Origin of the sequence: Azospirillum aestuarii, from assembly GCF_016632405.1 — a bacterium.
In the GTDB taxonomy this organism is placed as follows: Bacteria; Pseudomonadota; Alphaproteobacteria; order Azospirillales; family Azospirillaceae; genus Azospirillum; species Azospirillum aestuarii.
In genome coordinates, this window is sequence record NZ_JAEPIV010000013.1 from 1 (window position 1) to 57671 (window position 57671).

Annotated in this window: 46 protein-coding genes and 3 tRNA genes (1 of these 49 running past the window's edge); 18 read left to right on the forward strand and 31 right to left on the reverse strand. The window is 69.4% G+C overall.

Annotated elements, in window-relative coordinates; all coding sequences use genetic code 11:
- From JJL56_RS20350 to JJL56_RS20360, 3 genes are all read right to left on the reverse strand, one after another.
- A partial coding sequence (locus JJL56_RS20350; protein ID WP_200486093.1) for a GTP-binding protein occupies nt 1-109 on the reverse strand: 109 nt, incomplete at its 3' end.
- Nucleotides 110-190: 81 nt separating this feature from the next.
- Nucleotides 191-264 (reverse strand) — tRNA-Gly (locus JJL56_RS20355).
- 64 nt (nt 265-328) lie between these two features.
- Nucleotides 329-414, reverse strand: a tRNA-Tyr gene (locus tag JJL56_RS20360).
- Between the two features lie 144 nt (nt 415-558).
- Here JJL56_RS20360 and rlmB point away from each other — a divergent pair.
- From rlmB to JJL56_RS20380, 4 genes are all read left to right on the forward strand, one after another.
- Nucleotides 559-1425 (forward strand): 23S rRNA (guanosine(2251)-2'-O)-methyltransferase RlmB, encoded by an 867-nt coding sequence (gene rlmB / locus JJL56_RS20365; RefSeq protein WP_145626944.1) that lies wholly within the window; start codon nt 559-561, stop codon nt 1423-1425.
- A gap of 91 nt (nt 1426-1516) precedes the next feature.
- Nucleotides 1517-1592: transfer RNA gene (locus tag JJL56_RS20370), tRNA-Thr, on the forward strand.
- A gap of 38 nt (nt 1593-1630) precedes the next feature.
- Complete coding sequence (locus JJL56_RS20375) at nt 1631-2089, forward strand: hemerythrin domain-containing protein (RefSeq protein WP_145626919.1); 459 nt, start codon at nt 1631-1633, stop codon at nt 2087-2089.
- A 92-nt stretch (nt 2090-2181) separates the two neighbouring features.
- Nucleotides 2182-2454, forward strand: coding sequence for a hypothetical protein (locus JJL56_RS20380; RefSeq protein ID WP_145626918.1), 273 nt, complete (start codon nt 2182-2184; stop codon nt 2452-2454).
- A gap of 164 nt (nt 2455-2618) precedes the next feature.
- Here the strand turns inward: JJL56_RS20380 and JJL56_RS20385 are convergent, their stop codons facing one another.
- A complete protein-coding gene (locus JJL56_RS20385; RefSeq protein ID WP_137139015.1) occupies nt 2619-3191 on the reverse strand; it encodes a polysaccharide biosynthesis/export family protein in 573 nt (190 codons plus the stop codon).
- 232 nt (nt 3192-3423) lie between these two features.
- Entirely contained in the window at nt 3424-4728 is a 1305-nt protein-coding gene (locus JJL56_RS20390) for an outer membrane beta-barrel protein (RefSeq protein WP_145626917.1), read from the reverse strand.
- 867 nt (nt 4729-5595) lie between these two features.
- On the opposite strand from JJL56_RS20390, the gene JJL56_RS20395 reads away from it, so the two are divergent.
- The 5 genes from JJL56_RS20395 (at nt 5596) to JJL56_RS20415 (ending at nt 10932) form a co-directional block, all read left to right on the forward strand.
- Complete coding sequence (locus tag JJL56_RS20395; RefSeq protein ID WP_145626916.1) at nt 5596-6036, forward strand: MarR family winged helix-turn-helix transcriptional regulator; 441 nt, start codon at nt 5596-5598, stop codon at nt 6034-6036.
- Nucleotides 6037-6224: 188 nt separating this feature from the next.
- Complete coding sequence (locus tag JJL56_RS20400; protein ID WP_200486094.1) at nt 6225-7466, forward strand: ABC transporter substrate-binding protein; 1242 nt, start codon at nt 6225-6227, stop codon at nt 7464-7466.
- A gap of 168 nt (nt 7467-7634) precedes the next feature.
- Entirely contained in the window at nt 7635-9476 is a 1842-nt protein-coding gene (locus tag JJL56_RS20405; RefSeq protein ID WP_200486095.1) for an ABC transporter permease, read from the forward strand.
- Nucleotides 9473-10219: an ABC transporter ATP-binding protein gene (locus JJL56_RS20410; RefSeq protein ID WP_200486096.1), complete on the forward strand. Its 747-nt coding sequence runs from the start codon at nt 9473-9475 to the stop codon at nt 10217-10219. Before JJL56_RS20405 ends, JJL56_RS20410 begins: the two co-directional genes overlap by 4 nt.
- A complete protein-coding gene (locus tag JJL56_RS20415; RefSeq protein ID WP_200486097.1) occupies nt 10216-10932 on the forward strand; it encodes an ABC transporter ATP-binding protein in 717 nt (238 codons plus the stop codon). The genes JJL56_RS20410 and JJL56_RS20415 overlap by 4 nt, the downstream gene beginning before the upstream one ends.
- A 21-nt stretch (nt 10933-10953) precedes the next feature.
- Here the strand turns inward: JJL56_RS20415 and JJL56_RS20420 are convergent, their stop codons facing one another.
- Nucleotides 10954-11199: a hypothetical protein gene (locus tag JJL56_RS20420; protein ID WP_145626911.1), complete on the reverse strand. Its 246-nt coding sequence runs from the start codon at nt 11197-11199 to the stop codon at nt 10954-10956.
- A 77-nt stretch (nt 11200-11276) separates the two neighbouring features.
- Nucleotides 11277-12101: a trehalose-phosphatase gene (otsB, locus tag JJL56_RS20425; protein WP_200486098.1), complete on the reverse strand. Its 825-nt coding sequence runs from the start codon at nt 12099-12101 to the stop codon at nt 11277-11279.
- Nucleotides 12102-12620: 519 nt separating this feature from the next.
- On the opposite strand from otsB, the gene nagA reads away from it, so the two are divergent.
- Nucleotides 12621-13829: an N-acetylglucosamine-6-phosphate deacetylase gene (gene nagA, locus JJL56_RS20430; RefSeq protein WP_200486099.1), complete on the forward strand. Its 1209-nt coding sequence runs from the start codon at nt 12621-12623 to the stop codon at nt 13827-13829.
- 245 nt (nt 13830-14074) lie between these two features.
- Here nagA and JJL56_RS20435 read toward each other — a convergent pair whose 3' ends face one another.
- Together JJL56_RS20435 and JJL56_RS20440 are read right to left on the reverse strand one after the other, a co-directional pair.
- Nucleotides 14075-14284, reverse strand: a complete 210-nt coding sequence (locus tag JJL56_RS20435; protein WP_145626908.1) for a hypothetical protein — start codon at nt 14282-14284, stop codon at nt 14075-14077.
- A 192-nt stretch (nt 14285-14476) separates the two neighbouring features.
- The gene (locus tag JJL56_RS20440) at nt 14477-15391 is read right to left on the reverse strand and encodes an ROK family protein (protein WP_247891170.1); all 915 of its coding nucleotides are present in this window, start codon (nt 15389-15391) and stop codon (nt 14477-14479) included.
- A gap of 204 nt (nt 15392-15595) precedes the next feature.
- Between JJL56_RS20440 and JJL56_RS20445 the strand changes: the two genes are divergently transcribed.
- Nucleotides 15596-18034, forward strand: coding sequence for an ankyrin repeat domain-containing protein (locus JJL56_RS20445; RefSeq protein WP_200486100.1), 2439 nt, complete (start codon nt 15596-15598; stop codon nt 18032-18034).
- Between the two features lie 42 nt (nt 18035-18076).
- On the opposite strand, the gene JJL56_RS20450 is transcribed toward JJL56_RS20445, so the two are convergent.
- From JJL56_RS20450 to JJL56_RS20525, 16 genes are all read right to left on the reverse strand, one after another.
- Nucleotides 18077-19477, reverse strand: coding sequence for a M20/M25/M40 family metallo-hydrolase (locus JJL56_RS20450; RefSeq protein WP_200486101.1), 1401 nt, complete (start codon nt 19475-19477; stop codon nt 18077-18079).
- Nucleotides 19478-19764: 287 nt separating this feature from the next.
- Complete coding sequence (urtE, locus tag JJL56_RS20455) at nt 19765-20460, reverse strand: urea ABC transporter ATP-binding subunit UrtE (protein WP_094306347.1); 696 nt, start codon at nt 20458-20460, stop codon at nt 19765-19767.
- Nucleotides 20461-20621: 161 nt separating this feature from the next.
- Nucleotides 20622-21368 carry an urea ABC transporter ATP-binding protein UrtD gene (gene urtD, locus JJL56_RS20460; RefSeq protein WP_035675131.1) on the reverse strand — a complete coding sequence of 249 codons (747 nt, stop codon included), beginning with the start codon at nt 21366-21368 and terminating at the stop codon, nt 20622-20624.
- A 5-nt stretch (nt 21369-21373) separates the two neighbouring features.
- Nucleotides 21374-22513 (reverse strand): urea ABC transporter permease subunit UrtC, encoded by a 1140-nt coding sequence (gene urtC, locus JJL56_RS20465; protein WP_145626903.1) that lies wholly within the window; start codon nt 22511-22513, stop codon nt 21374-21376.
- A 4-nt stretch (nt 22514-22517) separates the two neighbouring features.
- Nucleotides 22518-24122 carry an urea ABC transporter permease subunit UrtB gene (gene urtB, locus JJL56_RS20470; RefSeq protein WP_200486102.1) on the reverse strand — a complete coding sequence of 535 codons (1605 nt, stop codon included), beginning with the start codon at nt 24120-24122 and terminating at the stop codon, nt 22518-22520.
- Between the two features lie 254 nt (nt 24123-24376).
- On the reverse strand, nt 24377-25696 hold the full coding sequence (urtA, locus tag JJL56_RS20475; protein WP_145626901.1) for an urea ABC transporter substrate-binding protein: 1320 nt from the start codon (nt 25694-25696) through the stop codon (nt 24377-24379).
- Nucleotides 25697-25908: 212 nt separating this feature from the next.
- Nucleotides 25909-26772, reverse strand: coding sequence for a sugar phosphate isomerase/epimerase family protein (locus tag JJL56_RS20480; protein ID WP_200486103.1), 864 nt, complete (start codon nt 26770-26772; stop codon nt 25909-25911).
- A 154-nt stretch (nt 26773-26926) separates the two neighbouring features.
- A complete protein-coding gene (locus JJL56_RS20485) occupies nt 26927-28099 on the reverse strand; it encodes a dihydrodipicolinate synthase family protein (RefSeq protein ID WP_200486104.1) in 1173 nt (390 codons plus the stop codon).
- A gap of 15 nt (nt 28100-28114) precedes the next feature.
- Nucleotides 28115-29266 (reverse strand): Gfo/Idh/MocA family protein, encoded by a 1152-nt coding sequence (locus tag JJL56_RS20490; RefSeq protein ID WP_038526728.1) that lies wholly within the window; start codon nt 29264-29266, stop codon nt 28115-28117.
- Nucleotides 29267-29286: 20 nt separating this feature from the next.
- Nucleotides 29287-30579, reverse strand: coding sequence for an enolase-like domain-containing protein (locus tag JJL56_RS20495; protein ID WP_200486105.1), 1293 nt, complete (start codon nt 30577-30579; stop codon nt 29287-29289).
- 188 nt (nt 30580-30767) lie between these two features.
- A complete protein-coding gene (locus tag JJL56_RS20500) occupies nt 30768-31592 on the reverse strand; it encodes an ABC transporter ATP-binding protein (RefSeq protein ID WP_014241100.1) in 825 nt (274 codons plus the stop codon).
- A 26-nt stretch (nt 31593-31618) separates the two neighbouring features.
- Complete coding sequence (locus JJL56_RS20505; RefSeq protein WP_200486106.1) at nt 31619-32617, reverse strand: ABC transporter substrate-binding protein; 999 nt, start codon at nt 32615-32617, stop codon at nt 31619-31621.
- Nucleotides 32618-32684: 67 nt separating this feature from the next.
- Nucleotides 32685-33557, reverse strand: coding sequence for an ABC transporter permease (locus JJL56_RS20510; RefSeq protein ID WP_200486107.1), 873 nt, complete (start codon nt 33555-33557; stop codon nt 32685-32687).
- A 157-nt stretch (nt 33558-33714) separates the two neighbouring features.
- Nucleotides 33715-34392 (reverse strand): TetR/AcrR family transcriptional regulator, encoded by a 678-nt coding sequence (locus JJL56_RS20515; RefSeq protein ID WP_145626893.1) that lies wholly within the window; start codon nt 34390-34392, stop codon nt 33715-33717.
- Nucleotides 34393-34484: 92 nt separating this feature from the next.
- The gene (locus JJL56_RS20520) at nt 34485-36719 is read right to left on the reverse strand and encodes an SH3 domain-containing protein (RefSeq protein WP_200486108.1); all 2235 of its coding nucleotides are present in this window, start codon (nt 36717-36719) and stop codon (nt 34485-34487) included.
- Nucleotides 36720-37035: 316 nt separating this feature from the next.
- Entirely contained in the window at nt 37036-39783 is a 2748-nt protein-coding gene (locus tag JJL56_RS20525) for an SUMF1/EgtB/PvdO family nonheme iron enzyme (protein ID WP_200486109.1), read from the reverse strand.
- 260 nt (nt 39784-40043) lie between these two features.
- Between JJL56_RS20525 and JJL56_RS20530 the strand changes: the two genes are divergently transcribed.
- Nucleotides 40044-40304 carry a DUF3126 family protein gene (locus JJL56_RS20530; RefSeq protein ID WP_145626888.1) on the forward strand — a complete coding sequence of 87 codons (261 nt, stop codon included), beginning with the start codon at nt 40044-40046 and terminating at the stop codon, nt 40302-40304.
- Between the two features lie 91 nt (nt 40305-40395).
- Here the strand turns inward: JJL56_RS20530 and JJL56_RS20535 are convergent, their stop codons facing one another.
- On the reverse strand, nt 40396-41010 hold the full coding sequence (locus JJL56_RS20535; protein ID WP_145626886.1) for a hypothetical protein: 615 nt from the start codon (nt 41008-41010) through the stop codon (nt 40396-40398).
- Nucleotides 41011-41333: 323 nt separating this feature from the next.
- A complete protein-coding gene (locus JJL56_RS20540; protein ID WP_200486110.1) occupies nt 41334-41753 on the reverse strand; it encodes a cupin domain-containing protein in 420 nt (139 codons plus the stop codon).
- Between the two features lie 174 nt (nt 41754-41927).
- On the opposite strand from JJL56_RS20540, the gene JJL56_RS20545 reads away from it, so the two are divergent.
- The 4 genes from JJL56_RS20545 to JJL56_RS20560 are packed head-to-tail and all read left to right on the forward strand — an operon-like array spanning nt 41928 to nt 49972.
- On the forward strand, nt 41928-47330 hold the full coding sequence (locus JJL56_RS20545) for an AMP-binding protein (protein ID WP_200486111.1): 5403 nt from the start codon (nt 41928-41930) through the stop codon (nt 47328-47330).
- A complete protein-coding gene (locus JJL56_RS20550) occupies nt 47327-48100 on the forward strand; it encodes an ABC transporter ATP-binding protein (protein WP_145626880.1) in 774 nt (257 codons plus the stop codon). The genes JJL56_RS20545 and JJL56_RS20550 overlap by 4 nt, the downstream gene beginning before the upstream one ends.
- A complete protein-coding gene (locus tag JJL56_RS20555; protein WP_247889518.1) occupies nt 48093-48917 on the forward strand; it encodes an ABC transporter permease in 825 nt (274 codons plus the stop codon). Before JJL56_RS20550 ends, JJL56_RS20555 begins: the two co-directional genes overlap by 8 nt.
- A gap of 32 nt (nt 48918-48949) precedes the next feature.
- On the forward strand, nt 48950-49972 hold the full coding sequence (locus JJL56_RS20560) for an ABC transporter substrate-binding protein (protein WP_200486112.1): 1023 nt from the start codon (nt 48950-48952) through the stop codon (nt 49970-49972).
- A gap of 9 nt (nt 49973-49981) precedes the next feature.
- Here JJL56_RS20560 and JJL56_RS20565 read toward each other — a convergent pair whose 3' ends face one another.
- Nucleotides 49982-50290 (reverse strand): peptidoglycan-binding domain-containing protein, encoded by a 309-nt coding sequence (locus JJL56_RS20565; RefSeq protein ID WP_114861539.1) that lies wholly within the window; start codon nt 50288-50290, stop codon nt 49982-49984.
- A 191-nt stretch (nt 50291-50481) separates the two neighbouring features.
- A protein-coding gene (gene prfB / locus JJL56_RS20570) for a peptide chain release factor 2 (RefSeq protein WP_145626874.1) occupies nt 50482-51604 on the reverse strand; the annotation gives its coding sequence in 2 pieces (ribosomal slippage) (nt 50482-51534 and nt 51536-51604; 1122 coding nt in all).
- 347 nt (nt 51605-51951) lie between these two features.
- Here prfB and JJL56_RS20575 point away from each other — a divergent pair.
- Nucleotides 51952-53391, forward strand: a complete 1440-nt coding sequence (locus tag JJL56_RS20575; protein WP_200486113.1) for an MBOAT family O-acyltransferase — start codon at nt 51952-51954, stop codon at nt 53389-53391.
- Between the two features lie 13 nt (nt 53392-53404).
- A complete protein-coding gene (locus tag JJL56_RS20580; RefSeq protein WP_200486114.1) occupies nt 53405-54361 on the forward strand; it encodes an SGNH/GDSL hydrolase family protein in 957 nt (318 codons plus the stop codon).
- 69 nt (nt 54362-54430) lie between these two features.
- Here the strand turns inward: JJL56_RS20580 and JJL56_RS20585 are convergent, their stop codons facing one another.
- Nucleotides 54431-56941, reverse strand: coding sequence for a penicillin-binding protein 1A (locus tag JJL56_RS20585; protein WP_200486115.1), 2511 nt, complete (start codon nt 56939-56941; stop codon nt 54431-54433).
- A 251-nt stretch (nt 56942-57192) separates the two neighbouring features.
- Nucleotides 57193-57671, reverse strand: partial view of an N-acetylmuramoyl-L-alanine amidase family protein gene (locus tag JJL56_RS20590; protein ID WP_145626867.1) — the 3' portion only. 835 nt of this gene lie beyond the right edge of the window; 479 of the gene's 1314 nt are visible here — the last part of the coding sequence; its start codon lies beyond the right edge, outside the window — the gene reads right to left on this strand; it ends in the stop codon at nt 57193-57195.

A 57671-nucleotide genomic window follows, 5' to 3' on the forward strand; every position in this document is an offset into this window, starting at 1 on the left:
CCAGCACCTTCGTGATCGCCGCCGTCAGCGACGTCTTGCCGTGGTCGACGTGGCCGATCGTGCCAATGTTGCAGTGCGGCTTGTTCCGCTCAAACTTTGCCTTCGCCATCGCTTTGGTCTTTCGTTCCCGACGTTCCGGACGCACACAATGGCCCGGCCGAGACCGACATTTCCCTTAGCGCGGGGGGATTGGAGCGGGTGAGGGGAATCGAACCCCCGTCGTAAGCTTGGAAGGCTTCTGCTCTACCATTGAGCTACACCCGCCTGCCACGCCCCGCCCGGCGCTATCGACCGGGAACTGCGATCACGGACAAGCCGTGGAATGTAGTGGTGGAAGGGGCTGGATTCGAACCAGCGTACGCATACGCGGGCAGATTTACAGTCTGCTGCCTTTAACCACTCGGCCACCCTTCCTCAGGCCCGCTGCGGGACATGCCCGCCGCGGAGTTCGGCACTATGAGAATTTTTCAGGCCTTGTCAACACGTCTGAAGCAGTCCAAACCAGAAAACTGTGAATAACCGCGGCGGGCTTAGGCCTGCCCCCTCCAGCCGGACACCATGACCCGTTCGAAGAAGCCATCCGCGCCACACGGCCAGCCCCCTGCCCCGGCCTCCGCCCCACCGAGGGGCCACGCCCCGTCCCACCGCGAGTCGCGTGGCGACCGCTCCTCCTCCGGGCGGGGCGCGCAGGGCGTCCTGCTCTACGGCCTGCACCCGGTGTCGGCGGCCTGGCTGAACCCGGAGCGGCGCATCCACCGCCTGATCGCCACGGAGGCGGGCCGCGCCGCGCTGGAGCCGGTGCTGGCCCAGGCCAAGGCCCGCGGGCTGCAGCGGCCCGTCCTGATGCCGGCCGACCGCAACGACCTGGACCGCATGCTGCCGCCGGGCGCCGTGCACCAGGGCGTTGCGGTGGACGTCGCTCCCCTGGACGAGGTCGGGATCGACGACCTCTGCGTGGAGGCCGACTCGGACCCGTCGGCGCTCATCGTCGTCCTCGACCAGGTGACCGACCCGCACAATGTCGGCGCCATCCTGCGCTCCGCCTCGGCTTTCGGCGCCAAGGCGGTTGTGGTGACGGAGCGCAACGCGCCGGAGACCACCGGCGTCCTCGCCAAGAGCGCTTCGGGAGCCCTGGAGTCGGTGCCGCTGGTGCGCGTCACCAACCTCGCCCGCGCGCTGGCCGATCTCCAGCAGGCCGGCTTCTGGACCGTCGGCCTCGCCGAGTCGGGGCAGAGCACGCTCGCCCAGTGCAATCTGACGGGCCGCACCGCGCTGGTGCTGGGGGCGGAGGGCGCTGGGCTGCGCCGCCTGACTATGGAGCGCTGCGACATCGTCGCCCGCCTGCCGACCCAGGGCCCCGTGGGCAGCCTGAACGTCTCCAACGCCGCCGCCGTCGCCCTCTACGAAGTCGCCCGACTGCGCTGACGCGCCGCCGAACGCGCCGCACAGGTGAGGCTTGCTGCGGACCGCGGAGGACGCTAGTGTAAGCGCCCGCCGCGGTCTGGCCGGGCGGCACGCCGGTTTAGCTCAGTTGGTAGAGCAGCGGTTTTGTAAACCGAAGGTCGCGGGTTCGAGCCCTGCAACCGGCACCACCTTTTCCTCTCGCCAGACCGACGCCCGGCCCCACCCCATGACGCCCGCCCCCGACGGCCGCTCCCTGATCCCGACCGGTTCCGGCGTCATCGACGCGGAGCACGGCGCCATTCTCGATCTCCTGTCGGTGATGACCGCGGGCGGTCCGGTCGGGCTGGCGGAGTTGACCGCGCTCCGGCACGAGGTGGCCGAACATTTCGCCACGGAAACGGCGGAGATGGCCGTCCTGACCGCGGACCGGCGGGAGCGGCACGAGCATGCCCACCGCAGCTACCTCGCCGGCATCGACGCTCTGCTGGACACCGCGGGGCGTGGCGATCCGGTGACCGTCGACGATGCGAATCGGCTGATGCTGTGGTTCATCGTCCATTCCAACACCGCCGACACGGAGTTGGTGGAGGCCGGCCGGCGCGCCGGCGACGAGCCGCCGATGATCACCATGGACGATTGGCTCGACGGCCTGGACGAGGCCGACCGGGACGCCCTGCTCTCCTGAGGCGGCCGCGCCGCCCCTCTCCGGGGAACCGCGTCTCCGGGCTCCGGTTGGAGGAGGGACGATCCCTTCCCGCAACCGACCCAGGTTCCTTCATGGAAAAATCCGACACCCCCAACGCCGGGGCGCAGCGCCTGCGCGATGCCATCGACAAGGGCTTGACCGGCGACAAGATCCCCGCCGCCGACCCCGCTGCGGCGCCGCTGGGCACCGACGACGAGGCTGCGGGCACCCGTCCTCCCCCCGCCGCCAGCGCTCACGATCCAGCCCCTCCCGAAGCGCGCGCGCCATCGGGCCACTCCAAGGGCGCCGACGCCTTCCGCAAGGGCGATCTTCCCTTCGGCAAAGGCACCCGCGACGACGGGTGACCGCCGCCGCCGGAAAAATCTGTGCGAAAAAAAATGTCCCTCTTCCCGGTGGGAAGAGGGACATCGTCATGGCGTCGAATGGTGGCGGGGCGCCTGCCCCAGTTTTCCGAAACAAATGGGCCGTCTGATGGACCGTCCGGCACGTCGTCGGAATTGGTCGCCGATCAGAAATAACGCTCCGGCACGCGCAGCACGTCGTCCGGCATCACCGGCGTGGTGATCGGGGCACGGCGCAGTTCCTTCTTGGGATCGGCCCCGCGGGTGATGAGGACGTAGTCCTCCTTGGCGCGGTAGGTGTAGCCGCCGGCCATCGCCACGGCGGACAGGGCGGTCATGCCGTTCACATACTGGTACTGGCCGGGGTTGCGGACCTCGCCCAGGATGAAGAAGGGGCGGTGGTTCAGCACCTCGACGCTGACCTTGGCGTCGCGGACGTATCCCTGCGACAGGCGCTTGGCAATGTCGGTCTCCAACTCGCGCGGGGTGTGGCCGCGCGCCGTCACCTCGCCGATCAGAGGCATGGCGACCTTTCCCGAACCGTCGACGCGGAATTCGCCGGACAGCTGCTCCTCGCCAAAGACGATGACGCGCAGCGCGTCGCCGGCCCCCAGGCGGTAATCCGTCATCTGGGCGACGCCCGGCGGTTCGAGAGGGGCGTCCTGGCCACCGGCGCAGCCGACCATCGCGGCGGCGACCACGGTCATTCCGAGCGCGCGGAACACGTTACGTCGATTCATCCCTTACCCTTCCATGGCTCGTGAGGACATCGGGTCCGGCCGCCCTCGGACGGAGCGGCCGGACCCTGAGCGGTCACGGAGGGAGACTAGCAACTCGCACGCGCTTGGGAAAAAGTGGAGAGGAAGTAACGCCAACGGAGGAAAAGGATTCGCGTCACCGTATAGGCGGAAATGCAAAAGGGGCGCCCATCGGCGGATGGACGCCCCTCTGTGCATTTTCCAGACGATCTGATTACATCTGAGCGCCGACGCGCAGATAGACCAGATTGTCGGAGTAATCGAAGCCACTGAGGTTCGAGTTACGCTTTTCGTAAGTATAACCGCCATTCACGAAGATATAGCGGCTGAGCTGATAGCTGGCGCCGGCCCCCAACGTGTAGACGTCGTCGGTGCGGTCCACGCCGTTGAAATCGTCCTGGCGCCACTGGACGCGGGCGTTCAGCAGCAGGGTACGCAGCAGCTCGTGATCCACGCCGACAGCGGCCACGGTGCGGTTGTAGCTCGACGCGATCTGGCTGCCGCGGGCGTAGGTCGATTCCCGGACCTGACGGCTGAGCGAACCGGTAACCGAGGTGAGCTGGGTCACCGACCAGTTCAGGCGGCCGCCCACGGCCAGACCGCCGAAATCCTTCAGCGTCGGATCGTCGTAGGTCCGGCTCAGATAGCCGGCATAGATCTCGCCGTTGATCAGGCCGGTCAGGTCGGTGGACAGGCCGCCGACGACCTCGTAGCCCTCCGAGTCGCGGTTGACGCCGCCGAAGTCCTGGCTCAGCCGGTAATTAGTCCAGTTGTAGGAGCCCTGGACGAAGGCCTCGTAGCCCTGGATGAACTCGTAGCCGACGCGGGCGGTGCCCGTATAGCTCCAGCGGTCGCGGTCCTCCTGAGACTCCGTCTGCCCGTTGCTCAGTTCGGCGTCCTGGTAGGAGGTGTACTGGGCGCCGCCGGTCAGGCGGACACGGACGCGGTTGAAGCGCTGGTTGAAGGACGCCTCGCCGCCGTGGGTGAAGTAGTTCACCGGCTCCGCGAAGCGCGGCACGACGGTGCCGGTGGCCAGCGACACGTCGAAGTTCGGGTCGGATCGCCCTTCATGGTCGCGGCGGCTGAACAGCAGACCGCTGACCGAGGAGTCGCGGGTGATGTCGTAGCGGCCGTCCACCTGCGCCCGGTAATCGGCGTAGTTCTCCGACGAGTAGTCGAAGAAGCGCCCGATGTTGCCGGAGGCCGAGAAGTTCAGGGCGTGGTTGTTGAAATCCGAACGCACGTCGACGCGCGGCTGGGTGACCCAGATGAAGTCATCGCGGGTGTCGTTCTCGGTCGCGAAGACGTTGCTTTCATAGGTCAGGCCGGTCTCGATGCGCGGCAGGATAAGGAACGATCCGGCGCGGATGCCGAGCTGTTCGACCTCCGGACGGCGGCGCTCCAGCACGGATTCACCGGGCTGCAGTTCCTGGGCGCTCACCGGCGTGGCCGCGGGCAGCGCCGTCAGCACGGTGGACGCGAGCGCGAGGGCGAGGAAGGACAGGGAGCTGGGCTTCATGGGTCACCGCGCAAGGCTGAAATCAGTGGCTCGTATCGGGCGGCCGAATGGCCTCGGAATGTGCAATCGCCGCTCCGGCAGAAGCGGACAGTCGCTGCAAAGACAACTCATGGCGTGATGTCCGTGCAACAGTGAAGCCGTTCAGCCGTGGTTTTTGCCCGCGCCTGTGTTGTCGGCGCAACAAGACTTGCGTCAGACGGGCGCTCTATTGCCATACGCCCGCACCATTAGAGCTAAGGTCATACGACCGCAAACCCTGGCGGCCACTTCCTCGGGAACCAGCCTTCGGCGGCAACCGTTCACCCAGGGCGGCCCGGAACCGCCTGCAATCGGGATCATGAGGAAACGCCGAACATGACCAGACCCCTGACCACTCCCCCGCCACCCAAATCGCCCCGCCATCCTGGCGACGATGTCGTGATGCCGCCCTACACACCCGGGAGTGTCCCACCGCCGGACGGCGAGCTTCCGAAGTCCGACCGCGAAAGGACTCCGCCGCCGAACACCTACCCACCGAAACAAAATCCTTAATCGAAATATGGGCTCCCTTCTGGTATGACCAAAACACACCCGCATATGCAGATTGCAGCCTAGTCCCTCGGGAAAGATTTTTGAAACGCACGGCTCATCTTCGTTCGCGAGTGCTTTGCATTCCAAATAGTGAACACCTTTGGACTGTGGCCCTATGCCGCAGCGGCGAGCGTTGCCTATCGCGACTTCCATCCCTAGGCTTCAAAGCGAAGCCTGCTGCATTTGGCGCAAGCCCGGGAACATTCCCCGGGATCGGCGCCGAACCTGTCGCACGGTGTTTCGCCGACACCCGCCGCGACCGGAAACGGTCCGGCTCCGCAACGCTCGTGTGCGCCCATGGATCAGATTGCCCATTCTCCGACCGACGATTACCTGCTGACCGGGCAGGTCCACTATCGCCTTCGCCGGGCCCATCAGCGCGCGTCCTCCATCTTCATGGACATGATCGGCGACTCCCAGCTCACCCCCACCCAATGGGGCGCCCTGGTCACGTTGCGGGCCGAGGGATCGCTGTCGCAGAATCAGCTCGGCCGGCTGACCTTCATGGACCCGGCGACCACCCAGGGCGTGATCCTGCGCCTCGTGGAGCGCCAACTGGTGGAGCGTCAGCCCGACCCGCAGGACCGGCGGCGCACCAGCGTCAGCCTGACCCGCGCCGGACAATCGCTGGTCAGCACCCTGCTGGAGAACGCCACCCGGGCGCATCACCGCACGCTGGACCCGCTGACCCCGGAAGAGCAGGCGACCTTTCTCATGCTCCTCTCCCGCCTGATGTGAGGCCGGCGCTTCCGGCACCGGCAGGCGGAAAACAGGCCTGTTGAAAACCGGCCTGTTGAAAACCGGCATGGTGCGGCGCAACGGAACGGTGACTTTTGCGGTGGGTTTGCTATGAACGCAGACATTGCGTTCACGCTGCCGTTCCATGCGTTCACGCAGCCGCCAACCGCGCCGGGATACCGCCGACCATGAACCGCCGCCATCTCCTGCTTGCGCCGGGCGCAGCCGCCCTCGCCGCCCTTTGCTTCGCCGCGCCGATGTCCGTCGCCAAGGCGCAATCCGCCCCGGCCCAATCGGATGGCCAGCCAATTCGCGTCGGCGAGATCAACAGCTACACCGGCCTGCCGGCCTTCACGATTCCCTACCGCCAAGGCTGGCAGCTCGCGGTGGAGGAGGTGAACGCGGCGGGCGGCCTGCTCGGCGGGCGCAAGCTGGAGGTCGTCTCCCGCGACGACGCCGGCAAGCCGGACGACGCCGTGCGCGTCGCGCAGGAATTGCTGTCGAACGAGAAGGTCGAGCTGCTGGCCGGCACCTACTTCTCCCATGTCGGGCTGGCCGTGGCCGACTTCGCCGCGCGCAACAAGCTGCCCTTCGTGGCGGCGGAGCCGCTGACCGACGCCATCACCTGGACCAAGGGCAACCGCTACACCTTCCGCCTGCGCCCCAGCACCTACATGCAGGCGGCCATGCTGGTGGAGGAGGCGGCGAAGCTGCCGGCCAAGCGCTGGGCCACCGTCGCGCCCAATTACGAATACGGCCAGTCGGCGGTGCAGTGGTTCCGCCAGCTCCTCTCGGAGAAGCGCCCGGACGTGGAGTTCGTCGCCGAGCAGTGGCCGGCCCAGGGCAAGCTGGAGGCCGGGCCGACCGTGCAGGCGCTGGCCGCGGCGAAGCCGGACGCGATCTTCAACGTCACCTTCGGCGCCGATCTCGCCAAGTTCGTGCGCGAGGGCGAGGGCCGCGGCCTGTTCCGCAACCGCACCGTGGTCAGTCTGCTGACCGGCGAGCCGGAATATCTCGATCCGATGAAGGACGAGGCGCCGGAGGGCTGGATCGTCACCGGCTACCCTCAGGAGCAGATCGACACGCCGGAGCACAAGGCCTTCCGCGACGCCTATGTGAAGCGCTTCAACGAGCCGCCGCGCCAGGGCTCGGTCGTCGGCTACGCCACCTTCAAGGCCATAGCCGCCGCCGTGGAGAAGGCCGGCTCCACCGATCCGGAGAAGCTCGTGGACGCGCTGTCCGGCTTGGCCCTGTCCAGCCCCTTCGGCCCGATCACCTTCCGCGCGCTCGACCATCAGGCGACGATGGGCGCCTATGTCGGCAAGACCACGGTGAAGGACGGCCAGGGCGTGATGACCGGCTGGCGTTACGCCGACGGCGCGGACTATCTGCCGTCCGACGAGGCCGTCCGCAAAATGCGTCCGGAGTAAGGGCGGAGGGGCCGGCCTACTTGCCCCCACCCTTCCCACGGCTGCGCCGCGGGCCCCTTCCCTCCCCCGCTCCGCAGGAGAGGGAAATCTACTCCCCTCCCCTGCGAAGCGGGGGAGGGTTAGGGAGGGGGCAAGACCTCGCTTCCGCAGACCCTGCCGAAAGAGCCGATGTCCTTCTACCTCGTGCAATTCCTCAGCGGCCTCGCCACGGCGGCTACGCTGTTCCTGGTGTCGTCCGGGCTGACCATCGTGTTCGGCGTGACGCGGATCGTGAATTTCGCGCACGGCTCCTTCTACATGCTGGGCGCCTATCTCGGCTGGACGCTGGTGGAGCGCTGGGGGACCACGCCCCTGGGCTTCTGGGGTGCCGTGGCCGCGGCCTCGCTGGCGGTCGGGCTGCTCGGCGCGCTGATGGAGATCGGGCTGCTGCGCCGCCTCTACCGCTCGCCGGAGCTGTTCCAGCTTCTCGCCACCTTCGGCGTGGTGCTGGTGGTGCAGGACGCCGCCTCCTGGATCTGGGGATCGGAGGATCTGCTCGGCCGGCGGGCGCCGGAGCTGCGCGGCTCCGTGGACATACTGGACCAGCCCTTCCCCCTCTACGACCTCGTGCTGATCGGGCTGGGGCCGCTGGTGCTGGGCCTGCTCTGGCTGCTGTTCAACCGCACGCGCTGGGGCACGCTGGTGCGCGCGGCGACGCAGGACCGCGACATGGCCTCGGCGCTCGGCGTCGATCCGGCTCGGCTGTTCACCGGGGTGCTGTTCCTGGGATCGGCTCTGGCCGGGCTGGGCGGCGCGCTCCAGGTCCCGCGCGAGGCGGTGAACCTGCACATGGACATGGCCATCGTCGTGGAGGCCTTCGTCGTCGTCGTGGTCGGCGGCATGGGCAGCCTGACCGGCGCCTTCGTCGCCTCGCTGCTGATCGGGCAGTTGCAGGCCTTCGGCATCCTGGTCTTCCCGCAGATCACGCTGGTCCTGGTCTTCCTGTTCATGGCGGTGGTTCTGGTCATCCGCCCCTACGGCCTGCTCGGCCGCGCGGAGGACGCGCCGCCCACCGCCGCCAGCCCCGGCCCGCCGCTGGTCGCCGCGGCCGGCGCGGCGCGCTGGGCGCCCGCCCTGCTGCTCGCCCTGCTGGCGGCGGTGCCGCTGGTCGCCGGCGACTACGCGCTGATCGTGCTGACCGAGGTGGTGATCCTGGCGCTGCTGGCGGCCAGCCTGCATCTGCTGATCGGGCTGGGCGGCCTCGTCTCCTTCGGGCACGCCGCCTATTTCGGGCTGGGCGCTTACGGCGCGGCCCTGCTGGTCAAGCATCTGGCCGCACCGATGCCGCTGGCGCTGGCCGCCGCGCCGCTGGTCGCCGGGCTGGGGGCGCTGGCCGCAGGCTGGTTCTGCGTGCGGCGGTCGGGCCTCTACTTCGCCATGCTCACCCTGGCCTTCGCGCAGATCGTCTGGTCGGTGACCTTCCAATGGTACGGCGTCACCGGCGGCGACAACGGCATCCTCGGCGTCTGGCCGCCGGATTGGGCGGCGGGCAAGGCGGCCTATTACTGGCTGACCCTGGCGCTGGCCGGCGGCGCGCTGCTGCTGTTGCGCCGCGCCGCCTTCGCGCCCTTCGGCTACGCGCTGCGCGCCGGGCGCGATTCCGCGCTGCGCGCCGAATCGGTGGGCATCGACGTGCGCCGCCACCAGTGGCTGAGCTTCGCGCTGGCCGGCTCCGCCGCCGGTCTGGCGGGCGGGCTCTACGCCTTCGCCAAGGGTAGCGTCTTCCCCACCCTGATGGCAGTGCCGGTGTCGGTGGACGCGCTGGTCATGGTGCTGATGGGCGGCATCCAGACGCTGAGCGGCCCGGTGGTGGGCGCCGCCCTGTTCCACCTTCTGGAGACCGAGGCGATGAGCCGGACCGACTGGTGGCGGCTGGTCCTGGGCACCATCATCCTGGTGCTGGTTCTGGCCTTCCCCAAGGGCGTCGCCGGCTTCGTCCGCGACCTGTGGACCCGCGGGAGGGACGCATGAGCCGCCGTCTCGCCGTGGAGAATCTCCAGCGCGCCTTCGGCGGCGTGCAGGCCGTGCGCGGCGTGTCCTTCGCTCTGGACGCCGGGGAGATCCTGGCGCTGATCGGGCCGAACGGGGCCGGCAAGACGACCTGCTTCAACCTGCTGAACGGCCAGCTTCGGCCCGACGCGGGCACGGTGCGGCTGGACGGGGTGAACATCGTCGGCCTGCCGCCGCGCCGCATCTGGCGGTTGGGGGTCGGCCGCACCTTCCAGATCACCGCCACCTTCGCCTCGATGACGGTGCGCGAGAACGTGCAGATGGTGCTGCTTTCCGTCCACAGGCGGCTGTTCGGGCTGTGGACCCCGGCGGCCTCCGGGTTCCGAGACGAGGCGATGGCCCTGCTGGAGCGCGTCGGCATGGGCGCTCAGGCGGAGCGGCCCTGCGGCGTGCTGGCCTATGGCGACCTCAAGCGCGTCGAACTCGCCATGGCGCTGGCCGGCGATCCAAAAATCCTGTTGATGGACGAACCCACCGCTGGCATGGCCCCCGGCGAGCGGCAGGAGCTGATGGCCCTGACCTCCTCCCTCGTCCGCGAGCGCGGCCTCGCCGTCCTGTTCACGGAGCATGACATGGACGTCGTGTTCGGCCACGCCACCCGCATCATCGTCCTCGACCGCGGCCAGCTGATCGCCGAGGGCACGCCCGACGCCGTGCGCTCCGACCCGCGGGTGCAGGCCGTCTATCTGGGAGGTGCGGCATGACCGGCCAGCCTCTCCTGAGCGTTCGCGGGCTCCAGGCCTGGTACGGGCGGGCGCACATCCTGACCGGCGTCGATCTGGCGGTGGAGCGGGGCGAGGTGGTCGCCCTGATGGGCCGCAACGGCGCCGGCAAGACCACGACGATGAAGGCGATCATGGGTCTGCTCGACCGGCGCGCCGGGTCGGTCGCTTTCGACGGGCGCGAGGTGTCCGCCCTGCCGCCGCACCGCGTCGCGCGGCTCGGCCTTGGCTACGTGCCGGAGGACCGGCGCGTCTTTACCGACCTGACGGTGGAGGAGAATCTGGAGGTCGGCCGCCAGCCGCCCCGCGACGGCGCCCCGCACTGGACGCCGGAGCGGCTCTACGCCCTTTTCCCCAACCTCGCCGAGATGCGGGGCCGCCGCGGCGGACAGATGAGCGGCGGCGAGCAGCAGATGCTGACGCTCGCCCGCACGCTGATGGGCAACCCGTCGCTCCTGCTGCTCGACGAACCGTCGGAGGGGCTGGCCCCGCGCATCGTCCAGCAGATGGCCGACGCCCTGCGCGCCCTGAAGGCGGAAGGTCTGTCGATTCTCGTATCCGAACAGAATCTCGCCTTCGCCGCCGCGGTCGCCGACCGGGCGAGCGTCATCGAGAAGGGACAGATCCGCTTCGAAGGCCCGATGCGGAGTCTGCTGGAGGACGAGGCGGTGCGCCGGGCCTATCTGGCGGTGTGAGGCTGGCGGTATGAGGGCTGGTCACACCAGCATGTCGAGGACACGCTTGGTGTTGTCCTGCGCGGCCTGCATCACCTTGACGTTCGCGGCGAAGTCGGTCTGGGCCGAGGACAGGCTGACCACCACCGCCGGATCGAGGTTGCCGGCGGCGAGCTGCGCGCCCGCCTCGTCGGCGCGGGACTGGGCGCCCTGCAGCCCCGCCAGGGCGGAGGCCTGGGCGTCGGGCAGGGACGGCATCCGCGGTGCGCCGAGCGCGCTGATGTCCATGGTGGGAACCCTCGATTGACCGGTCGCCCATCCTACCCCTTCCGCGCGGGAAAAGCGACGGGGACGGGCCGGCTCGCTCAGCCCTCCGCCAGCCAGACGGCCAGACGGTCGAGAAGGACGCCGGCCTCCGCCGGGTCCTTGAGGCTCCATCCAGCGGCGCTGGGGGCCGGCGGGTCCATGACGCGGATGCCGACTCCCCGCCCCTCGCCACGCGCCGCCAGGGCACGGAAGGCGTCCTCGTCCGTCTCGTCGTCGCCGAGATAGAGCGGCAGCGTCTCCGGTCCCGCCAGCCCCAGGGTATCGAGCAGCGAGAGCACGGCCTTGCCCTTGTCCCAGGGGACGTTGGGCCGCAGCTCGTGAATCTCCTTGCCGCCGGTGATGCGCAGCTTCGGAAAGGCCGCCGCGACACCCTGCACCGCGTCGCCCACCGACGCCTTGCGGTCCGGGGCGACCCTGCGGGTGTGGATCGCGATGGCGAAGCGTTTGCGCTCCACCAACGCGCCCTCGACCCCATGCAGGCGGTGCAGCAGGTCCGCCTCCGCCGCGTCGAGGTCGCCCAGATACTCCTCGCCGATCCGGGTGCGCAGGCCGGGGCCACGGATGTCGAAGCCGTGGCTGCCGGCATAGATCAGATCATCGATCCCGACATGGCGGGCCACGTCGTCCAGGTCGCGCCCGCTGACCACCGCCACCGGGCAGAGCCCGGCCAGCCGGCGGATCACCGCGCGCACGGAGTCGTCGAGGATCGCCAGGTCGGGGCGCTCCACGATGGGCGTCAGCGTCCCGTCATAATCGAGGAAGACGGCGGGCCGCCGGTCGCCCAGCATCGCCGCGAAAGCGTCGAACCGGACGAGCGCCGACGGCTTGCCTTCGGTGGAAGCGGGGGGCTGCTGGTCGGTCACGGGCGGCTCTCCTTTATCGTCCTGATGCATCGTATGTGGGCGCTGTCGCGCCGGCGCACGATCGGAACAACGGGAAAGCGCCCCCCAGGGTCCGGATGGGGGTCTGGGTGCGGAGCCGGATGCGTTAACCAACGATGTTATCGCACCCGATACGATTGTGACTCTCTGGTCACAGCGACCCCGGAAAAAGCAACGGCCCCACCTGGGGGCCATTGCTTCGGGGTTTGCACCCACCTGAGATCTTTGTTAATTTTGCAGTGCAGCAAGAGATTGCTGCTTCGCCCTTCTTGGGCGTTTCCTCCCTAAACTCAGGCCGCTGTTCGTCAGCGGCCTTTTTTCTGCCAGAAACCTGTCCCCTCTGGCAATCCCTAACGAACTCCATACCCCAACAATTCCAGCGTCATAATCCGTAAATAATTAGGGGTTTTGACGACGCGGCAGCCTCTTGCGCCACAGTCCCCTCCGGGTTTTCCTGTCGGCCCACCGCCGCCCCTCCGCCGCAGCCCATCGGGTGCCGAATTGAGCCACGCACACAGCCCCGCCGCCGACCGGCCGCTGAAGGCGCTCGTCAACGCCACGCTCCACACCGGCGACTCGGTGCTGGCCGGCGCCGCCTTGCTGCTCGATGGCCCGGCCATCGCCGCCATCATCGCCCCCGAGGCGATTCCGCCGGAGGCCGAGGTGACGGATCTGGGCGGCGGCATCCTGGCCCCCGGCTTCATCGACCTGCAGGTGAATGGCGGCGGCGGCGCGCTGTTCAACGACACGCCCGACCTGCCGACGCTGCGCCGCATCGCCGAGGCGCACCGCCGGTTCGGCACCACCGGCCTGCTGCCCACCCTCATCACCGATTCGGCCGAGACGCGCGCCGCCGCCGTGGCCGCGGTGCGCGCCGGAATGGCGCAGGGGATGCCCGGCCTGCTCGGCATCCACCTGGAAGGCCCGCACATCGCGCCAGAACGCCGCGGCGTCCATGACGCGCGCTTCATCGCGCCCCCCGACGCCGGTGACCTCGCCCTGCTCGGCGGCTTGTCCGGCCTGCCGGCCCTGGTCACGCTGGCGCCGGAAGCGGTCCCGCCGGAGCAGATCCGCCGGCTGGCCGCCGCCGGCCTGCGCATCGCCGCCGGCCACAGCGCCGCGACCTGGGCGCAGGCGAAGGCCGGCTTCGCCGCCGGCATCACCGGGGTCACCCATCTGTTCAACGCCATGAGCCCGCTCGGCTCCCGCGAGCCCGGCATGGTGGGGGCGGCACTGGAGGAGGATGGGGTCTGGTGCGGCATCATCGTCGACGGGCACCATGTCCATGACGCTTCCGTCCGTCTGGCCTGGAAGGCGAAGGCCCGCGGCCGGCTGTTCCTGGTGACCGACGCGATGCCCCCGGTCGGTGCGACCCAACCCGGCGCCACCGAACCCGGCGCCACCCAGCCCGGCGGCTTCCAGCTCTACGGCGAGGACATCCGGGTGGAGGACGGGCGCTGCGTCACCGCCGACGGCACGCTGGCCGGTTCCGCCCTGGACATGGCGACGGCGGTTCGCAACGCCGTGGAGCGGGTCGGCATCCCGCTGGACGAGGCGCTGCGCATGGCCTCCGCCTATCCGGCCGATTTCATGGGCATGGCGGGACGGCGCGGCCGCATCCGGCCCGGTCTGGCCGCCGACCTCGTGCACCTCGACGAGCGGCTGCGGGTTCGGGCGACCTGGATCAGCGGCAAAATGGCCGTTTCGTGAAACACCCCCTGCACGCACGCGAAAATCTGTCGTATAGAGGCCGCAGAATTTCGACCCTCATACGCAGCATCGAGGAGACTTACCCATGGACATCGCCCTGATGGTTCTGGCCGTCGTGTTCTTCTTCTGGCAGACCGTTTCCGAGTGATCGGGGTCCGGGCATCCGGACAAGCGAAAGGGCGGCTCCCCGGCGGAGCCGCCCTTTCGCGTTTCCGGCCCGTCAATTCGGCCGCCGGCCGGAACCGTCAGTCGGCCAGCACGCCGCCATGGATCGGCGGGTGTTCCAGCCGGGCATGGGCGGAGGCGACGAGCCTCAACGTCTCCATGATCGTTCCGATCGCCTCGTTCAGGTCGGCCCGCCCGGCGGGCATCGGCATGCCAGACAGGACCGATTCCAGGTCGGCGGCGGCGTCCTGAAGAAGGACGCAGGCCTCCTCCAACTGACGTTTGGCCATTACGCCGTCCACAGAATCCGACGACGGTGCCTTCTGCATATTGCGATAGGCATTTTGATTTGCAGTTTGCAGCGAAGCCCCACGCCGCCCCTTCTGAAACCCCGATATGAAGCCGAACATGGGCCTTCTCCCTTCCGTGTCGGAGGGTATAGAGCAAAAGCCGCGCCAACTCGCGGGCATCGGCCAAAGGCATCACTGCATGGGCCAAAGCCATGCCGCGCCGCGCATACCGCTTTCGGCGCCATGGCGCGCCCGGAGGAAGCGGGTGCGCGGCGCCGGACTCAGCGCCCAGCGCCCCCACAGGGCCGGCACCGCCTCGTACAGCCCCGGCAGGTCCGACAGACCGCCGCCGACCACCACCGCGTCGGGGTCGAGCAGATTGATGACGGCGGCCAGCGCGCGGGCCAGCCCGTCGGCATGGCGGTCCAGCGTCGCCCGCGCCTGCGCGTCGCCGGAGCGGGCGCGCGCGGCGATCTCCGGCGGGGCCAGCGCTTCCCCCGTGCGCCAATGATGCAGACGGGCCAGACCCGCGCCGCACAGCAGAGTCTCGATGCAGCCCTCCCGCCCGCAGCCGCAGGGCAGCGGCGGGCCGTCCTCCGCCGTACGCCAGGGCAGCGGGTTGTGTCCCCACTCCCCGGCCAGGGCGTTGGCGCCGGGCAGGATGCGCCGGTCCGCGACGATCCCGCCGCCGACCCCGGTGCCCAGGATGATCCCGAAGACCAGCGGCGCCCCGGCGGCGGCCCCATCCACCGCCTCCGACAGGACGAAGGCGTTGGCGTCGTTGGCGATCCGCACCGGACGGCCCAGCGTTCGCGACAGGTCCGCGGCGAAGGGCCGCCCGTCCAGCCAAGGCAGGTTGACCGCGCGCACGGTGCCCGCGGCGGCGTCGACGATGCCGGGCAGGCACAGGCCGACCATGGCGTCCCGGCAGCCCGCACGCTCCTCCAGCGCCGCCACGGCGCCGGCCAGCGCCTCCAGCGTCTCCGCATAGCCGCGCGGCGTGTCGGCGCGGTGCCGCGCCCGCTCCGTCCCGTCGGGAGCCAGGAGGGTGGCGGCGATCTTCGTGCCGCCCAGATCGACGCCAATTCGCATCGGACCCATGCCCATGACGGACTCCCAGCGCGGGTGGACAGTGAACGGGGTGGAAAAGCAGCTCCCCCTATAGCGCAGCGCTCCGCCCGAATCAGCCATCCCGACGCGCACCTCCTCCATAAGAGGTGGCGGTCCCGTCCCTTTGCACCGTCGCAGGACGGCAGCGGACCACTAGAGTCAGGAGTGTCACGTCTCATCAATTGGATTGCGCGCGCCCCCATGGACCGTTCCGCTCCGAAAGCCACGCCATCCTCGAATCGCTCTGCGGCGAAGGCGAAGCCCCAACCACAGGCCGCCGGCCTGCGCCCCGACCAGACGGAGGTCTTCGACGGCCTTCTCCTGGCTCTGTTGGCGCGCAAGCGGCTGCTGGTGCTGGTCGGCGAGGCCGGGTCCGGACGAGCGGCGGTCTTCCACCAGCTCGTCGAGCAGGTCGGCTCCGACGGGGCGCTGGTGCTTCCGGTCGCCGCCAGCGCCGGGGCGCAGGTCGAGGATCTGGTCTCAGCCGCCGGTGACGCCGCTCTGCCCTCCGACAACGACGACCGCGATTTCGACACGCTGATCGAGGCGCTGGAGGAGCGGCTGGATCTCGCCGGCACCGGATTGCTGGCGGTGGAGAACGCAGGCGTCCTGGCCGCCCCGACTCTGGCCGACCTGATCGATCTCACCCGCTCCGAGACGCCGAGCGGGCGTTTCCTTCAGGTTCTTCTCTGCGGCACGCCGGAGATGGAGCGGACCCTGGCCCGTCCCGGATTGGCCGAGGCGGTGCGCGAGTTGGGCGTGATCTACCGCATGACGCCCGGCGCCGGCCCGTCCGTCGCGCCCACCGCCGCCATCCCGTCCGCGGGCCCGTCCGCCGGCCTCCCCACCGGCCCGGTAGCCGTCCCGCCGCGCGCCGCTCCCCCGCCGCCGCGCCGCGCGGCGGAGCGCGACGCCAACGATTGGCCCGCCAACGATTGGGACGCACCGGACGGCTGGACGATCCCGGAGACCGGCGGCCCGGTCGCCGACCTGCCCGTCAAGCGGCGCCCGCGCCGCCGCGCCGCGCTGGCCGGAGCGGCGATCACCACCCTGATCCTGCTGGGTGCCGCCGGGGCCGGCGTGACCCTGACGGTTCCCGGCGCCACGCCCGAACGGGCGCTCGATTACGCCCGGCAAGGTTGGGAGGATATCCGAACCTTCGTGACGGAGCGGGTGCACAATCCTTTTGCGGACGAGCCCAGCCTGGGCAGCCGCGGCCCCGACACGTTGGCGCTCGCCCGGCCGCAGAACCCCTACCTCGCCTCCCTCCCCGCCGAGGCGGGCGTGCCGGTCGCGAGCCCTTCGCCGACAAAGGCCGACGTCCCGCCGCCGCCCGCCGCCCGCACCGTGACGCCTCCGGCCCAGGAGGCCGCCCCAACGGCGCCTCCGCAAACGACCGTCGCCAAGCTCGATCCGGCACCGCTGGCGAAGCCGGAGCCGCCGCCCGTCGCTCCGGCGGTCCAGATGCCGAAACCGCCGGTGCCGGCGGCCGATCCGCTGGCCGCGGAGCACACCCAGCCGCCCAAGCCGCGGGCGACGGAATACCGCACGGAGCAGAGCGAAGGCCCGACCGGCTCCGCCACCCTGCCGCCGCTGGTCGATGAGCCGGCGCCCCAGATGGCGGCTCCGGCGATGCCCCAGCCCGCGGCTCCCACGGCGTCCACGCCCTTCTCCACCAGCGACAACGGCCTGAATCCGCGGGTCCGCACCCTGGTCGATCAGGCCCGCCGGCAAATCGCCGCCAAGCTCCTGACCACACCGCCGAACAACAACGCCTACGAGACGGTGTCGCGGCTGCGCGAGATCGCCCCGGCGACGCCGGAGATCCAGGACCTCCTGACGACCATGGAGGAGACCTACCGCCGCTGGGCATCGCTGGCGGAGCGCGACGGCAATTGGGACGAGGCGCGGCGCTTCTACGAGCGCGCCCTGATCGTCGCCCCGAACACCGGCGATCTGCGCGACCGCATCAAGGCGGCCGGCGAGGGGCGCGTGCTGCCCGCCACACCCACGGCCTCCGCGACCCCCGGCACCCCACCGGCGCCGCCGGCCACCGCCGAGGTCCGGCCCGGCCTGGACAGCCGTGACGGAGCCATCGCCCTGATGCGCCGCACCGACGAGTTGAAGCGCGCGCTGGACGGCGGCGCCGATCCGAACAAGCGGGTGGACAACGGCAAGACCCTGCTGATGCTGGCCTCCGAACAGGGGCTGACCGACGCGGTGCGGCTGCTCATCGACCGCCGGGCCAAGACGGAGCTGCGCACCGCCGACGGCGCCACCGCGGTGATGTACGCCGCCTGGGGCGGGCACGAGGCGGTGATCCACGCGCTGGCCGCCGCCGGGGCCGAACTCGACGCCACCAACGACGACGGCAAGACCGCCCTGATGGCCGCCGCGGCCCGCGGCCATGACGGTGTGGTGAAGATCCTGGTCGACCGCGGCGTGTCGGTGGACCGGGTTGCCAGCCATGGCTGGTCGGCCCTGATGTACGCGGCCAACAACGGCCACGACCGCGTGGCTCGGACGCTGGTGGAGCGCGGCGCCAACCCGTTCCGCATGGACACCGCCGGCAACTCCGCCCTCACCCTTGGCGCGCTGCAGGGCCACATGCAGGTGGTCGAGGCGCTGAAGCCGCATTGAGATGCGTCCCCCACTCCGGCTGGGCGCGGGGGACGCACAGCCCTACAGCGCCGCGAAGCGCGCCAGCATGGCGGCGTGGGAGCGGATGCCGTTGTGCAGGCACCTCACCTCGAACTTCTCGTTGGGCGAATGGATGCGGTCATCCTCCAGCCCGAAACCGACGAAGATCGAGTCGAAGCCCAGCGCCTGCCGGATGTAGCCGCCGACCGGGATCGACCCGCCGCTGCCGACCAGCGCCGGCTTGTTGGCGAAGACGTCGCCCAGGCCCGCCATGGCGGCGCGCAGATAGGGGCTGTCGGTCGGCACCTGGACGCCCGGCGAGCGGCCGAACACCTTGATCTCCCACCGCCCGTCCGCCGGCGTCCGCTCCTCCAGGAAGCTGCGGATGCCAGCCAGGATCTTCTCCGGGTCCTGGGCCGGCACGAGGCGGCAGGACAGCTTGGCCGACGCCTTGGAGGCGATGACCGTCTTGGAGCCTTCGCCGGTGTAGCCGCCCCAGATGCCGTTGATGTCGCAGGTCGGGCGCGACCACAGCCGTTCCAGCGCGCTGCGCCCGGCCTCGCCCGCCGGGGTCTTCAGCCCGACGCCGGCCAGGAAGGCGCTCTCGTCGAAGCCGAGGTCGCGCCACATCGCCTTTTCCTCATCCGTGGGCTCGGCCACGTCGTCATAGAAGCCGGGGAAGCGGACGCGCCCATCCTCGTCGTGGATCTGGCCGAGAATGCGGGTCAGCGCGTTGATCGGGTTCAGCACCGCGCCGCCGAACATGCCGGAATGCAGGTCGTGGCTCGGCCCATGCAGCGTCGCCTCGACATAGAGCAGGCCGCGCAGCCGGGTGGTGATGGCCGGCGTGTCGATGCTCCAGGAATTGGTGTCGGTGATGACGCAGACGTCGGCCTTCAGCTCCTCCGCGTTGGCCTTCAGGAAGGGCAGCAGGTTCGGGCTGCCGGTCTCCTCCTCGCCCTCCAGCAGGACGGTCACGCGGATCGGTAGGGTGCCGTGCACGGCGTGCCAGGCGCGGAACGCCTCGATGAAGGTCATCACCTGGCCCTTGTCGTCCACGGCGCCGCGGGCGACGATGCGGCGGCCATGCTCGGCCTCGACGATGGCCGGCTCGAAGGGCGGGCTGTTCCACAGCTCCAGCGGCTCCGCCGGCTGCACGTCGTAATGGCCGTAATAGAGGATGTGCGGCACATCCACGCCGCCCGGACCCGGATGGTGGGCGACGACCGCGGGATGGCCGGCCGTCTCGCGCACGGAGGCGTCGAAGCCCAGCCCGCTCAACTCGCGCACCAGCCAGTCGGCGGCGCGGCGCACGTCGCCCTTGTAGGCCGGGTCGGTGCTGACGCTGGGGATGCGCAACAGGTCGCACAGGCGGCCCAGGGAGTCTTCGAAACCGCGGTCAACCTGCTGGAGAACGGGGTCGGCTGACAGGACGCTCGACATTCGGAACTGCCTTCGGTGTGAATGACTGGCACCGATGGTAGCGCATCGCGGTTCCGCGCCAAGCTCCACAAAGCGCAGGGGTGCCATCCTCGCGAAGGCGGCGTTCCCGGCTCCCGCCACGGGAAGCACAGGATGGCGGAACCGCGGCTCCGCCTTCGCGAGGATACCCCCGGACGCAGGCGCGTCATACCGGCGGCGCCGGTATGACCCTCTCAATCAATGCTGACGCATTGATCTGCCGGGCCCGACGGTTGGAAAACGATGGAAGTGATCGTTTTCCAACCGTATCAGACGGTGAGATACCGCCGGACCTCGCTCTCCTCCAGCCCGTCGCGGCTGCCCGCCAGCATCACCTCGCCGCGTTCCATCACCGCCCAGTCGTCGGCCAGATCGCGGGCGAACTCGAAATACTGCTCGACCAGCAGGATCGCCATGGTGCCCTTGTCGCGCAGGTAGGAAATGGCCCGCCCGATGTCCTTGATGATGCTGGGCTGGATGCCCTCGGTCGGCTCGTCCAGCACCAGAAGCCGGGGCCGCGTCACCAGCGCCCGCCCGATGGCGAGCTGCTGCTGCTGCCCGCCCGACAGGTCGCCGCCGCGCCGGTCGAGCATGGATTTCAGCACCGGGAACAGCTCGAACACCTCGTCGGGGATCGAGCGGTCGGCGCGCTTCAGCGGCGCGTAACCGGTCAGCAGGTTTTCCCGCACCGTCAGCAGCGGGAAGATCTCGCGCCCCTGCGGGACATAGGCGATGCCGCGCCGCGCCCGTTCCGACGGGGCGAGCTTGGTGATGTCGCCGCCGTCCCAGGCGATGGTGCCGCCGGTCACCGGCTTCAGCCCGACGATGGCGCGCAGCAGCGAGGACTTGCCGACGCCGTTGCGCCCCAGCAGGCAGGTGACCTTCCCCACCTCCGCCGTCAGCGACACGCCGCGCAGCGCCTGCGCCGCGCCGTAATGGAGATCGACAGACCGTACGTCGAGCATGCTTGCTTTCTCCTGAATCCCTTCTCCCCTCTGGGGAGAAGGCTAGGATGAGGGGGGCGGCCGCAGGTCGGAAAAGCTCTGCAATGAGGCTGCGTTTCCGCCCTTCGGGCGCCCCCTCACCCTGACCCTCTCCCCAGAGGGGAGAGGGGAATGTGGTTCGGTCACCGGCCGAGATAGACGTCGATGACCTGCTTGTTGGCACTCACCGTGTCGAGCGAACCTTCGGCCAGCACCGAGCCCTCGTGCAGCACCGTGACCTTCACGCCCAGCTCGCGGACGAAGACCATGTCGTGCTCCACGACGATCACCGAATGCTTGCCGGCGATGTCCTTCAGCAGATGGGCGGTCTGTTCCGTTTCCGCGTCGGTCATACCGGCCACCGGCTCGTCGACCAGCAGCAGCTTCGGGTCCTGGGCCAGCAGCATGCCGATCTCCAGCCACTGCTTCTCGCCGTGCGACAGGCTGCCCGCCGGGCGGTCGCGCCGCGGCGACAGGCGGGTGATGTCGAGGATCTCCTCGATCCGCGCCCGATCCTCCCTTGTGGCCGAATAGGTCAGCGTCTTCAGCGGGCGGCGCGGCGCCTTCAGCGACAGTTCCAGATTGTCCCAGACCGTGTGCATCTCGAACACGGTGGGGCGCTGGAACTTGCGGCCGATGCCCAGGTTGGCGATGGCCGGCTCGCGCAGGCTGGTCAGGTCGGTGCGGCCCTCGAACAGGATGGTGCCGGTATCGGGCCGGGTCTTGCCGGTGATGACGTCCATCATGGTCGTCTTGCCGGCGCCGTTCGGCCCGATGATCGCCCGCATCTCGCCCGGCTCGATGACCAGCGACAGGCTGTTCAGCGCCCGGAACCCGTCGAAGCTGACCGACACGCCGTCCAGATACAGCAGGGTGTCTTCCGTGCTCATGTCTCTCAGACTCCCTTCTGGTCCGCCGGCTTGGCGGTGACCGTGGCGCGCGCCGGCAGCCGGTCGCGGAGCTGCGCCGCCAGACCCAGAATGCCCTTGGGCAGGAACAGCGTGACCAGCACGAACAGGCCGCCCAGCGCGAACAGCCACAGCTCCGGCAGCGCCGCCGTGAAGTAGCTCTTGCCGAAATTCACCAGCACCGCGCCCAGCACCGGCCCGGCCAGCGTGCCGCGCCCGCCGACGGCGACCCAGATCACCGCCTCGATGCTGCTGGCGGGGGAGAATTCCGACGGGTTGATGATGCCGACCTGCGGCACGTAAAGCGCGCCCGCCACGCCGGCCATGCAGGCCGACAGCGTCCAGGCGAACAGCTTGTAGCGGTCGGTCTCATAACCCAGGAAGCGCACCCGGCTCTCCGCGTCGCGCACGGCGATCAGCACCTTGCCCAGCTTGGACGCCACCACGGCCGACGCCAGGATGTAGCCCGCCGCCAGCGCCACCACCGTCGCGACGAACAGCCCGACGCGGGTCGAGGCGGCCTGGATGTCGAAGCCCAGGATCTCCTTGAAGTCGGTCAGGCCGTTGTTGCCGCCCAGCCCCATGTCGTTGCGGAAGAAGGCCAGCATCAGCGCGAAGGTCATCGCCTGCGTGATGATCGACAGATAGACGCCGGTGACGCGGGAGCGGAAGGCGAACCAGCCGAAGGCGAAGGCGAGCAGGCCCGGCACCAGCATCACCATGATCGCGGCGAACCAGAACTGGTCGAAGCCGTGCCAGTACCAGGGCAGCTCCGTCCAGTTCAGGAAGACCATGAAATCCGGCAGGTCGGCGTTGCCGTAGACCCCGCGCGAGCCGATCTGCCGCATCAGATACATGCCCATGGCGTAGCCGCCCAGCGTGAAGAAGGCGGCGTGGCCCAGCGACAGGATGCCGACGAAGCCCCAGACGAGGTCGAGCGACAGCGCCAGCAGGGCAAAGCACAGATACTTGCCGAGCAGCGCCACCGTGTGGGTGGACAGGTGCCACGGCGAATCCGGGGCGGTGCCCAGCGCCATGACCGGCACCGCCACGGCCAGCACCGCCAGGACGGTCAGCAGCACGCCGGCCTTCTTGTCGAGGCCCATCAGGAAGAAACGGGTCAGCATCGGATCAGGCCTCCACCGCCCGGCCCTTCAGCGCGAACAGGCCGCGCGGACGCCGTTGGATGAACAGGATGATGAAGATCAGCACCAGGATCTTGCCCAGCACCGCGCCCGCGTAGGGCTCCAGGAACTTGTTGACGCCGCCGAGCGCCAGCGCGCCGACCAGCGTGCCCCACAGGTTGCCGACGCCGCCGAACACCACGACCATGAAGCTGTCGATGATGTAGCCCTGGCCCAGGTTGGGGCTGACGTTGTCGATCTGGCTCAGCGCCACCCCGGCCAGCCCGGCGATGCCGGAGCCGAGCCCGAAGGTCAGCGCGTCCACCCGCGCCGTGCGGATGCCCATGGCGTTGGCCATGCTGCGGTTCTGGGTGACGGCGCGGATGCTCAGCCCGAACCATGTCTTGCGCAGCGCCACCAGCAGCGCGCCGAAGACGAGGAAGGCGAAGACGACGATCCACAGCCGCCCGTAGGTGATGGTCAGCCCGCCGAGTTCAAAGGCGCCGGACATCCAGGACGGGGCGCCGACCTCGCGGTTCGTCGGCCCGAAGATGGAGCGCACCGCCTGCTGGAGCGCCAGCGACAGGCCCCAGGTCGCCAGCAGCGTTTCCAGCGGGCGCCCGTAGAGCCAGCGGATCACGCTGCGCTCGATGGCGACGCCGACCGCGCCGGAGGCCAGGAAGGCGACGGGCAGCGCCACCAGGATGGAGAAGTCGAACAGGCCCGGCGCCCACTGGCGGAAGGCCTCCTGCACCAGGAAGGTGGCGTAGGCGCCGATCATCACCATCTCGCCATGCGCCATGTTGATGACGCCCATGACGCCGAAGGTGACGGCCAGCCCGATCGCCGCCAGCAGCAGCACCGAGCCGAGCGACAGGCCGTACCACAGATTCTGCGCGGCACCCCACAGGGCGAGCCGCTGCTCGACGGACGCGATGGCCTTCTTCGCGGCGTCCTTCACCGCGTCACTGCCGCTATTGGCAGCACCGTTCAGCAGGGCCAGCGCATCCTGGTCGCCGCGTTCCTGAAGCACCGCGACGGCGGCGATCCTGTCGGCGTCGGAAGCCTCCCCGGCCAGCAGGACGGCGGCCCGCGCCTGGGTCATCGCGCGGCGCACGCGCTCGTCGGTTTCCTTGGCCAGGGCCGTGTTGAGCGCGTCCAGCGCGTTGGCGTCGCGGCTCTTGAACACCGCCTCGGCGGCCTGCCGGCGCGTGCCGGCGTCGGGGCTCATCAGGGTGAGCGCGCCGAGCGTCGCGCTGATCGTACGGCGCAGGGCGTTGTTGATGCGGATCTTCTCGACCGCGTTGCGGTCCGCCTCGCCGATGGCCCCGCCGGTCAGCGGGTCGGTCAGGGCGTAGCCGTTGCCGGCGCGCTTGGCGACGACCACGGCGCCGTCCGATTTGCGGACATGCAGGTCGCCGGCCTGGAGAGCCTCGATCACCGGCACGACGGCGGGATCGCCCGTCTCGGCCAGCCCGGCGATGGCCTTTTCGGTCTCGGCGTAGTTGCCGGCGCCCAGGCCGCGGACCAGCGGGGTCAGATCGGCGGCGAAGGCGGTGGGTGCGGCCAACGCCAGAAACGCGGCCAGCAGCCAGCAGAATGCGCGGTGCATCGCGGTTCCTGTGATGTGTCGGAAGTCGTTGGGGCGTTTTGCGTGGGAAGGTGCTGCCCCCACCCTTCCCGCTTCGCGGGCCCCTTCCCTCCCCCGCTGGGCGGGAGAGGGAGCAATCCCCTCCCCTGCGAAGCTCTCGCGCAAACCAAAGGTTTGCGCTGACGCGACAGGCGGACCTCTGGTCCGCCGAGAGCGGGGGAGGGTCAGGGAGGGGGCACCACGCAGCCAGTCACCAAGAGGCGTTCAGACGGTCCTCATGACCCCTTGCCGCCGCACTTGCCGGTCTTCACGTTGAAGTTGCCGCAGGACATCGGGGCGCGCCAATCGGAGATCAGGTCCTTGCTGTCCGGCAGGAAGTCCGACCACTCGTCGCCGACCACGAGGCCCGGCGTCTTGGAGACGGTTTCGAACTGGCCGTTCTCCTGCACCTCGCCGATCAGCACCGGCTTGGTGATGTGGTGGTTCGGCAGCATGGCCGAATAGCCGCCGGTCAGGTTCGGGACGGACACGCCGACGAGGCTGTCGATCACCGCGTTGCTGTCGGTGGTGCCGGCCTTCTCGACCGCCTTCACCCACATGTTGAAGCCGATGTAGTGGGCCTCCATCGGGTCGTTGGTGACGCGCTTGTCGTTCTTGGTGTAGGCCTGCCACTTCTTGATGAAGTCGCTGTTCTCCGGCGTGTCCACCGACATGAAGTAGTTCCAGGCGGCGAGATGGCCGACCAGCGGCTTGGTGTCGATGCCGGCCAGCTCCTCCTCACCCACGGAGAAGGCGACGACCGGGATATCCTGCGCCTTGACGCCCTGGTTGCCCAGTTCTTTGTAGAAGGGGACGTTGGCGTCGCCGTTGATGGTCGAGACGACCGCGGTCTTCTTGCCGGCGGAGCCGAACTTCTTGATGTCGGCGACGATGTTCTGCCAGTCGGAATGGCCGAAGGGGGTGTAGTTGATCATGATGTCCTCGGACTTCACGCCCTTGGACTTCAGGTAGGTTTCCAGGATCTTGTTGGTCGTGCGCGGATAGACGTAGTCGGTGCCGGCCAGCACCCAGCGCTGCACGCCTTCCGTCGCCGCCAGATAGTCGACGGCGGGGATCGCCTGCTGGTTCGGGGCGGCGCCGGTGTAGAAGACGTTGCGCGAGGACTCCTCGCCCTCGTACTGCACCGGGTAGAACAGGATGCTGTTCAGCTCCTCGAACACCGGCAGGACGGACTTGCGGCTGACCGAGGTCCAGCAGCCGAACACCGCGGCCACCTTGTCCTTGCTGACCAGCTCGCGCGCCTTTTCGGCGAACAGGGGCCAGTTGGAGGCGGGATCGACGACGACCGGCTCAAGCTTCTTGCCGAGAACGCCGCCCTTCTTGTTCTGCTCTTCGATGAGCATCAGCATGACGTCCTTCAGCGTGGTCTCGCTGATCGCCATGGTGCCCGACAGGGAATGGAGGATGCCGACCTTGATGGTGTCCTGGGCTGACGCCGGGGCGGCGAAGCCCGCGGCGAACGTGACGGCAAGACCGGCGGCCGCCGCAAGGGTGCGACCGGTCCCGAAGCCCGACGTGAACCCCGACTTGAACATTGTGAATACCCCCCGTTCTTTGGTCTGGCGCCCGCCTCAGGCGCCCGGGGGTGTCCTTCGCAAATGTGATGCCACGACGCGGCGCGATGCCGCCGCCTCAGGGATTCCGCGGCGGCTCACGGCCAAGCATTCGCTTACGAATTATGCACGCCGCCACAATCCGCCCACGTTTTAGCCATAAATGCCGAAATGACTGAAAAATAGGCGATCACTCACACCGAAGACCGATGCCGTTCGATACAGACGGACAACACCTCATCCAAAGGTCGGGTCCACCAGTGGCGCGAGAATATTTCGACCTCGGAATAGCCTTGGAATCCGTTGGCTTCCACCCGGCCGCGGATCATCGGAATGTCGATCACCCCGTCGCCCATCATGCCGCGGTCCTCCAGCAGATCGGCGGTCGGCACCAGCCAGTCGCACACATGGAAGGCACAGAGGCGGCTCTTGCCCGCCCGGCGGATCTGCGCCTCCAGTTCCGGGTCCCACCAGACGTGGTAGACGTCCAACGCCACGCCCAGCGCGCCGGTTCCCTGCGGGTCCAGCCGGTCGCAGAGGTCGAGCGCGTGGCCCATCGTGTTCACGCAGGCACGGTCGGCGGCGTACATCGGGTGCAGCGGCTCGATGGCGAGCGGCATCCCGGCGCCGCGGGCGTGCTCCAGCAGCTCGGCGATGCCGTCCTCCACCTGGGCGCGGGCCAGCGCGATGTCCTTGGACGGCGGGGAGCCGGGGCGGGAGAATTGCGGCAGCCCGCCGACCACCAGCACGAGGCAGGGGGCGCCCAGCGCCACCGCCTCGTCCACCGCGCGGCGGTTGTCGTCGCGCACCTCGGCCCGGCGGTCGGGATCGGCGGGGAACATGCCGCCGCGGCAATAGCCGGACAGCTCCAGCCCCAGTTCCTTCACGGCCCGCACGGCGCGGTCCAGCCCCACGGCCGCCACTTGGTCCCGCCAGGGGGAGACGGCGCGGATGCCGTGGCGGGCGCAGGCGTCGAAGATCTGCAGCAGGTCGCCCTGCTTGCGCACCGTGGCCGTGTTGATGGACAGCCAGCGATGATCGCCGGAGAAGTCGCGCATGATTTGGAGTCCCTTATCAATCTCGTCCCTCTCCCCTCCGGAGAGAGGGTCAGGGTGAGGGGGTTGCGCTTGTGCCGAACCTGCCGCCACGCGCATCCTCCTCACCCGGCGCCTTCGGCGCCACCCTCTCCCCAGAGGGGAGAGGGAGTTACCCTCACACCGCCTCGATGCCGCGGACGGCCAGGATATCGGCCATGCGCCACACCGCCTCTTCCGGGTCGCGCAGCAGCCCGGCCTTGTCGGCCAGACGGAAGATCTCCGCCAGATGCAGGGTGGAGCGCGCGCTCTCCTGGCCGCCGATCATCGTGAAATGGTCCTGGTGGCCGTTCAGGTAGGCCATGAAGACCACCCCGGTCTTGTAGAAGCGGGTCGGCGCCTTGAAGATGTGGCGGGACAGCGGGACGGTCGGCTCCAGAATCTCATGGAAACGCCCTTCCTCGCCCGCGGCCAGCTCGGCCAAGGCCGCCGCCGCCGCCGGGGCGATGGCGTCGAAGATGCCCAGCAGCGCGTCGGAATGGCCCTCCGCGTCGCCGGCGATCAGCTCCGCGTAGTTGAAGTCGTCGCCGGTGTACATGCGCACGCCGGGGGCCAGACGGCGGCGCATGACGATCTCCTTGTCCTTGTCGAGCAGGGAGATCTTCACCCCGTCCACCTTGGACTGGAAGTCGTTGATGATGCCGACCGCCGTGTCGAGCGCCACCGGGAAGTCGTTCGTTCCCCAATAGCCGGCCAGCGCCGGGTCGAACATGTCGCCCAGCCAGTGGATGATCACCGGGCTGCGCACCTGGGAGAGGATGCGGCTGTAGACGCGGACGTAATCCTCCGGCCCCTTGGCCACGCGGGCGAGCGCACGGGACGCCATCAGGATCACTCGCCCACCGAGGTCCTCGACCGCGGCGACCTGCGTCTCATAGGCGCGGATCACGTCGTCGAGCGAGCGGGCGTCCTCCGGCGCCAGATGGTCGGTGCCCGCCCCGCAGGCAATCAGCGCGTTGCCGCGCGCCTTCGCCGCGATCAGGGAGCGCCGGATCAGCTCCAGCGAGGCGCTCCAGTCCAGCCCCATGCCGCGCTGCGCGGTGTCCATCGCCTCGGCCACGCCGAAGCCCAGGTCCCACAGATGCTCGCGGAAGGCGATGCTGCGGTCCCAGTCGATGGCCGGGGTCAGCCACGGGTCGTTGTCGGCCAGCGGGTCGGCCACCATGTGCGCGGCGGCATAGGCCACGCGGTTCAAGGGCCGGTCGGTGCGGGCGGGGAAGCCCCGAGCCGGGGCGACCTCGTAGGCCTCCAGCGAGCGGTCGGCGCGCGGCAGCTTGATGGTCGTTGCCATGGATGCGAACTCCGGTCAGGCGGTCAGAGAGGGAACGTCGACCCAGCGGCGCTCCTTCCAGCTCTTCAGCGCGGCCTCGACGAGCTGCACGCCCTTGGCGCCCTCGATCAGGCCATGGTCGAAGGGGGCGTCCTCGACGACGTGGCGGATGAAGGATTCCCACTGCGTCTTGAAGCCGTTGTCGGTCGGCTGGTTGTCGGGCACCGGCTGCCACGTCGCGTAGAAGTCCATGGTCTGCTTCTGGTCCGGGTTCCACACCGGGCGCGGCGTGCCCTGGCGCGGCTGGATCACGCAATCGCTCAAGCCCGCGACCGCCGAACCGTGCGTCCCGTCCACCTGGAAGGTCACCAGATCGTCGCGATACACCCGCGTCGCCCAGGAGGAGTTGATGTGGGCGATGACTCCACCCTCCAGCTCGAAGGTGGCGTAAGCCGCGTCGTCAGCGGTGGCCTGATAGCGCTTGCCCTGCTCGTCCCAGCGTTCCGGGATGTGGATGGCGCCGAGGCAGGAGACGCTCTTGACCTGCCCGAACAGGTTGTCGAGCACGTAGCGCCAGTGGCAGACCATGTCGAGGATGATGCCGCCTCCGTCCTCCTCCCGGTAGTTCCAGGAGGGGCGCTGCGCCGGCTGCCAGTCGCCCTCGAACACCCAATAGCCGAACTCGCCGCGCACCGAGAGGATTTTTCCGAAGAAGCCGCTGTCGCGCAGCATCTTCAGCTTCTGCAGGCCGGGCAGGAACAGCTTGTCCTGCACGGTGCCGTTCTTCACCCCGGCCTCCTCGGCCAGCCGGACGACGCGCAGCGCCTCCTCCAGGTTGGTAGCGATGGGCTTCTCGCAATAGACGTGCTTGCCGGCGCGGATCGCCGCCTCCAGCAGCGTCGGGCGCATCTGGGTGGTGCCGGCGTCGAAGAAGATCGTGTCGTCCGGGTTCGCCAGGGCCGCATCCAGATTGTCGGTCCAGCGCTCGACGCCGTGGCGCTGGGCCAACTCACGGATCTTCTCGGCGTTGCGCCCGACCAGGATGGGGTCCGGCATGACGCGGGACCCGTCGGACAGCGTGACGCCGCCCTGCGCCCGGATGGCGAGGATCGACCGGATCAGGTGCTGGTTCATGCCCATGCGGCCGGTCACGCCATGCATGATGATACCAAGGCGCTTCGTGCTCATGTCTGGGACTCCCTAGGGGATTATTCGTTCTGCAGAGGGGACAGGCGGTCCCACCGGGGCTGCGCCGCGCTGGCGAAGCCGGGGACGGCCAGGGTTTCGGTGGGCAGGCTGCCGCCCGCCGTGGCGAGGCGGACGGTGCCGTCCCGCCGGGTGTAGAAGCCGGGATGCGCGTCGAGGAAGGCGTCGGCCTCCGGCGCTCCGTCGAAGCCGTTTCCGTACTGGTGGCCGTTGCGCTCCGCGTCGGCGATGCCGAGCAGCGCGACCAGCGCCGTGTCCTGCTGCACCGCCAGCCCGGCCTGACAGGTCAGGTCCTCCGCCGCGACGAAGTGCGGCGCCCCCCAGGCGGCGCAACGCGCCCGGTTCAGGATGGCCTTGTAGAGCCCCTTGCAGGACTTGGACGATACGCCGCGGTAGCCGGCGGCGCGGGCGCGCGGGAAGGCGTCGTAGCCGTCGTCGGATTCGTCGATGATGAAGGGGATGCGCCCGGCCGCCGCGCCCAGCGGCGCCTCCAGCGCGCGCTCCCGCGCCACCGGCTGTTCGATGTAGAGCAAGCGTTGACGGAACCCGGCCAGCGCCGGGTCGCGCTCCAGCCCGGCCACGAAGGCGTCGAGCGCGAAGGCGCCCGCGTATTGTTCGTTGCCGTCCAGCGTGGCGCGGTAATCGCCCGCCGCCGCGTCGAGCACGCCGGCGATCTCGGTCAGACGCGCCAGATCGGCCACCGGATCGCCGCCCAGCTTGATCTTGAAGCGCGTCAGCCGCTCCCGCGCCAGCAGGTCGCGCAGGGCCTCCGGCTCGTCCAGCAGCCCGACCGTGTGGCGGAGCGCCACGGACGGCCGCGGCTCCAGCCCGGCGAGGAAGCCGTCCAGGTCGAAGCCCGCCAGATCCGGCGTCAGCCGCGCGTCGATCCCGGCCAAGTTCGCCCGCATGCCATTGAAGAAATCCGTATTCAGGACCCGCAGCAGCCCGTCCAGCACCGCCTTGTCGATCAGCGCCGGCCCGTAGGCGGCCGTCAGGTCGGGCAGCCCGGCGGCGCGGCAGGCCGCCCGCTGCGTCTCGTAGGCCACCGCGTGATGGCCGAAGGCGGTGTCCGCCCGATCCGTCCCATAGGCGTCGCGGGCGAGGCGCAGGGAGCGGCGCAGGCCGTCCACCGTCTCGTCCGGGCTGCGTTCCGGGCGTTTGTCGAACCACTTCGGCATCATCATCTCGGCGGTGCCGCCCCACGCCTCGCCGACGCCGTCCACATGGACCAGGGCGCGGACGAAGGCCTGGGGGGCCGCCTCCACCGTCACGCTGCCGAAGCGGAAGGGCTTCACGAAGCGGACGGGGCGTTCATAGAGGTCGATGGCGCGGATGGTGATGAGGGGTGCGGTGCCCCCACCCTTCCCGCTTCGCGGGCCCCTTCCCTCCCCCGCTGACGCAGGGGAGGGCGTTGATTCCCCTCCCCTGCGAAGCGGGGGAGGGTCAGGGAGGGGGCAGGACTCATCCATCACCACACGCCCCCTCAGTCCAGATGCCCTTGGGCGTTGAAATGCGCCCGGATGCGCTGGGTCAGCTCGATGAAGACCGGGTGGCCCATGACATCCAGCGAGCGCGGGCGGGGCAGCGGCACCTCGTAGGTCGCGGCGATGGCGCCGGGGCGTTCCGACATCACCATCACCCGGTCGGCCAGGAACACCGCCTCGGGGATCGAGTGGGTGATCAGCAGCACCGTCTTGCCCGTCTCGTGCTGGATGCGCTGCAGCTCGACGTTCATCTTCTCCCGCGTCATGGCGTCGAGCGCGCCGAACGGCTCGTCCATCAGCAGGATCTTCGGGTCGTGGACCAGCGCCCGGCAGAGCGAGGCGCGCTGCTGCATGCCGCCCGAAAGCTGCCAGGGGTACTTGTTCTCGAACCCCTCCAGCCCGGTCATGCGGATCAGCGCGCGGGCGCGCTCCAGGTACTTGTCGCGCGGCAGGCCGCGGACCTCGACCGGCATCATGATGTTGCGCAGCACCGTCCGCCAGGCGAGCAGCACCGGGCTTTGGAACACGATGCCCACGTCGTCGTGCGGCTCGGTCACCGTGGTGCCTTCGATGGTGATGGCGCCCTCGCTGACCGGCAGCAGGCCGGCGACCAGCTTCAGCAGAGTGGACTTGCCGCAACCGGACGGGCCGACGACGACCAGGAACTCCCCGTCCCGCACGTCGAAGGTGATCGGGCGCAGGGACGGCACCTCCCCGTCCCGGGTGCGGTAGGTTTTGGTCACCCCGTCGATCTGGATCAGGGTCTTTTGCGACAGGCGGGCCGTTTCGGCCGATCCGACGACTTTCAACTGGGGCTGAGCCATGTCCCTGCTCTCCTGTCCGTCCGGCCTCACTGGCCCGCCGCGGCGGGATCGGGGAGGAAGTCGCGGGTGTAGAAGGCCTTCGGGTTCTTCTTCGCCGCGGCGTCCAGACCGCCGTACTCGACCAGCAGGTCCACCGTCTCGGCCATGTTGGCGTCGGTGACGCGGAAGGGCCGCTGCCCCTTGGTCTCCGCCGTGCGGTAGAGCGGCGTGGTCAGCTCGAAGCCTTCCAGCAGGGTGGCTTCCTGGCCGCCCTTCGGGTTGGCCTTGAGAATGGCGGCCACCGCCTCCTTCGGGTTCTTCTCCGCCCCTTCGACCGCCTTGGTCGTCGCGGCCATGAAGCGCTTCACGAGGTCGGGCTTGTCCTTCAGCGTCTCGGTGTGGGCGATGATGCCGGAGGAGACCATGTTGACGCCGTAGTCGGAGAAGCGGATCGGAGTCACCGACTTGCCGGTGGCGTCCTTGATCTTCATGCTCTGGTCCATGACGTAGCCCAGCAGCAGGTCGGCCTGCCCGTTGATGACGGCGTTCAGCTTGGTCTGGGCGTCGCCCGACACGACGCGGAAGTCGCTGTCCTTCAGGCCGGTCTTCTTCAGGAACAGCGGCCAGATCTGGGACATGCTGTCGCCCGGCGTCATGGCGACGGTCTTGCCCTTGATGTCCTCGGGCTTGCGGATGTTCTTGTCGGTGAAGCCCATGGCCGACATCGGGCTGGTCTGGAGCAGGACGCCGGGCGAGGTGACCGGGGCGCCCTTCACCGCCGCCTTCATCATGGTCGGCACGTCGACGTAGCCGAAATCGACGGTCTTCGCGGCCACCGCCTGGGTCGTCACCGCCGACCCGCGGCCCTCCTGGATCTCCAGGTCGATGCCCTCGGCCTCGTACAGGCCCTTGTCCTTGCCGTAGTAGAAGGGGGCGTGCTCGCCATACACGTACCAGTTCAGCATCAGCACGACCTTGTCCGCGGCCTGGGCCGGAAGCGTCGTGGCGGTGAGGGCGCAGAGCGCCGCGAAGAGCGTCCGTTTCATCTCGTCTCCTCCCAAAGGATGTCCGGCCGAAAGGTGTCCGGCGTCGCTGTTGGTTTTGTTGTCGGCGTTACGGCGTCGGGATGTAGTTGTGGCGTTGGCTCGCGTGCCAGGGGATGGCGAGCCGTTCGATCACGTCGATGACCCAGAAAAGCACCACCCCGATCAGCGCCAGCACCACCAGGGCCGCGAACATCAGGGGAAGTTCGAAATTGCCGATGGAGCGCTGCAGGACGAAGCCGATGCCGGAATTCGCCCCCACGAACTCACCCACCACGGCGCCCACCACGGCCAGCGTGATCGACACCTTCAGGCCGGCGAAGATGGCCGGCATGGCGTGCGGCAGGCTGACCATGCGGAAGGTCTGAAGGCGCGTCGCCTTCATGGACTTGGCGAGGTCCATCATGTCGCTGTCGACCGACTTGAAGCCCTGCACCGCCGACACGACGATGGGGAAGAAAGCCAGCAGGAAGGCGGAGATCACCTTGGGCAGCAGCCCGAAGCCGAACCACACCACGAACAGCGGCGCGATGGCGACCTTCGGGATCGACTGCGAGAAGACCAGCAGCGGGTAGACGTAGGATTCCACTGTCTTCGACCCGGCGATCAGCATGGCGATGGGAATGCCGAACAGCACCGACAGGGCGAAGCCGCCCAAGGTCGCCAGCGTGGTCGGCACCGACGCCGCCAGGAGCTGGTCCCAATCCGCGGCGAGCGCCAAGGCCACGTCGCCCGGTTTCGGTATCAGATAGGGCGGGATCGCGAAGATCCGCACCGACAGGTCCCATAGGACGGTCAGGACCACCAGGAACAGCACCGGCCGGAACCAGCCGGAATTGAGCAGACGCAGCAGCGTGGCACCCGCCCCGCCCCGTCGCGCCGCCGTTCCCGAAGCGGGACCGCCACGGGACGCATTCCCGTGAGCCGCCGTATCGACAGCCATCGCTCCTCCTCCCCCGGTCGTTGCGGCGCCGACGTGAGGCGCTCTTTTAACCGGCTGGTTAAAAGTAAGCCCGGCGCGGCAAAGCGGTCAACCCTGCCAAAGGGGTAGGACAGATGGTCAGATATGCGGATTATTCATGATGAAACCAACCGCCGGATCACGCCCGCAGCGACGACAGGATCAGCTCCACCATATGGTCCAGCCGCTCCGCCTTGGCCTCCTCGGCCAGCAGGTCGCGGCCGAAGATGACCGACAGGGTGTGGACGTTGGACAGGTAGAAGTAGGACTGCCCGGCGATGGAAATGTAGAGCTGCACCGGGTCCACCCCGGCCCGGAAGATCCCGGTGGCGACGCCACGCGCCAGCACGTCGGCGATCATCTGCACGAAGGGCGAATGCATGGCATGCACCTTGTCGGAGGTCTTCAGTAGCTCCGCCCGGTGCAGGTTCTCGATGTTCAGCAACGCCATGAATTCGGGATGGTCGAGGAAATACTGCCAGGTGAAGTGGATCAGCCGGGCGATGGCGGCGGGCGGGTCCAGCGTTTCCAGGCTCAGCGTGCGTTCAGTGGCGCGGATGTGCGCATAGGCGCCCTCCAGCACGGCCAGATACAGGCTCTCCTTGTTGCCGACATGGTAGTAGAGCATGCGCTTGTTGGTGCCGGCGACCTCGGCGATCCGCTCCACGCGGGCGCCGCCCAGCCCGTAGCGCGCGAACTCCTCCGTAGCGGCGGCGAGGATGCGCGCGCGGGTGCCCTCCGGGTCGCGGGTGACCTTTGCGGGTTTGGCCGGCTTGGCTGCGGAAAGGCTCTTCTTTGGGTCGGTCAGCGTGTCCATCCAGGCCGGTCCTCGCTTGGCGCGGCCGGAGGGCGAGCCGCAATGCGTTCCAATGTGGGGCATATCAGCCGAAACGGAAAGACGAAGCGGCGTTACCGACTCAACAGCGTCGCGCCGCGCCAGATGCCGGGCTGCATCGCACCGGCGGAGTCGATGGCCGCGCCCGGACCGTCCTGGATGCCGCCGCGGAACTGACCGACATGACGGGTGCCGCCGCGCATCGACAGTTCGCCCGGCCCCGCCGGAAGCCGGTCCACCACCACGCCGTTGAACCGCTCTCCGTTGGTGAAGGCCAGTTCGCCGTGACCGTCGACGCGGCCCTGGCGCACCTCGCCCGCGTAGGAATCGCCGTTGGCGAAGCGGTAGACGCCCGGCCCGTTCGGCACGGCGTTCACGAAAGTCCCCTCGAAGCGGTCGCCGGATGGGAAGCCCAGAACGCCGTAACCGGACATCTGGTCGTTCTTCCACTCCCCCTCATAGACCTGACCGTTGGCGAAGCGGTAGACGCCGACGCCGTTCCGGCTGATCGTCCCCTGGAGGGAGAAGTTGCCCAGCCCGCGGTTCCACGCCCCCTCGTAGACATCGCCGTTGGGGAAGCGGTGCACCCCGTAGCCCGACTCCCCGCCGCGGGCCTGACCGGCGGCGCGGCGGGCGGCGGCCTGGGCCTCGCGCGCCTTCGCCTCCGCCCCACGCCCGGCGGTGGCCGAACGGGCGGCACGGGCGGCGGCGTTGCGGCCCGCCTGCACGGCGTCGCGGTAGGGTTCGGCCAGCCCGGCGAGAACCGGGTCCGTGCCGGTGGCGGTGCGCCCCGCGGCGCTCTCCCCACCTCCCTCGGGAAGGGCGGCCAACCGCGTCGGGCCGGTGGTGCCGGACAGCGCGCCGGCCACCGGATCGACGTCGTTGCGAACCACCGTGGGCGGCGGGTAGGCGCTGGGCGCCGCACCGCCCGCCGCACCGCCCGCCGCACCGCCCATGGACACCGCCTCTCCCGGCCGGCCCGCCAGAGTCCCGGTGGTGACATAGCCCTCCTGCCCAGACGAATCGCGCACCAGCACCCAGCCGGAGTCGGGGGCGGCCTGGAGCAGCGTCACTCGCTGCCCCTGCTCCAGATCGCGCAGGCTGCGGGCGCCCAGCACCGGACGGGCGAACAGATTGGCGTCGCGCGCCACCGTATAGACGCCGGGCGTCAGCGCAGCCGACTGGGACTGCTGCGGGGGCTGCGTCGGCGGCTGGGCGGAGGCCACCGGCACCTCCTCCGGCTTGGCGAGGTTGCTGGCGAAGGCGAAGCCGGACTTCCCGTCCTGCTCGACGCGCAGCCAGCCGCCGTTCCGCCGGGTCCGCCCGGTGACCGTGACCTCGCTGTCGTGGCGCAGCGTGCCGACGACCGCCGCCTTGGTGTCGGGACCGGCGCGCAGGTTGGTGTCGCGCGTCACCACCCGCTTCTCGTTCAGCGGGTCCACCTCGACCTCGGCGACCGCCGGGGCCGCCGGCTTCTCCTCCAACTTCTGCGGCAGCGGCTTGGGTTCGATTGGCTTGGGTTCGGGGGCCGTCGCCTCCACGGCGGGCGGCGCCTCCTCCGTCCGGGCGACGACGGGAGCGGACGGCGCGCGCGGGCCGGGCACCAGCACAAGATCGGTGCCCAGCCGGTCCTGGAGCCAGGGATGCTGCGTTCCGCGGGTGCGTCCGACGACGGTGCGGGCGACCTCGGCCAGCGCGTCGCGCAGCGGCACGCCGGGCTTGACCATCTCCTGCGCCAGGGCGGTCGAGAAGGCGTCGGCCCCCTTGCCGGACGGCGTGGCGGGCGGCGTGCCGGGCCGGTGCGAATAGACGACGAACAGATTGTCGAGCGCCGCCGGGGCCGCCAACGCCGGCTTGACGGAGCGCCCCTCCTCGCCCATCGCCGACGCCAGCTTGTCGGCCAGCGGGTGGGCAGGCACCGGGTCGAACACGGCGACGGCCTTGCGCCCGCTGCGCTGGATCTCCTTCAGCGCATAGTCCAGCTCGATGGTGTCGAAGATCACGTCGTATTCGGAGCCGGGCTTGGCGTCCACCGGGACCAGGAAGCCCTTGGCCGACAGGCTCAGCGCCACGCCGGAGTAATAGAGGAAGCCCAGGTCGGCCTGCCCCAGCGCGTCCTGGAACCGGCTCAGCGCCGCGACCATGCCGCGATGGTCGAGGTTCTCGGCGGCGGTGACGGTGAAGCCGGCGCGGCGCAGCGCGTCGGCGACGACCGCCGTGTTGGCGCCCACCCCGGCGGCCGGGCCGCCCTCCTGGTACTGCGCGTTGCCGATCACCAGCGCGACGCGCTTGTCGTCGGCGAACGCCATGGGGGCAAAGGCAACGTTCGCCGTCACCAGAACCAGCGCAACAGTCCAAACGGCGCTCCGGGGCCAGCGCAACACGTCGATACCCTCCACCTGATTTTCTCTTTGACCACCCCTTTAGGGAGTCTTAAGGCGTGCCGGCTGTAACGATTTTGGTCGAAGCCACCGCCGGCCTCATCATCGGACGGTCCGGTTCACGGATCGCCAAGCCTTTGAACGGTCAAGTCTAGCGCACCGGTCCGACGCCCTTTTCTGCAATTTCGGGGGCGGCGCGGTCCCATCCGCAGACGGTGCGTCCCACCAACGAACGCGGGCGGAGTCAGTTCAGGTCGCGGGCCACCCGCAGCCCGTCGGCGAAATAGCGCACGTCGGCGTCGTAGCCGATGCGGGCGGTGACGGCGATGGCGTCCTGCCCGTCCCGCCAGGAGCCGCCGCGCAACACCCGCTTGCGGCAATCGCCCTCCATCCAGGCGCTGCCGTCCGTCGGGGCGCCCTTGTAGCCGGGGTTCCAGCAGTCGGCAACCCACTCCGCCACGCCGCCGGCGGTGTCGTAGAGGCCGAAGGCGTTGGGCTGGAAACCGCCCACCGGCGCCGGCAAGGAGCGATCGGCGGCCCCGCCGCAATCGCGGCAGTTGGCCAGCCGCGCCCCCGGCGTCAGGCTGTCGCCCCAGGCGAAGCGAGCCGCACTGCCGCCGCGCGCCGCATACTCCCATTCGGCCTCGCTCGGCAGGCGGTAGCGCTGGCCGGTCTTGCGGCTGAGCCACTCGGTGTAGGCCAGCGCGTCCTCGACATGGATGTTGTGGACCGGCGTGTCGTCGGAGGGGTTGCGCATCCGCGGCATGGCGGTGCAGCCGCCCCCCTCCACGCAGGCCCGCCAGTTGGCGACCGTCACCTCATAGACGCCGATGGCGAAGGGCCGGGCGAAGGTGACGCGGCGGGGCGGGCGCTGGCTGGAGTCGCCGCGCTCGCTGCCCATGACGAAGCTGCCGGCGGGGATGCGCATCATCGGCGGGCAGTCCGGGCAATCCTGGAAGCTGCTGCCGTTGCCCTGCGCCCGCCCCTGCGAGCCCCCCGGCTGGGCCGGTGCTGCGAGCGCCAACCGCTGGCGATCCTCCGGCCCGGCGGGGCGCAGTGCGGGACCACGGACGAAGCCCTGCACGCCGCCTTGGCTGCCGTCATCCAGGGCCACCCGGTACCAATCGGCGTCGGCCACCCGGCCCAGCACCCGCACCGGACCATCCTTGGCGAGGGTGCCGACCCGCTCCGACCGCGCGTCCGGCCCTGCGCGCAGCTCGGCGTCGGCGACGGCCACATACATCCCCTCCCCGGCCGTGTCGAGCTGGAGTTCCGGTGGCGGCGTGGCTTTACCGTTGGACGCCCCGCTGCCCGCCCCATTGCCCGCCGCCCCACTGCTCCCCGCCCCTCCGGCCGGGGCGGCCGATGCGATCTTCGCCGATTCGGCGCGCAGCCGGTTCAGCCGGTCACGCGCCGGGGCGGCGAAGGGACCGGTGCCGAACAGACGCAGGAAGGCGTCCAGCGCGTCGGCGTCGCGGCTGTCGCGCACACGGCGCCACAGCGACTCCTCCAGATCGGCCTGCGGCGGAGCGGCGCCGGCCTCCTCGACCTCCAGCAGCGCGCTCATCGTCGTGCGCCCGCCGCGCCCGTCCTCGACCAGCACGCTGAACACCCCGGCGCGGCCTGCCGGCGCCCGTTCCGGGTCGAAGGTCAAGGCGGTCAGCCGCTCCGGCGCCAGCTTGTCGCCCGGCTTCAGCGGGGTGGCGCCGTCGCGGACCTTGCCGCGCTCCGGCACGGCGCTGACCGTGAAGGTCAGCGGGTCGCCGTCCGGGTCGGTGGGCACCTCCAGCCGCAGGCTGTTGACCACGGCGCGCACGCTGCGCTCCGCGACGGCGACCGGCGGGCGATTGCTCGGCTTGATGAGGATCGGAACGGCACCCCGCGCCACGCCGCCGCGCCCGTCCATCACCGCGAACTCGAAGCTGCCGGCGTCGCCCAGATGGGTGGCGTCGGCCCGGAAGGTCGCGGCGGTGAGCTGGTCGAGCGTCAGATAATCGCCGATCAGCACCACCCGGTCGCCGATGCGCACCCCGCCGCCGCGCGGCAGGCCGGTCACCTGGGCGAAGAGCTGGTCGCTGTCGGGATCGCTGGGCCGCGCGATGCCAAGCCCCTCCGTCCCGCCGCGATCGAACACCTCCAGCGTTTTGAAGGCGGCGAGCTGCGGCGGGCGGTTCTCCGGCAGCGGGTTGAAGTAGAAGGGGGCGGCCCCCAGCGAGCCATAGAGGAACGGCTCCTGCCGGCCCTGGGTGATCTGCATCACGTCGTCGCGCACCCGGCGGAAGAACAGGCTCAGTTCCAGCCCCGGCACGTCGAAGTTCTTCAGGAGGGAGGCGGTGTAGGGGCTGTGGTCGCCCTGCCCGTCCTCGGCCACCGCGTCGGCGCGGGTCGCCATGGCGACCAGCGTGTCGGTCGGCGTGTCATCGACGCGGGCGAAGCCGGAATGCACCTCCGTCCGCTTGGTCCCGGACCGCACCAGCCGGTCGGCGAAGGGGTTGTTGCGGCAGGCGTCCAGGATCAGGATGCCCAGCTTGCGCGCCTGGGCCAGCTCGCCCATCGGCAGGTTGAGCGGCAGCGCCTCGTAGACCAGATCGCGCTCGCGCTCCAGCCGGGCGTCGGCGGGGATGAGGAAGTTGGTGCCACCCACCTGCATGCCGTGGCCAGCGAAGTAGAGCAGCGCCACGTCGGCCTGCGCCGCCTGGATGCCGAAGCCGCGCAGCGCCTCCGCCATGCCGCGGTTGTCGAGGTCGTAACGCTCCTCCACCGCGAAGCCCAGCTTGCGCAGGGCCGCCGACATGGCGCGGGCGTCGTTGCGCGGGTTGGGCAGTTCGGTGGCGTGACGGTAGGCGCCGACGCCGATGACCAGCGCGATGCGCTGCTCCGGCGCGGGGGCCGCCAGACCGGGCACCGCCCACGCCGCCACGGCCAGCAGAAGGCCGGCGGTCACCGCCAAAACGAAGCGGCACGAGACGAAACGGCGAAGACGCGCAGCCATGGTCACCCCATGCCATGGTCACCGGACGGCGGAGCGAGGACGCTCCCACATTCCAATCCGTCCAGTATTTGGCCGCGCAACCCGGAACAAGAGGACAAATCCGGCTAACGGCTCACCACAGGCGGGGGCATGGTCCCCCGCAAGAAAGACGGAGCGCCCGGAGGGCGGGACCGGCGAATGCGCGATCCGGGGCGATGTTGTGCTTTCCCTTTGCCCGAAAGGTTTCTATATGACCCCTTCGACAACACAGGGATCATGCCATGCCGCCCGCCAAGCCGACGGTCGCCAAGATGACCGAAACCGAAATCGCCCGCGTGCAGACCTATCTGCGCAAGACGCTCGGCAACGACAAGATCATCATCCAGCCGCCCGAGAAGGCCGGCCAGTCCGCGGAGGTCATGCTGGGCGACGAGTTCGTCGGCACCCTGCACCGCGATGTGGACGAGGGTGAGGTTTCCTACGCCCTGCACGTCGTCATCCTGGAAGAAGACCTGCCGGCCGCCCCGACGGTCCGTCGCTGAGCCACGTCTTTCAGGCGTCTCTCCAGCGCGGTCCTCTCCCGCCCCGCGGCGGGAGGGGCGTCTGCGCGCGTCAGTAAATTAATGCCGCGGGTCAATTCGGGCGGCTGTGACGGCGCAACTCCGCGGCCAGCCCGGCCATCAGCGTCTCTCCGCCCGACAGGGTGAGACCGCGCACCAGAACCAGCGCCGGCAGATGGTTGCGGCGCAGCAGAAGCAGCCGGTAGCCGGCGCGCCGCCGACGCCCCTTCCCCGGTTTCCCGTCCTCATCCGCATCGACATCCCCACCGGCCAGCGCCAATTCCTTTTGGTGCTGCTGCGGAGTCATCGTCTGGATGCGGGCCACGAACAGCGGGCGTTTTCCCTGCGGCGGATAGAGAGCCACCCCGCGGATCGTGTTGTGGGGGACAAGCTGTCCATGGGCGGTCAATCCGTCCGGCGCCACGACCAGACGCACGGCGCTGCGCCGCGCCGCCCGCAGCAGCGTGATCACCCACATCAGCAGAAGCGGCACCGCGCACAGGACTCCCAGCCAGCGCAGCATCGAGGCCGTCGGCTCCAGCGTCAGTTCGCCCACCACGACGAAACCGGCCAGCAGCAGGGCGGCGTAGAGCAGGTGGGCGTAGCGCTGGGGCGGCACGCTGGACGGCGACGCCTCGAACACCGTCGCCTGCCCCTTGTCCTCACGGGAGATCTCGACCTCGGGCATCCCGTCCGCATCCTCTTCACGCCGCCGCACACCGCCCTAATACCCTCGACGCGCCCAACTTGCCAGAACAGCGGCTCCCGCCCGCCTGTCCGGCGTTCCGGGCACCTGTCCAGTCTTCCAGACAGGTGAGGTCCGGACGCCTTCCCCGAAAGCGCGGAAAACCGGCGCCGGAAACCCGCCCAAGCGCTGGCACGGGCATTGCTTTCCTTTGCAACGAAGCGTCCCGTGACCACGCCGTTCCCTGTGGCCATGGCGGCGATTCCTCCAAAGCATCTGGCCGGCCGCATCCAGCGGCCGGCACTTTTTCACAGGATGCGTTGGATTCAGGTGCTTGCCGGCGGTTCGGCCCCTTCGGTCGGGAAATCGGCGGGAAGGGTGATTTCCAGCATCTCCAGATCGTCCGAATGCGCGATCTCGGCATGCCGGATGCCCGGCGGCTGATGCACGCAGGAGCCGGCCTGCAGCAGCACCTCCCCCACGCCTTCGTAAGCGAACTTCACCCAGCCCTTCAGCACATAGACCATCTGGAAATCCAGCGCGTGCCGGTGCCAGCCGCCGTGCGACGGCTCGCCGGGGCGGGCGCGGATGACGTGGGCGTTCGCCTTGCCCGCCGTGGCGGCGCGGATGCCGAGGTCGCGGTATTCGAAGAAGGGCCGCAGCCCGTCGCGCTTGAAGTCCGCCGGATCGGGGTGGCTGACCGCGAAGGTCACCGAATCATTCGCGGGCGCGTCGTTTTTGGACATGCCGTTTCCTCCCATCGTCATTGATTGCTCCGAGTATGACCGAAAGCCGCGTATACGGCATATCCCCGCCGCGCACGGCGCCATTGCGGTCCATGCAGGGCGCCGCGCTATAGTGATGCCCGCCGCGCAAAAGACGTGGCCGCCAAAGAAGAAATGCCCGATCGGGAGGAAACCATGGACCACGCCGTCGCGGAGTCCGCCGGACAGCCGCCGCTGCCGCAGGACGTCGCCGTCAACCCCATCCGTTCCGCCGCGGACTGGCAGAGCCAGCGCGCCGCCTGCGCGGCCGATCCGGGAGCCTTCCACGGCACCATCGCGGCGGAGACAATCCATTGGTTCGACGGCGTCAACTGGCTGATGCGCGATGCCGACGGCGTCTGGCGAGGCTGGAACGCCGCGACGGGCGAGGCGGCGGAGCGGGCGGACTGGACGCCCTGGACCCTGGCCTTCGACGGGTCGGAAGCGCCCTTCTACCGCTGGTTCGCGGGCGGGCTGACCAACGCGGCTTTCAACGAGGTGGACCGCCACGTCCTGTCCGGCCATGGGGCGGAGACCGCCTACTGGTACGAGGGTGACCGCTGGGACGCCGCCGCCAACGGCGGGCGCGGCGGCCCGGTCCATCATGTCACGCTGACCCGGCGCGAGCTGCTGATCCGCTCCGCGCTTGCCGCCTTGGCTCTGCAAGGGCTCGGCCTCCGCCAGGGCGACCGGATCGCGCTGAACATGCCCAACATCCTCGACCAGATCGTCTGGACCGAGGGGGCGAAGCGCCTCGGCGTCATCTACACCGCCGTCTTCGGCGGATTCTCCGACAAGACGCTGTCCGACCGTATCGAGAACGCCGGTGCCCGCGTCGTCATCACCGCCGACGGCGCCAGCCGCAACGCCGAGATGGCCCCCTTCAAGGAAGCCTACAGCGACCCGGCGCTCGACCGCTTCGTCGCCCTGCCCGTAGCACTCAGCATCACTGAGGAGGTCCTGCGCGCCAAGCTGGGCGACACGGCCCTGATGGAACCGGTGCGCCACGGGCTGGAGGGCGAGATCACCGTCGCCCCCGCCGACGTGATGCGCGAGCTGGGCCGGGCGCTGGACCGCGCCGGGACGCTCGACGCCGCCACCGTGGCCGACCTGCGCGCCAGCGTCGCCGAGGCGCTGACCGCCGCCCCGCCGCGGGTCGAGGCGGTGATCGTCGTCCGCCACGCCGGCCTGCCCGACATCCCCTGGACCGAAGGACGCGACGTCTGGGCGCACGACCTGCTGGCGAAGGCCGAGGCGGAGCTGTGCGCCGCCGCCGGCCTGCCCGGCATGGAGGCGCTGCGCGCTCTGGACGACCGGGCGCTCTGCGCCGCCGTGGCGAAGGCCGTGCCCTGCCGGCCGGTGGATGCCGAGTATCCGCTGTTCATCATCTACACCTCCGGCTCCACCGGGAAACCGAAGGGTGTGGTGCATGTCCATGGCGGCTACGTCGCCGGACTCGCCCACACCATGAAGGTCAGCTTCGACGCGCTGCCGGGCCGCGACGCGATCTACGTCGTCGCCGATCCCGGCTGGATCACCGGGCAGAGCTACCTGATCACGGCCAGCCTCGCCGCCCGCATCCCCGGCATCGTGACGGAGGGAGCGCCCGTCTTCCCCAACGCCGGGCGCTTCGCCTCGATCATCGAGCGGCACAAGGTCACCATCTTCAAGGCGGGCGTGACCTTCCTGAAGACGGTCATGACCCACCCGGAGAACCGCGCCGACGTCGAGCGCTACGACCGCTCGTCCCTGCGGGTCGCCACCTTCTGCGCGGAGCCGACCAGCCCCGCCGTCCAGTCCTTCGGCATGGCGGTGATGACTCCGCAATACATCAACAGCTATTGGGCGACGGAGCATGGCGGCATCGTCTGGACCCACCCCTACGGCAACCCCGACCAGCCGTTGCGCGCCGACGCCCACACCTACCCGCTGCCCTGGGTTCTCGGCGACGTCTGGGTGACTGAAAGCGAGCCGGACGCCGCGGGCCGCGTCGCCTTCCGCCCCGCCGAGCCGGAGGAGAAGGGGGAGATCGTCGTCACCGCCCCCTATCCCTACCTGACCCGCACCATCTGGGGCGACGCCGACAATGTCGGCAAGCCGGGCTGGAAGGGCGATTTCGACCGCTTCGTGACGACCTATTTCGGGCGCTTCCGCGACGTGAATGGCCAGCCGGTCTGGGCCTATCTGCAGGGCGACTTCGCGCGGCGCTACGAGGACGGCAGCTTCAGCCTGCACGGCCGGTCCGACGACGTGATCAACGTGTCCGGCCACCGCATGGGGACGGAGGAGATCGAGGGCGCGATCCTGCGCGACAAGCAGATCAACCCCGACAGCCCGGTCGGCAACGTCATCGTGGTCGGCGCCCCCCACCGCGAGAAGGGCCTGACCCCCGTCGCCTTCATCCTGCCCGCCAAGGGCCGCGACATCACCGCCGATGACGAACGCCGGCTGAAGGATCTGGTCCGGCAGGAGAAGGGTGCGGTCGCCGTGCCCTCCGACATCCTCGCCGTTCCGGCCTTTCCCGAGACGCGCTCCGGCAAATACATGCGCCGCTTCCTGACGGCGATGATGAACGGGGAACCGCTGGGCGACACCTCCACCCTGCGCAACCCGGAGTGCCTGACCGACCTGGAGGCGCGCATCGCCGCCTGGAAGCGCGGCCAGCAGCGGGCCGAGGAGCAGACCCTCATCGAGCGGCAGCGCTTCCTGTCCGTCCAGTACGACCGGCTGGCCGACGGCGTGCGCATGGCGACCGTGACCATCGACAACCCGCCGGTCAACGCCCTGTCCGACCGGCTGCTCGACGAACTGGACACGCTGGTCGCCCATCTCGCCCGACGGGCGGACGTGCGCGCCGTGGTGATCACCGGCACGGGCCGCAACTTCGTGGCCGGCGCCGACATCCGCCAGCTTCTCGACGAGGTGCGGGACGAGGACGAGGCCCGCGCCCTGCCCGCCAAGGCCCACGCCGTCTTCCGCGCCATCGCGGCGCTGGACAAGCCGGTCTATGCCGCCATCCGCGGCGTGGCGCTCGGCGGCGGCTGCGAGCTGGCGATGGCCTGCCATGTGCGGGTGGCCGACCCCCGCGCCCGGCTGGGCCAGCCGGAGATCAACCTGTTCCTGCCGCCGGGCTATGGCGGCACGCAGCGTCTGCCGCGCCTGCTGCTGCGCAAGGACCCGGAGCGGGGGTACGGGCGGGCGCTGGAGATCCTGCTGTCCGGGCGCCAGATCGACGCGGAAACCGCGCTTGAGTATGGGCTGGTCGATGTGGTGGCGCGCGGCGCGGACGACGCGCTGACGTTGGCGAAGGCGATGGCTCGCGACGCCGCACTTGCCCCCTCCCTAACCCTCCCCCGCTTCGCAGGGGAGGGAACTCCGCCGCCCGCCGACAAAACCCTCCCCTGCGCAGCGGGGGAGGGAGGGACCCGCGAAGCGGGAGGGTGGGGGCAATGCGCCCGTCTGCTGAAACAAGCCCACAGCGTCGGCCGCGGCCCCGTCGCCGACACCATCGTCCAACTGGTCGACACCGGCCTGCGCGACGGCTTCGACGCCGGCACCAAAGCCGAAATCGCCGCCTTCGCCCGCTTCCTCCTGGATTCCGAGGACGGCGCCAAGAAGGGCATCGCCCTGTTCCTGGAAAAGAAGTCCCCGCCCCTGCCCGCCCGTCCACGGCGCGACAGCCGCGACGGCGTGCTGCCCATCGGCAGCCCCTTCGTCCCCGGCGCCACACCCCTGCCCCGCTGGCAGCTCGCCCAGGCCGTCGTCCGCGACCTGGAGACGGGAGCCGCCGCCCACGGCGACCCGGTACAGGCCGAAGCCGAGGTCGTCATCCCCGTTCCGGAGCCCGCCCCCAACCAGGCGCTCGTCTACGTCCTCGCCTCCGAGGTCAACTACAACGACGTCTGGGCGCTCACCGGCATCCCCATCTCCCTCTTCGACGAGCATGACGAGGACGTGCACGTCACCGGCTCCGGCGGCGTCGGCATGGTCGTGCGGATGGGCGAGGCGTTGCAGGCGCAGGGGCGGCTGGCGGTGGGCGATCTGGTCGCCGTCTATTCCGGCGTCTCCGACCTGCTGGACCCGGAGGCCGGGGCCGACCCCATGTTCACCGACTTCCACATCCAGGGCTACCAGTCGCCGGACGGCAGCCACCAGCAATTCATGCTGGCCGACGGGCCGCAGCTCTTCCCGCTGCCGCCCGGCCTCGCGCTGGAGGAGGCGGGCAGCTACATGCTCGCCGCCGGAACCGGCTACCGCGCGCTGTTCACGGCGCTCGACGTTCAACCCGGCAAGCGCCTGCTGGTGGAGGGAGCGGCCGGTGGCACCGGCGCCTGGACCGTCGAGCTGGCGCTGGCCCGGCGCATGAAGGTGACCGGCATGGTGTCGTCGGAGCGCCGCGCCGCCGCGATCCGCGCCCGCGGGGCGGAAGCGGTGGACCGCTCCGTCGCGGAGGCCGCCTTCACCCGCATCCCCGCCGATCCGGCGCAATGGGCGGCGTGGGAAGAGGCCGGACGCCCCTACCTCGACGCGCTGCGCGCCGCCAACGGCGGCCACCTCGTCGACTACGCGGTCAGCCACGCCGGGGAGACGACCTTCCCGCGCACCTTCCAGTCGTTGGCGGACGGCGGCGCGCTGACCTTCTTCGGCGCGTCCAGCGGCTACCACATGACCTTCCTCGGCAAGCCCGGTTCCGCCGAGCCCGCGGAGATGCTGCGCCGCGCCCGCCTGCGCCCCGGCGAGGCCGTGCTGGTCTTCTACGGCGCCGGGGCGGTGGGGCTGCGCGACGACATGGCGCTCTCGGCCATCGAGGCGGCGCGCGAGTCCGGCGCCCGCGTCTGCGTCGTCACCGACCGGGATTCCGAACGCGACTTCGTGCTGTCGCTGGGCTATGGCGAGGCGCTGGCCGGCGCCGTATCGCTGGCCGAGATCGCGCGCCGCGTGCCGCATTTCGACTGGCCCGAAACCATGCCGGACCTGCCCGACCCGCAGCGCGAGACCGCCGCCTTCAAGGAGGCCGTGCGCCTGTTCACCGAAGACACCTTCAAGCCGCTGGGCCAGGCGGTGGGCCGCATCCTGCGCTCCGCCGACAACCCGCGCGGCATGCCCGACGTGGTGGTGGAGCGGGCACGGCGCGACACGCTGGCCGTCTCGACCATGCTGGTCAAGCCGCACACGGGCCGCGTCGTCTATTGCGGCGATATGAGTGGTCGTCGCTACAGCTTCTACGCGCCGCAGGTGTGGATGCGCCAGCGCCGCATCCTGATGCCATCCGCGTCCATCATCGGTACGCATCTTTCGAACGCTGCGGAAATCGCAGGGCTGAACCGCGTCATTGCGTCGGGGGCGGTCCGTGTGCCAACGACATACCTCGGTAACTGGGACGAGCTGCCCACGCTCCATCAGGCCATGTGGGAGAACCGTCTGCCGGAAGCGACCGGCGGCGCCGCCAAGGCCGTCGTCAACCACGCGCTGCCGGAAGCGGGCCTGACCTCGCGCGACGAGCTGCTGATCGCCTGGGCGGGAGCACATCCCGGAAAGGCCACTGGAAAGGGACAATGAGGCTTATCATCAAGGACCTGTGCCACCGTTACGACGACCTCGTCGTGCTGGACGGCATCGACCTGACGGTGCAGGAGGGGGAGGTTCTGGCCGTCATCGGTCCGTCGGGCTGCGGCAAGTCCACCCTGCTCGGCATCGCCGGCGGCATCGTTGCACCGACCTCCGGCACCATCGCGGTGGCCGGCGAGGTGCCGGACGGCTGCCTGAACCCGATCACCTTCATCTTCCAGGACTTCGCCCTGCTGCCCTGGCGCAGCGTCGAGGACAACCTGTCGCTCGTCCTCGAACACCACCCGCTGTCGGCGGCGGAGCGGCGGGAGCGCATCGAGTCCGGCCTGCGCCGCATGGGTCTGTGGGACTTTCGCAAGGCGCTGCCCAAGCAGTTGTCCGGCGGCATGCGCCAGCGCGTCGGCATCGCCCGCGCGCTGGCCGTGCGCCCGGCCATGCTGCTGCTGGACGAGCCGCTGTCGGCGCTCGACGCCCAGACGCGCGAGCTGCTGATGGAGGACTTCCTCTCGCTCTGGCAGCGCGAGCGGACGACCGCCGTCTACGTCACCCACAATCTGGACGAGGCGCTGCGGCTGGCCGACCGGGTCGTCGTGCTCAGCCGCCGCCCCGGCCGCCTGCGCGAGATCGTGACCATCGAGGAGCCGCGCGACCAGCGGCTGGAGCCCTCCGCCCAGGCCCATCTGGCGGAGGTGCGCGACCGGCTGTGGCACCTGATCCGCGCCGAGGCCCAACTGGCCGACCGGGAGATCGCCGATGCCTGACACCAGTCTCCCGATGACCGAACGTTCCGCTGCACCGCCCCAACCCGTCCGCTTCCGCGGCGGCGGCTTCACGGTCAAGGGGCACCGCTGGGCGGCGCTGCTCGCCTTCGTGGTCCTGATCGCGGTGTGGGAATCCACCAACCGGTTCGGCCTCGTCAGCGAGCTGTTCCTGCCGCCGCCGAGCGCGGTCGCCTCGGCGCTGGCCGCCATGGCGCAGGACGGGTCGCTGTGGCAGCACCTGAAGGCGTCGCTGATGCGCATCGGCGTGGGCTGGGTCATGGGCACGGTGGCGGGCATGGCCGTGGGCTTCGCGATGGGCATCGGCTCGGTGGCGCGGGCGGTCGGCGTACCGCTGGTCTCGGCCTTCTTCCCGATCCCGAAGATCGCCCTGCTGCCGCTGTTCATCCTGTGGTTCGGCATCGGCGAGCCGTCGAAGTTCGCCACCATCGGCTTCGGCGTCTTCTTCCCCACCGTGATCGCCACCTACAGCGCCATCGATTCGGTGCCGCGCAACCTGATCCGCATGGCGCAGAGCTTCGGCCTGCCCTGGGCGTCGATCCTGCGCAAGATCGTGCTTCCCGGCGCCCTGCCCGGCATCCTCGCCGGCTTCCGCATCACCGCCTCCATCGCGCTGATCCTGGTGGTCGCGGCGGAAATGATCGGGGCGGAATATGGCATCGGCGCCTTCGTCCTGACCGCCGGCAACCTGATGCTGACCGACCAGCTTCTGGCCGGCGTGCTGGTTCTCTCGCTGCTCGGCCTGAGCATCGGGACCGTGCTGTCCATCCTGGAACGCCGCCTGCTGAAATGGCGGTGAGAAAAATGATGATTGAGAAAGGGAGACTGAGAATGACCGTCGTGCGTTGGAGCCGCCGTTTGGTTCTGGGTGCAATGGGTGCTGCGGCCCTGGCGCTGGCCGGGACACCCGCCGCCGAGGCGCAGGGGCTGGAGAAGACCTCCATCGGCGTGCTGGCGCTGGCCTCCTCCGGCCCGATCTTCATCGCCAAGTCCAAGGGCTATTTCGAGAAGGAAGGGCTGGACGTCGAACTGAAGATGTTCACCTCGGCCCAGCAGGTGCCGGTGGCGGTGGCCTCGGGCGATGTGGACTTTGGCGTCACCGGCCTGACGGCGGGCTTCTACAACCTCGCGGCCAAGGGTGCCGTCACGATGATCGCGGCGCAGAGCCGCGACGAACCGGGCTTCCAGCTCAGCGCCTATGTGGCGACCAAGGCGGCGCACGACGCCGGGCTGACCAAGCCGGCCGACCTCAAGGGCAAGCGCATCGCCATCACCACGGTGGGCTCGACCTTCCATTACATGGTCGGCCTGCTCGGCCAGAAGCACGGCTTCACGGTCAAGGACGTGACCATGGTGGCAATGCAGGACGTGCCGAAGATGGTCGCCGCCTTCAAGGGCGGTCAGGTGGACGCGGTGATCGCCCCGGTGACGGTGGCCCGCCAGCTTGCCGCCGAAGGCTCGGGCACCATCCTGGGCTGGGTCGGCGACGAGACGCCGTGGCAGCTCGGCGCCCTCTTCACCAGCCCGAAGACCGTCGCCCAGCGCCGCCCGCTGGCCGAGAAGTTCGTCGGCGCCTATCTGACCGCGCTGGCCGAGTATCATGCCGCCTTCAACGCCAAGGACGCTTCGGGCGCCGTGGTGAAGGGACCCGGCTATGACGAGCTGCTGGCGATCATCGCCGATGCGACCAAGCAGAAGCCCGAGGTCGTCGCCGCCGGCCTGCCCTACGTCGAGCCGAAGGGCAAGCTGCTGGTCGACGACATCGTCAATCAGGTGAAGTTCTGGCAGTCCGAAGGTCAGGTGGACAAGGCGTTGGACGCCAAGTCCGTGATGGACCTGACCTTCGTGAAATGAGCGGGAGACTTACCGCTTGCCCGGCCCGTAGACCTTTGGCTGGGAAAAGTTGATGTGGTCGAGAAGCTCCTGCGTCGGACAGCCGTCCACCGGGAGCTTCGCGGCCTTCTGGTAGGCGCGGATGGCGGAGCGGGTGTTGGGGCCGATCTTCCCGTCGATCACGCCGGGGCGGAAGCCCTGCTCGGTCAGGGTCTTCTGGATGCCTTCGACATAGGCGAAATACATGTCCGGCGTCATGCTGTCGGTCGGACAGGCGGCGTAGGCCGGGGTCGCGAAGGCCGTGGCGGCCAGGAAAGCGGCGAACAGGCTGCGGTTCATGGTCTCTCTCCGTTTCTTGTTGCGGAGATCAACAACGCAGAGGCCGCGTTTCTTCCCAAGGGATAAAAATAGGGGGGTACTTTGCCCCCACCCCGGCCCTCCCCCGCTGACGCAGGGGAGGGAGAACGGTCCCCTCCCCTGCGAAGCGGGGGAGGGTTAGGGTGGGGGCAAGACCCAGCCCCCACCCGCACTCACGCCGCGGCGTCGTCGCTCTGCCCCTTAAGCCGAGCGGCCAGAGCCGCTTCCAGGAACATGTCCAGGTCGCCGTCCAGCACCGCCTGGCTCTGCGAGGTTTCCACCTCGGTCCGCAGGTCCTTCACCATCTGGTAGGGATGCAGGACGTAGGAGCGGATCTGGTGGCCCCAGCCGATGTCGCTCTTGGTCGCCTCCAGCGCGGCGGCGGCGTCCTCGCGGATCTTCAGTTCCCGCTCGTACATGCGGGCGCGCAGCATGTCCCACGCCTTGGCGCGGTTCTTGTGCTGCGAGCGCTCCTGCTGGCAGGCCACCACGATGCCCGTGGGCAGGTGGGTGATGCGGATCGCCGAGTCCGTCTTGTTGACGTGCTGGCCACCGGCGCCCGACGCCCGGAAGGTATCGATGCGGCAGTCCTTCTCGTTGATCTCGATGTTGATCTTGTCGTCGATCACTGGAGACACCGAGACGGCGGCGAAGCTGGTCTGGCGGCGCGCCTGGCTGTCGAACGGGCTGATGCGCACCAGACGGTGCACCCCGGCCTCGGTCTTCAGCCAGCCATAGGCGTTGTGGCCGCTGATCTGCGCGGTGGCGGACTTGATGCCGGCCTCTTCGCCGGGGCTTTCTTCGAGCCACTGCGTCTTGTAGCCGTGCTGCTCCGCCCAGCGGAGGTACATGCGCATCAGCATCAGCGCCCAGTCCTGGGCCTCCGTGCCGCCGGCGCCCGCGTTCACCTCGATGAAGCAGTCGTTGGCGTCCGCCTCGCCCGAGAGCAGGCTCTCGATCTGGAGCTTGGCCGCGCGGTCGCGCAGAGCGTAGAGCTGAGCCTCGGCATCGGCGACCACGGTCGCGTCGCCCTCGGTTTCGCCCATCTCGATCAGCTCCAGGCTGTCGGACAGGTCGCGCTCCAGCGCGCGATAGCCGTTCACCGAGGTTTCGAGCTGGGTGCGCTCGCGCATAATGGTCTGCGCGCGGGACGGGTCGTCCCACAGCTTGGGGTCTTCGGCGTGGGCGTTCAGTTCGTCGAGACGACGCAGCGCGTTATCCCAGTCAAAGATGCCTCCTCAGCAGCGCCAGCGATTCTCTAATCTCGCCAGCGGCCGCTTCGATCTCGGCCCGCATCGCAGTGCCTCCTCGTCAGCCAGAGTTGAACCAGTGTCTTGGCCCTTATGTAGCGGGTTGGGAGCGGCGTTGCACCCTCTTATTCCACAGCCTCACCGGCTTCCGCGACGCTGGACCAGACCGGAACGGTAACCCGCCGGAGCGCGGCCCTGTCACCGGGACACCCCGCCAATCCACTCGGATGAAACCGTTTTTGCGGCGCAAAACCACTTTCGCGGCGCGAATAGGTGGCAGTTCCCCGTGATAGCGTCACCGACGTTCGTGCCCGTCACCCGGCGGGCGCGGCCTGTCGGCGCCCCGTTCTCCAGCAACACGCCCCTTTTCTCAACAACAAGAGCGGCCCCCCGATGAACTTCACCAGCCTGGGGTTCCTGCTGTTCATCACGGCCTTCACGGCGGGCTTCATGATGCTCGCCCGGACGCGGCTGTTCACGCCGCTGCTGCTGGTGTCCAGCTATGTCTTCTACGGCTTCTGGGATTACCGCTTCTGCCTGCTGCTCGCCGGAACGACGCTGCTCGACTTCTATTGCGGCCTGCGCATCGCCGACGCGCCGAACCGGGCCACCGCCCGCATCTTCATGCAGCTCAGCCTCGTCACCAATCTGGCAATCCTGTTCTTTTTCAAATACTTCAACTTCTTCATCGACAGCGCGCAGGTGGCGCTGGCCTCGCTCGGCCTCGACGTCGGGCACCGCACGCTGTCCATCATCCTGCCCGTCGGCATTTCCTTCTACACATTCCAGAATCTCAGCTACACGCTGGACCTCTATCTTGGTCATCTGGAGAAGCCGGAACGGTCGCTGCTGCGCTACGCGACCTTCGTCGCCTTCTTCCCGCAGCTCGTCGCCGGGCCGATCGTCCGGGCGCGCGACCTGCTGCCCCAAATCCAGAACGGCCCCCGCCACGACGTCAGCTTCGCCTTCCGCTTCGCCGGGCTGGAGAAGATCATCTGGGGCTATTTCCTCAAGCTCGGGCTGGCCGACAACGCCGCCGCCGTGGTCGACGCGCGCTTCGCCCAGCCGGAATTCTTCAACGCGCTGAACCACGTCATCGGGCTGATCTGCTTCTCGCTCCAGATCTACGGCGATTTCGCCGGCTATTCGCTGATCGCCATCGGTCTGGCGCAGATCTTCGGCTACACGCTCTGCCAGAACTTCGCCCGCCCCTACTTCGCCACGGGCATAAAGGACTTCTGGCGGCGCTGGCACATCTCGCTGTCCACATGGTTCCGCGACTACGTCTACATTCCCATGGGCGGCGGGCGCACCCACTGGCTGCGCATCCGCAACCTGACCATCGTGATGCTGGTGTCCGGCCTGTGGCACGGGGCCGCCTGGACCTTCGTCCTGTGGGGCGCCCTGCACGCCACCCTGATGGCGGCGGAGGACGGCGTGCGCTGGCTGGCCAGGCGCAGCCCGCTGCGGCTGAGCGGCGCGCCGCTGATGGTGGGGAAGCTGCTGACCGTCGGGCTGGTCTTCCTTCTGATCACGCTGACCTGGCTGCCCTTCCGCGCCGACGACATGCACACGGTGCGGACCATCCTGGGCATCATCGCCGAGGGCGATTTCAGCCTGCCGCGCGGCATGCAGCAGATGAGCTATCTGGTCCGCGTCGCCCTGTTCGGCCTCGTCGTGCTGATGATCGACGCGATGATCGAGTTCGGGGCCGGGCGCCGCTACGCCGGGGTGAACGTCGTGGTCCGCTCCGCCGGCTGCGCCACGCTGATCCTGATGCTCCTGCTCTTCGGCAATTTCGCCAACCGATCCTTCATCTATTTCCAGTTCTGAGGGAGCCCGAACCATGATCCGCCTTTTGGCCGTCGTCGGACTGATCCTGGGCATGGTGGTCGCCATGGACCGCGCGGTGGCGTCCTGGATGGGCGACACGCTCCTCCAGTCGTCGGACCGCTTCATGACCGTCTATCGCGACGGGCCGCCCGCCGACGTGGTGATCCTGGGCAACTCCCGCGCCGACAACCACTTCCCGGTGGAGGAGGTGCAGGCGCTGACCTGCGGGCGGGTGCTGAACCTGGGCATGGGCGGCGCCCCCACCACGGTGGGCGACCTGCTGTGGGAGGATTACCTGGACCGGCACGGCGCCCCCCGCCTGCTGCTGGTCGAGCCGACGAGCGTGGTCGACGATCCCAAGGCGCTCGCCGACCTGCCGCTGCTGGCCTACTACTCGGAGCGGGTGGACGGCTTCATCCGGCAGGTCGACGCCACCATGTGGGCCTCGAACAAGCTGTTCAACACGCTGATCTTCAACAACAATCAGACGATCCGGCTGGCCTTCGACGGGCTGCACCCGACCGGCGACCGGACGCTGACCGGCACCATGTCGCCCTTCCTCAAGGCCCAGCTCGAAAAGGCGCCGACGGAGCGGATGGAGGGCTTCCAGCCGAACTGGGACGCGCTGGACCGCATCATCGGCACGGCGCGGGAGAAGGGCACGCGGGTCGCCGTGGTCATCACGCCCTTCTTCCCCGGCTACATCGCGAAGGTGACCAACTTCGACGCCTTCTTCGAGGATCTGAAAGCCCGCCTGCCGCCCGACGTGCCGGTGATCGACACCCGCCGCGAGGTCGAGGACGAGGCCCATTTCGTGGACGCCCTGCACATCAACCAGGAGGGTGTCCGGCTGATGCTGGCGCGGATGGAGGACCGGCTGCGCCCGCTGGCCGACTGCCCCACCGATACGGCGCCCGCAGACGCCATCGCCCAGCTCCGCACGGACACCCACACCGCCGCGCGGCCCTGAAACTCCGCATAAAAGAAAAGCCCCGCCTCCCGAACCGGGAAGCGGGGCTTTTCCTTGTCGAAGGTCCGGTCAGTACAGGCCGCCGGTCCCCACCGTCGCCGCGGAGGGCGGGGCCGCCGGAGCACCCCAGCCGCTCGGCTGCTGCTGGGCCGCCGGGTCGCCGCCGGGCACCCCACCGGTCCAGCCGCCGTCCGCGGCGTGGGCCGAGCCGTCCAGCACCATTTGCGGCTGGTCGGGGTTCGGCTCCGTGCCGGGGATGAAGGCCTCCCAGATCGCCTTGCGCTCGCCGGGCTGGGCGAGGCGCCCGTTCTCCGGGTTGACGCGGACCAGGCGCAGGCCGCGCGGCACGCGGAAGGGCGTGGCCGGATGGTCCTTCAGCGCCACCTCCATCACGTCCTTGAACACCGGCACCGCCGCCGAGCCGCCGGTCTCCTTGGCGCCCAGCGAGCGCGGCTGGTCGAAGCCGATGTAGGTGCCGACCACGAGGTCGGGCGAGAAGCCCATGAACCACGCGTCGTGGCTGTCGTTGGTCGTGCCGGTCTTGCCGGCCAACGGCTTGCCCAGCGAGAGCAGCTTCGTCGCCGTGCCGCGCTGCACGACGCCCTCCAGCATGGACACCATCTGATAGACGGTGCGCGGGTCGTTCACCTGCTCCCGCGTGTCGGCGACGGCGGGAACGGTCAGCCCATCGCTCCAGGCCACCTGATTGCAGGAGGCGCAGGGGCGTGTGTCGTGGCGGAAGACGGTCTTGCCGTTGCGGTCCTGCACCCGGTCGATGAAGGTGGGGCTGACCCGCTTGCCGCCGTTGGCCAGCATGGCGTAGGCGGTGGCGAGGCGCAGCACGGTCGTCTCGCCCGCGCCGAGCGACATCGGCAGATAGGGCTGGAGGTTGTCGGTGATGCCGAAATTCTCGGACAGCGCCTTCACCTTGTCCATGCCGACGGCCTGGGCCAGACGGACGGTCATGACGTTCCGCGACTTCTCGATGCCGGCGCGCAGCGGCGTCGGGCCATAGAACTCGTGGCTGTAGTTCTCCGGCCGCCAGATCGGCTGGCCATGGCCGGGGTCATACTCGAACGGCGCGTCCATCACCAGCGAGGACGGGGTGAAGCCCTGGTTCAGCGCCGTGAGATAGACGAAGGGCTTGAAGGAGGAGCCCGGCTGCCGCATCGCCTGGGTGGCGCGGTTGAAGGAACTCATCTGCGGGGAAAAGCCGCCGACCATGGCGAGCACGCGGCCGGTGTGCGGGTCGAGCGCGACCAGACCACCCTGCACCGCCGGGACCTGACGCAGCGCGTAGGTGCCCGCCGGCGGTTCCTTGCCCTTGTCGTCCTTGCCGGCGGCCTCGACCAGGATCAGGTCGCCCAGCTTGGCGACGTCGGAGGGGCGGCGGATCTCCGGGCCGAGCCGGTTGTCGTCGCGCTGCGCCCGCGCCCAGCGCAGCTCGGCCAGCGGCACCCGGCCACGCGAGCCGTCCGGCAGGCCGATGTCGAGCGCCGCCGCCTCGTCGTCCTTCAGCACCACCGCCAGATGCCAGCCCTCGGACCCGGCGGGCGGCGCCATCGAGGCGAGTTTCTTCGCCCAGTTGTCGAAATTCTCCATCTTGCCGACCGGCCCGCGGTAACCGTGGCGGCGGTCGTACTGGACCAGCCCGGCGCGCAGCGCCCGGGTCGCCGCCTGCTGGAGCACCGGGTCCATCGAGGCGCGGACCGACAGGCCGCCCTCGTAGAGCGCCTGCTCGCCGTAGAGCTTCACCAGCTCGCGCCGGACCTCCTCGGCGAAATACTCCGACGTCACATACTCCTGCTCCTCGCGCTTGCGCACGACCAGGGGCTTGGACTGGGCGATTTTGGCCTCTTCCGGGGTGATGTGCCCGTCCTCGGCCATGCGCCCGATCACCCAGTTGCGCCGCGCCATGGCGGCGTCGCGCTGGCGTTCCGGGTGGTAGTTGCTGGGCGCCTTGGGCAGGGCCGCCAGATAGGCCGCCTCCTCGATGTCCAGCTCGTCCAGCGCCTTGTTGAAGTAGTTCAGCGCCGCCGCCGCCACGCCGTAGGAGCGGTATCCCAGGAAGATCTCGTTCAGGTACAGCTCGAGGATGCGGTCCTTGCTGAAGGCCCGCTCGATGCGGACCGCCAGGATCGCCTCCTTGATCTTGCGCGAGAAGGACACCTCGTTGGTCAGCAGCATGTTCTTGGCGACCTGCTGCGTGATCGTCGAGGCGCCCATCGGCCGGCGGTCGCGGCCGAGATTCTCCACGTTGGTCAGGATGGCGCGGGCGATGCCGACCGGGTCGATGCCCTTGTGGTCGTAGAAATTCTTGTCCTCGGCGGACAGGAAGGCGTTGGTCACGCGCTTCGGCATGGCGTCGATGGGGACGAACACGCGCTTTTCCGACGCGAACTCGGCCAGCAGGCGCCCGTCGCCCGCATGGACGCGGGTGGTCACCGGCGGTTCGTAGTTGGCGAGCTTGGTGTAGTCCGGCAGTTCGTGATCGTAATGGTCCAGCATGTAGACCAGCCCCCCCGCCCCGGCCAGGGCGAGGATCACGACGGCCATCAGGGCGGACAGAATAAAGCGCATGACGGTTCCCAGACAGGCATGGCGGCGGCCCCGCCGCCTTCATCCGGAACCGAGGCCGGGAAGACGCAGAACCGTCCGATGGGCGGCATCCTACACCGCGAGGGGCGGCAGTCCGACTCCCTCGCAGCCATGTCAGGAAAATGTGACGGCCACAAGGCGCATGCAAGAAAGTGGTGACCGGGCGATGCGTATGCCCGCCAGCCTCCACCCGCATGACTGATACCGGACGGTGGTGCCCAACGCTTCAAGCCTCAGCTCTTCTGCGCCCCGGTCAGCCATTTGAAATAGGCGTCGATGGTGCGGACCATGCCGCGGCCCAGCTTCTCCCGGTGGGCCGACTTGCTCAGCAGGCTCACGTCCTGGGGGCTCGACAGATAACCCATCTCGACCAGCGCCGACGGCATGTCCGGCGCGGTCAGGACGGCGAAGCCGGCCTGCCGGTGCGGCTTGTTGGGGATCAGCTTGACCTCGCGGCCGAGATGCTCCAGCGCCATGTTGGCGAAGCGCTTGGAGTGGTTCATCGTGTCGCGCTGGGCGAGGTCGATGAGGATCGAGGCCACCAGATCGTTCTCGGAGGACAGGTCCATGCCGGCCAGCGCGTCGGCCCGGTTCTCCTTGGCGGCCAGCATCTCCGCCTCGCGGTCGGACGCCCGGTCCGACAGGGTGTAGATGGACAGGCCGCGCATGTTGGCGGAGCCGATGCTGTCGGCGTGCAGCGACAGGAACAGGT

Coding starts and splice junctions, on each gene's coding strand:
- rlmB (WP_145626944.1), top strand. CDS start 559: ATGACCCGTTCGAAGAAGCCATCCGCGCCACACGGCCAGCCCCCTGCC.
- JJL56_RS20375 (WP_145626919.1), top strand. CDS start 1,631: ATGACGCCCGCCCCCGACGGCCGCTCCCTGATCCCGACCGGTTCCGGC.
- JJL56_RS20380 (WP_145626918.1), top strand. CDS start 2,182: ATGGAAAAATCCGACACCCCCAACGCCGGGGCGCAGCGCCTGCGCGAT.
- JJL56_RS20385 (WP_137139015.1), bottom strand. CDS start 3,191: ATGAATCGACGTAACGTGTTCCGCGCGCTCGGAATGACCGTGGTCGCC.
- JJL56_RS20390 (WP_145626917.1), bottom strand. CDS start 4,728: ATGAAGCCCAGCTCCCTGTCCTTCCTCGCCCTCGCGCTCGCGTCCACC.
- JJL56_RS20395 (WP_145626916.1), top strand. CDS start 5,596: ATGGATCAGATTGCCCATTCTCCGACCGACGATTACCTGCTGACCGGG.
- JJL56_RS20400 (WP_200486094.1), top strand. CDS start 6,225: ATGAACCGCCGCCATCTCCTGCTTGCGCCGGGCGCAGCCGCCCTCGCC.
- JJL56_RS20405 (WP_200486095.1), top strand. CDS start 7,635: ATGTCCTTCTACCTCGTGCAATTCCTCAGCGGCCTCGCCACGGCGGCT.
- JJL56_RS20410 (WP_200486096.1), top strand. CDS start 9,473: ATGAGCCGCCGTCTCGCCGTGGAGAATCTCCAGCGCGCCTTCGGCGGC.
- JJL56_RS20415 (WP_200486097.1), top strand. CDS start 10,216: ATGACCGGCCAGCCTCTCCTGAGCGTTCGCGGGCTCCAGGCCTGGTAC.
- JJL56_RS20420 (WP_145626911.1), bottom strand. CDS start 11,199: ATGGACATCAGCGCGCTCGGCGCACCGCGGATGCCGTCCCTGCCCGAC.
- JJL56_RS20435 (WP_145626908.1), bottom strand. CDS start 14,284: ATGGCCAAACGTCAGTTGGAGGAGGCCTGCGTCCTTCTTCAGGACGCC.
- JJL56_RS20440 (WP_247891170.1), bottom strand. CDS start 15,391: ATGGGCATGGGTCCGATGCGAATTGGCGTCGATCTGGGCGGCACGAAG.
- JJL56_RS20445 (WP_200486100.1), top strand. CDS start 15,596: ATGGACCGTTCCGCTCCGAAAGCCACGCCATCCTCGAATCGCTCTGCG.
- JJL56_RS20450 (WP_200486101.1), bottom strand. CDS start 19,477: ATGTCGAGCGTCCTGTCAGCCGACCCCGTTCTCCAGCAGGTTGACCGC.
- urtE (WP_094306347.1), bottom strand. CDS start 20,460: ATGCTCGACGTACGGTCTGTCGATCTCCATTACGGCGCGGCGCAGGCG.
- urtD (WP_035675131.1), bottom strand. CDS start 21,368: ATGAGCACGGAAGACACCCTGCTGTATCTGGACGGCGTGTCGGTCAGC.
- urtC (WP_145626903.1), bottom strand. CDS start 22,513: ATGCTGACCCGTTTCTTCCTGATGGGCCTCGACAAGAAGGCCGGCGTG.
- urtB (WP_200486102.1), bottom strand. CDS start 24,122: ATGCACCGCGCATTCTGCTGGCTGCTGGCCGCGTTTCTGGCGTTGGCC.
- urtA (WP_145626901.1), bottom strand. CDS start 25,696: ATGTTCAAGTCGGGGTTCACGTCGGGCTTCGGGACCGGTCGCACCCTT.
- JJL56_RS20480 (WP_200486103.1), bottom strand. CDS start 26,772: ATGCGCGACTTCTCCGGCGATCATCGCTGGCTGTCCATCAACACGGCC.
- JJL56_RS20485 (WP_200486104.1), bottom strand. CDS start 28,099: ATGGCAACGACCATCAAGCTGCCGCGCGCCGACCGCTCGCTGGAGGCC.
- JJL56_RS20490 (WP_038526728.1), bottom strand. CDS start 29,266: ATGAGCACGAAGCGCCTTGGTATCATCATGCATGGCGTGACCGGCCGC.
- JJL56_RS20500 (WP_014241100.1), bottom strand. CDS start 31,592: ATGGCTCAGCCCCAGTTGAAAGTCGTCGGATCGGCCGAAACGGCCCGC.
- JJL56_RS20505 (WP_200486106.1), bottom strand. CDS start 32,617: ATGAAACGGACGCTCTTCGCGGCGCTCTGCGCCCTCACCGCCACGACG.
- JJL56_RS20510 (WP_200486107.1), bottom strand. CDS start 33,557: ATGGCTGTCGATACGGCGGCTCACGGGAATGCGTCCCGTGGCGGTCCC.
- JJL56_RS20515 (WP_145626893.1), bottom strand. CDS start 34,392: ATGGACACGCTGACCGACCCAAAGAAGAGCCTTTCCGCAGCCAAGCCG.
- JJL56_RS20520 (WP_200486108.1), bottom strand. CDS start 36,719: ATGGCGTTCGCCGACGACAAGCGCGTCGCGCTGGTGATCGGCAACGCG.
- JJL56_RS20525 (WP_200486109.1), bottom strand. CDS start 39,783: ATGGCTGCGCGTCTTCGCCGTTTCGTCTCGTGCCGCTTCGTTTTGGCG.
- JJL56_RS20530 (WP_145626888.1), top strand. CDS start 40,044: ATGCCGCCCGCCAAGCCGACGGTCGCCAAGATGACCGAAACCGAAATC.
- JJL56_RS20535 (WP_145626886.1), bottom strand. CDS start 41,010: ATGCCCGAGGTCGAGATCTCCCGTGAGGACAAGGGGCAGGCGACGGTG.
- JJL56_RS20540 (WP_200486110.1), bottom strand. CDS start 41,753: ATGTCCAAAAACGACGCGCCCGCGAATGATTCGGTGACCTTCGCGGTC.
- JJL56_RS20545 (WP_200486111.1), top strand. CDS start 41,928: ATGGACCACGCCGTCGCGGAGTCCGCCGGACAGCCGCCGCTGCCGCAG.
- JJL56_RS20550 (WP_145626880.1), top strand. CDS start 47,327: ATGAGGCTTATCATCAAGGACCTGTGCCACCGTTACGACGACCTCGTC.
- JJL56_RS20555 (WP_247889518.1), top strand. CDS start 48,093: ATGCCTGACACCAGTCTCCCGATGACCGAACGTTCCGCTGCACCGCCC.
- JJL56_RS20560 (WP_200486112.1), top strand. CDS start 48,950: ATGACCGTCGTGCGTTGGAGCCGCCGTTTGGTTCTGGGTGCAATGGGT.
- JJL56_RS20565 (WP_114861539.1), bottom strand. CDS start 50,290: ATGAACCGCAGCCTGTTCGCCGCTTTCCTGGCCGCCACGGCCTTCGCG.
- JJL56_RS20575 (WP_200486113.1), top strand. CDS start 51,952: ATGAACTTCACCAGCCTGGGGTTCCTGCTGTTCATCACGGCCTTCACG.
- JJL56_RS20580 (WP_200486114.1), top strand. CDS start 53,405: ATGATCCGCCTTTTGGCCGTCGTCGGACTGATCCTGGGCATGGTGGTC.
- JJL56_RS20585 (WP_200486115.1), bottom strand. CDS start 56,941: ATGCGCTTTATTCTGTCCGCCCTGATGGCCGTCGTGATCCTCGCCCTG.